63 protein-coding genes and 2 pseudogenes (1 of these 65 running past the window's edge) are annotated in these 53375 nt (G+C 61.9%); 35 read left to right on the plus strand and 30 right to left on the minus strand.

The annotated features are described in order from the left end of the window. The 4 genes and pseudogenes from CKW40_RS44415 to CKW40_RS18920 all read left to right on the plus strand — a co-directional run. Window positions 1-875, plus strand: a pseudogene (locus tag CKW40_RS44415) (hypothetical protein); the annotation flags it as partial. Between the two features lie 7 nt (window positions 876-882). Beyond that, window positions 883-2904, plus strand: coding sequence for a site-specific integrase (locus tag CKW40_RS18910; protein ID WP_095201417.1), 2022 nt, complete (start codon window positions 883-885; stop codon window positions 2902-2904). Between the two features lie 835 nt (window positions 2905-3739). Continuing rightward, window positions 3740-4045 carry a helix-turn-helix domain-containing protein gene (locus tag CKW40_RS43005; RefSeq protein WP_143748330.1) on the plus strand — a complete coding sequence of 102 codons (306 nt, stop codon included), beginning with the start codon at window positions 3740-3742 and terminating at the stop codon, window positions 4043-4045. Continuing rightward, window positions 4042-4755: an ImmA/IrrE family metallo-endopeptidase gene (locus tag CKW40_RS18920; RefSeq protein ID WP_095201419.1), complete on the plus strand. Its 714-nt coding sequence runs from the start codon at window positions 4042-4044 to the stop codon at window positions 4753-4755. Before CKW40_RS43005 ends, CKW40_RS18920 begins: the two co-directional genes overlap by 4 nt. 76 nt (window positions 4756-4831) lie before the next feature. Here CKW40_RS18920 and CKW40_RS18925 read toward each other — a convergent pair whose 3' ends face one another. The 3 genes from CKW40_RS18925 to CKW40_RS18935 are packed head-to-tail and all read right to left on the minus strand — an operon-like array spanning window position 4832 to window position 6987. Beyond that, window positions 4832-5446, minus strand: a complete 615-nt coding sequence (locus tag CKW40_RS18925) for a hypothetical protein (RefSeq protein ID WP_244571216.1) — start codon at window positions 5444-5446, stop codon at window positions 4832-4834. Between the two features lie 4 nt (window positions 5447-5450). Further along, window positions 5451-5972 carry a hypothetical protein gene (locus tag CKW40_RS18930; RefSeq protein ID WP_095201421.1) on the minus strand — a complete coding sequence of 174 codons (522 nt, stop codon included), beginning with the start codon at window positions 5970-5972 and terminating at the stop codon, window positions 5451-5453. A gap of 43 nt (window positions 5973-6015) precedes the next feature. After that, complete coding sequence (locus tag CKW40_RS18935) at window positions 6016-6987, minus strand: DUF3592 domain-containing protein (protein WP_179298014.1); 972 nt, start codon at window positions 6985-6987, stop codon at window positions 6016-6018. A 219-nt stretch (window positions 6988-7206) separates the two neighbouring features. Between CKW40_RS18935 and CKW40_RS18940 the strand changes: the two genes are divergently transcribed. Beyond that, window positions 7207-7578, plus strand: a complete 372-nt coding sequence (locus tag CKW40_RS18940) for a VOC family protein (protein WP_095201422.1) — start codon at window positions 7207-7209, stop codon at window positions 7576-7578. A 25-nt stretch (window positions 7579-7603) separates the two neighbouring features. Here CKW40_RS18940 and CKW40_RS18945 read toward each other — a convergent pair whose 3' ends face one another. Further along, a complete protein-coding gene (locus tag CKW40_RS18945) occupies window positions 7604-8212 on the minus strand; it encodes a class I SAM-dependent DNA methyltransferase (protein ID WP_095201423.1) in 609 nt (202 codons plus the stop codon). Between the two features lie 39 nt (window positions 8213-8251). Further along, window positions 8252-8413, minus strand: a complete 162-nt coding sequence (locus CKW40_RS43805) for a hypothetical protein (protein ID WP_179298015.1) — start codon at window positions 8411-8413, stop codon at window positions 8252-8254. Between the two features lie 105 nt (window positions 8414-8518). On the opposite strand from CKW40_RS43805, the gene CKW40_RS18950 reads away from it, so the two are divergent. Then, window positions 8519-9454, plus strand: coding sequence for a LysR family transcriptional regulator (locus CKW40_RS18950; RefSeq protein ID WP_095201424.1), 936 nt, complete (start codon window positions 8519-8521; stop codon window positions 9452-9454). Between the two features lie 108 nt (window positions 9455-9562). Beyond that, window positions 9563-9757, plus strand: a complete 195-nt coding sequence (locus tag CKW40_RS18955) for a hypothetical protein (RefSeq protein ID WP_095201681.1) — start codon at window positions 9563-9565, stop codon at window positions 9755-9757. Between the two features lie 33 nt (window positions 9758-9790). Here CKW40_RS18955 and CKW40_RS18960 read toward each other — a convergent pair whose 3' ends face one another. Continuing rightward, on the minus strand, window positions 9791-10864 hold the full coding sequence (locus tag CKW40_RS18960; protein WP_095201425.1) for a glycoside hydrolase family 25 protein: 1074 nt from the start codon (window positions 10862-10864) through the stop codon (window positions 9791-9793). Window positions 10865-11103: 239 nt separating this feature from the next. Here CKW40_RS18960 and CKW40_RS18965 point away from each other — a divergent pair, with 239 nt between their 5' ends. After that, complete coding sequence (locus CKW40_RS18965) at window positions 11104-12087, plus strand: DUF1402 family protein (RefSeq protein ID WP_179298016.1); 984 nt, start codon at window positions 11104-11106, stop codon at window positions 12085-12087. A 25-nt stretch (window positions 12088-12112) separates the two neighbouring features. Next, complete coding sequence (locus CKW40_RS18970) at window positions 12113-12742, plus strand: DedA family protein (RefSeq protein ID WP_095201426.1); 630 nt, start codon at window positions 12113-12115, stop codon at window positions 12740-12742. A 99-nt stretch (window positions 12743-12841) separates the two neighbouring features. Here CKW40_RS18970 and CKW40_RS18975 read toward each other — a convergent pair whose 3' ends face one another. From CKW40_RS18975 to CKW40_RS18985, 3 genes are all read right to left on the minus strand, one after another. Further along, complete coding sequence (locus tag CKW40_RS18975; protein ID WP_095201427.1) at window positions 12842-13633, minus strand: phosphodiester glycosidase family protein; 792 nt, start codon at window positions 13631-13633, stop codon at window positions 12842-12844. 183 nt (window positions 13634-13816) lie between these two features. Further along, window positions 13817-14437 carry a transglutaminase-like cysteine peptidase gene (locus CKW40_RS18980; RefSeq protein WP_095201428.1) on the minus strand — a complete coding sequence of 207 codons (621 nt, stop codon included), beginning with the start codon at window positions 14435-14437 and terminating at the stop codon, window positions 13817-13819. A gap of 135 nt (window positions 14438-14572) precedes the next feature. Then, complete coding sequence (locus tag CKW40_RS18985) at window positions 14573-15445, minus strand: undecaprenyl-diphosphate phosphatase (RefSeq protein ID WP_095201429.1); 873 nt, start codon at window positions 15443-15445, stop codon at window positions 14573-14575. 167 nt (window positions 15446-15612) lie between these two features. On the opposite strand from CKW40_RS18985, the gene CKW40_RS18990 reads away from it, so the two are divergent. Continuing rightward, a complete protein-coding gene (locus tag CKW40_RS18990) occupies window positions 15613-16518 on the plus strand; it encodes a hypothetical protein (RefSeq protein WP_095201430.1) in 906 nt (301 codons plus the stop codon). 6 nt (window positions 16519-16524) lie between these two features. Here CKW40_RS18990 and CKW40_RS18995 read toward each other — a convergent pair whose 3' ends face one another. Together CKW40_RS18995 and CKW40_RS19000 are read right to left on the minus strand one after the other, a co-directional pair. Beyond that, window positions 16525-16737, minus strand: coding sequence for a hypothetical protein (locus tag CKW40_RS18995; RefSeq protein WP_095201431.1), 213 nt, complete (start codon window positions 16735-16737; stop codon window positions 16525-16527). A 151-nt stretch (window positions 16738-16888) separates the two neighbouring features. Further along, the gene (locus CKW40_RS19000) at window positions 16889-17287 is read right to left on the minus strand and encodes a GFA family protein (protein WP_095201432.1); all 399 of its coding nucleotides are present in this window, start codon (window positions 17285-17287) and stop codon (window positions 16889-16891) included. Between the two features lie 114 nt (window positions 17288-17401). Between CKW40_RS19000 and CKW40_RS19005 the strand changes: the two genes are divergently transcribed. Continuing rightward, complete coding sequence (locus CKW40_RS19005; protein ID WP_095201682.1) at window positions 17402-18427, plus strand: isopenicillin N synthase family dioxygenase; 1026 nt, start codon at window positions 17402-17404, stop codon at window positions 18425-18427. A 50-nt stretch (window positions 18428-18477) separates the two neighbouring features. Here the strand turns inward: CKW40_RS19005 and CKW40_RS19010 are convergent, their stop codons facing one another. The 3 genes from CKW40_RS19010 to CKW40_RS19020 all read right to left on the minus strand — a co-directional run bounded on the left by CKW40_RS19010 (window position 18478) and on the right by CKW40_RS19020 (window position 20318). Next, window positions 18478-19434, minus strand: coding sequence for an alpha/beta fold hydrolase (locus CKW40_RS19010; RefSeq protein ID WP_095201433.1), 957 nt, complete (start codon window positions 19432-19434; stop codon window positions 18478-18480). 25 nt (window positions 19435-19459) lie between these two features. Beyond that, complete coding sequence (locus CKW40_RS19015) at window positions 19460-19945, minus strand: SRPBCC family protein (RefSeq protein WP_095201434.1); 486 nt, start codon at window positions 19943-19945, stop codon at window positions 19460-19462. Between the two features lie 124 nt (window positions 19946-20069). Further along, window positions 20070-20318, minus strand: coding sequence for a ParB N-terminal domain-containing protein (locus tag CKW40_RS19020; protein WP_008875526.1), 249 nt, complete (start codon window positions 20316-20318; stop codon window positions 20070-20072). 159 nt (window positions 20319-20477) lie between these two features. Between CKW40_RS19020 and CKW40_RS19025 the strand changes: the two genes are divergently transcribed. After that, window positions 20478-20894, plus strand: coding sequence for an acyl-CoA thioesterase (locus CKW40_RS19025; protein WP_095201435.1), 417 nt, complete (start codon window positions 20478-20480; stop codon window positions 20892-20894). A gap of 15 nt (window positions 20895-20909) precedes the next feature. Here CKW40_RS19025 and CKW40_RS19030 read toward each other — a convergent pair whose 3' ends face one another. Further along, entirely contained in the window at window positions 20910-21869 is a 960-nt protein-coding gene (locus CKW40_RS19030) for a LysR family transcriptional regulator (RefSeq protein ID WP_095201436.1), read from the minus strand. Window positions 21870-22006: 137 nt separating this feature from the next. Here CKW40_RS19030 and CKW40_RS19035 point away from each other — a divergent pair. The 10 genes and pseudogenes from CKW40_RS19035 to CKW40_RS19080 all read left to right on the plus strand — a co-directional run bounded on the left by CKW40_RS19035 (window position 22007) and on the right by CKW40_RS19080 (window position 30979). Then, window positions 22007-22788: pseudogene (locus CKW40_RS19035) on the plus strand (ABC transporter substrate-binding protein). Between the two features lie 65 nt (window positions 22789-22853). Next, window positions 22854-23501: an amino acid ABC transporter permease gene (locus CKW40_RS19040; protein ID WP_095201437.1), complete on the plus strand. Its 648-nt coding sequence runs from the start codon at window positions 22854-22856 to the stop codon at window positions 23499-23501. A 12-nt stretch (window positions 23502-23513) separates the two neighbouring features. Further along, window positions 23514-24173, plus strand: a complete 660-nt coding sequence (locus CKW40_RS19045) for an amino acid ABC transporter permease (RefSeq protein ID WP_095201438.1) — start codon at window positions 23514-23516, stop codon at window positions 24171-24173. Beyond that, a complete protein-coding gene (locus tag CKW40_RS19050) occupies window positions 24170-24934 on the plus strand; it encodes an amino acid ABC transporter ATP-binding protein (RefSeq protein WP_095201439.1) in 765 nt (254 codons plus the stop codon). The genes CKW40_RS19045 and CKW40_RS19050 overlap by 4 nt, the downstream gene beginning before the upstream one ends. Before the next feature lie 8 nt (window positions 24935-24942). Then, window positions 24943-26586, plus strand: a complete 1644-nt coding sequence (locus CKW40_RS19055; RefSeq protein WP_095201683.1) for a N,N-dimethylformamidase beta subunit family domain-containing protein — start codon at window positions 24943-24945, stop codon at window positions 26584-26586. A 1-nt stretch (window position 26587) separates the two neighbouring features. Next, window positions 26588-27973 (plus strand): aminotransferase family protein, encoded by a 1386-nt coding sequence (locus CKW40_RS19060; protein ID WP_095201440.1) that lies wholly within the window; start codon window positions 26588-26590, stop codon window positions 27971-27973. Between the two features lie 3 nt (window positions 27974-27976). Further along, window positions 27977-28906 (plus strand): 3,5-dioxohexanoate:acetyl-CoA acetone transferase, encoded by a 930-nt coding sequence (kce, locus tag CKW40_RS19065; RefSeq protein WP_095201441.1) that lies wholly within the window; start codon window positions 27977-27979, stop codon window positions 28904-28906. A gap of 19 nt (window positions 28907-28925) precedes the next feature. Then, on the plus strand, window positions 28926-29417 hold the full coding sequence (locus CKW40_RS19070) for a 2-thiouracil desulfurase family protein (RefSeq protein WP_095201442.1): 492 nt from the start codon (window positions 28926-28928) through the stop codon (window positions 29415-29417). 15 nt (window positions 29418-29432) lie between these two features. After that, window positions 29433-29954: a GNAT family N-acetyltransferase gene (locus CKW40_RS19075; RefSeq protein WP_095201443.1), complete on the plus strand. Its 522-nt coding sequence runs from the start codon at window positions 29433-29435 to the stop codon at window positions 29952-29954. Next, entirely contained in the window at window positions 29951-30979 is a 1029-nt protein-coding gene (locus tag CKW40_RS19080) for a histone deacetylase family protein (protein ID WP_095201444.1), read from the plus strand. Before CKW40_RS19075 ends, CKW40_RS19080 begins: the two co-directional genes overlap by 4 nt. Before the next feature lie 15 nt (window positions 30980-30994). Here CKW40_RS19080 and CKW40_RS19085 read toward each other — a convergent pair whose 3' ends face one another. The 3 genes from CKW40_RS19085 to CKW40_RS19095 all read right to left on the minus strand — a co-directional run bounded on the left by CKW40_RS19085 (window position 30995) and on the right by CKW40_RS19095 (window position 33953). Further along, complete coding sequence (locus CKW40_RS19085) at window positions 30995-32263, minus strand: cysteine desulfurase-like protein (protein WP_179298017.1); 1269 nt, start codon at window positions 32261-32263, stop codon at window positions 30995-30997. Window positions 32264-32308: 45 nt separating this feature from the next. After that, window positions 32309-33376, minus strand: a complete 1068-nt coding sequence (locus CKW40_RS19090) for an aldo/keto reductase (protein ID WP_095201445.1) — start codon at window positions 33374-33376, stop codon at window positions 32309-32311. Window positions 33377-33491: 115 nt separating this feature from the next. Continuing rightward, a complete protein-coding gene (locus tag CKW40_RS19095; protein ID WP_095201446.1) occupies window positions 33492-33953 on the minus strand; it encodes a hypothetical protein in 462 nt (153 codons plus the stop codon). A 385-nt stretch (window positions 33954-34338) separates the two neighbouring features. On the opposite strand from CKW40_RS19095, the gene CKW40_RS19100 reads away from it, so the two are divergent. Next, entirely contained in the window at window positions 34339-34503 is a 165-nt protein-coding gene (locus tag CKW40_RS19100) for a hypothetical protein (protein ID WP_080511763.1), read from the plus strand. Between the two features lie 54 nt (window positions 34504-34557). Here CKW40_RS19100 and CKW40_RS19105 read toward each other — a convergent pair whose 3' ends face one another. After that, window positions 34558-35064, minus strand: a complete 507-nt coding sequence (locus CKW40_RS19105) for a DUF1993 domain-containing protein (protein ID WP_095201447.1) — start codon at window positions 35062-35064, stop codon at window positions 34558-34560. A 140-nt stretch (window positions 35065-35204) separates the two neighbouring features. Between CKW40_RS19105 and CKW40_RS19110 the strand changes: the two genes are divergently transcribed. Then, window positions 35205-36257 (plus strand): DUF1176 domain-containing protein, encoded by a 1053-nt coding sequence (locus CKW40_RS19110; RefSeq protein ID WP_095201448.1) that lies wholly within the window; start codon window positions 35205-35207, stop codon window positions 36255-36257. 25 nt (window positions 36258-36282) lie between these two features. Here CKW40_RS19110 and CKW40_RS19115 read toward each other — a convergent pair whose 3' ends face one another. The 7 genes from CKW40_RS19115 to CKW40_RS19145 are packed head-to-tail and all read right to left on the minus strand — an operon-like array spanning window position 36283 to window position 42640. Next, the gene (locus CKW40_RS19115) at window positions 36283-37182 is read right to left on the minus strand and encodes an alpha/beta hydrolase family protein (RefSeq protein ID WP_095201449.1); all 900 of its coding nucleotides are present in this window, start codon (window positions 37180-37182) and stop codon (window positions 36283-36285) included. 32 nt (window positions 37183-37214) lie between these two features. Then, window positions 37215-38825, minus strand: a complete 1611-nt coding sequence (locus CKW40_RS19120) for an NTP transferase domain-containing protein (protein ID WP_095201450.1) — start codon at window positions 38823-38825, stop codon at window positions 37215-37217. Beyond that, on the minus strand, window positions 38822-39526 hold the full coding sequence (locus CKW40_RS19125; protein WP_095201451.1) for an XdhC family protein: 705 nt from the start codon (window positions 39524-39526) through the stop codon (window positions 38822-38824). The genes CKW40_RS19120 and CKW40_RS19125 overlap by 4 nt, the downstream gene beginning before the upstream one ends. 6 nt (window positions 39527-39532) lie before the next feature. Next, a complete protein-coding gene (locus tag CKW40_RS19130; protein WP_095201452.1) occupies window positions 39533-39871 on the minus strand; it encodes an XdhC family protein in 339 nt (112 codons plus the stop codon). Between the two features lie 45 nt (window positions 39872-39916). Further along, complete coding sequence (locus CKW40_RS19135) at window positions 39917-41182, minus strand: vWA domain-containing protein (RefSeq protein ID WP_095201453.1); 1266 nt, start codon at window positions 41180-41182, stop codon at window positions 39917-39919. 4 nt (window positions 41183-41186) lie between these two features. After that, window positions 41187-42116, minus strand: coding sequence for an AAA family ATPase (locus tag CKW40_RS19140; RefSeq protein WP_095201454.1), 930 nt, complete (start codon window positions 42114-42116; stop codon window positions 41187-41189). After that, a complete protein-coding gene (locus tag CKW40_RS19145; protein ID WP_095201455.1) occupies window positions 42113-42640 on the minus strand; it encodes a flavin reductase in 528 nt (175 codons plus the stop codon). The genes CKW40_RS19140 and CKW40_RS19145 overlap by 4 nt, the downstream gene beginning before the upstream one ends. 182 nt (window positions 42641-42822) lie before the next feature. On the opposite strand from CKW40_RS19145, the gene CKW40_RS19150 reads away from it, so the two are divergent. Both CKW40_RS19150 and CKW40_RS19155 read left to right on the plus strand, forming a co-directional pair. Further along, entirely contained in the window at window positions 42823-43896 is a 1074-nt protein-coding gene (locus CKW40_RS19150) for a branched-chain amino acid ABC transporter substrate-binding protein (protein WP_095201685.1), read from the plus strand. Beyond that, a complete protein-coding gene (locus tag CKW40_RS19155; RefSeq protein ID WP_095201456.1) occupies window positions 43896-44921 on the plus strand; it encodes a P1 family peptidase in 1026 nt (341 codons plus the stop codon). The genes CKW40_RS19150 and CKW40_RS19155 overlap by 1 nt, the downstream gene beginning before the upstream one ends. A 9-nt stretch (window positions 44922-44930) precedes the next feature. On the opposite strand, the gene CKW40_RS19160 is transcribed toward CKW40_RS19155, so the two are convergent. Beyond that, window positions 44931-45185 carry a DUF2171 domain-containing protein gene (locus tag CKW40_RS19160; protein WP_095201457.1) on the minus strand — a complete coding sequence of 85 codons (255 nt, stop codon included), beginning with the start codon at window positions 45183-45185 and terminating at the stop codon, window positions 44931-44933. A gap of 134 nt (window positions 45186-45319) precedes the next feature. On the opposite strand from CKW40_RS19160, the gene CKW40_RS19165 reads away from it, so the two are divergent. The 3 genes from CKW40_RS19165 to purB all read left to right on the plus strand — a co-directional run bounded on the left by CKW40_RS19165 (window position 45320) and on the right by purB (window position 48022). After that, window positions 45320-46042, plus strand: coding sequence for a DUF2259 domain-containing protein (locus tag CKW40_RS19165; RefSeq protein WP_095201458.1), 723 nt, complete (start codon window positions 45320-45322; stop codon window positions 46040-46042). After that, window positions 46039-46557, plus strand: a complete 519-nt coding sequence (locus CKW40_RS19170) for a hypothetical protein (RefSeq protein WP_179298018.1) — start codon at window positions 46039-46041, stop codon at window positions 46555-46557. Before CKW40_RS19165 ends, CKW40_RS19170 begins: the two co-directional genes overlap by 4 nt. Window positions 46558-46714: 157 nt before the next feature. Continuing rightward, entirely contained in the window at window positions 46715-48022 is a 1308-nt protein-coding gene (gene purB / locus CKW40_RS19175; RefSeq protein WP_095201459.1) for an adenylosuccinate lyase, read from the plus strand. Between the two features lie 241 nt (window positions 48023-48263). Here purB and CKW40_RS19180 read toward each other — a convergent pair whose 3' ends face one another. Beyond that, window positions 48264-49076: a VOC family protein gene (locus CKW40_RS19180; protein WP_095201687.1), complete on the minus strand. Its 813-nt coding sequence runs from the start codon at window positions 49074-49076 to the stop codon at window positions 48264-48266. A 244-nt stretch (window positions 49077-49320) separates the two neighbouring features. Here CKW40_RS19180 and CKW40_RS19185 point away from each other — a divergent pair, with 244 nt between their 5' ends. After that, a complete protein-coding gene (locus tag CKW40_RS19185) occupies window positions 49321-49875 on the plus strand; it encodes an RBBP9/YdeN family alpha/beta hydrolase (protein WP_095201460.1) in 555 nt (184 codons plus the stop codon). Between the two features lie 7 nt (window positions 49876-49882). On the opposite strand, the gene CKW40_RS19190 is transcribed toward CKW40_RS19185, so the two are convergent. Both CKW40_RS19190 and CKW40_RS19195 read right to left on the minus strand, forming a co-directional pair. Next, complete coding sequence (locus CKW40_RS19190; RefSeq protein ID WP_095201461.1) at window positions 49883-50656, minus strand: HpcH/HpaI aldolase family protein; 774 nt, start codon at window positions 50654-50656, stop codon at window positions 49883-49885. Between the two features lie 163 nt (window positions 50657-50819). Beyond that, window positions 50820-51140, minus strand: a complete 321-nt coding sequence (locus tag CKW40_RS19195; protein ID WP_010909104.1) for a DUF1476 domain-containing protein — start codon at window positions 51138-51140, stop codon at window positions 50820-50822. 274 nt (window positions 51141-51414) lie between these two features. Here CKW40_RS19195 and purC point away from each other — a divergent pair, with 274 nt between their 5' ends. The 5 genes in view from purC to purQ are tightly spaced (at most 44 nt apart) and all read left to right on the plus strand, a layout consistent with a single transcriptional unit that may run on beyond the window. Beyond that, on the plus strand, window positions 51415-52209 hold the full coding sequence (gene purC, locus CKW40_RS19200; RefSeq protein ID WP_027028673.1) for a phosphoribosylaminoimidazolesuccinocarboxamide synthase: 795 nt from the start codon (window positions 51415-51417) through the stop codon (window positions 52207-52209). A gap of 44 nt (window positions 52210-52253) precedes the next feature. Next, window positions 52254-52496 (plus strand): phosphoribosylformylglycinamidine synthase subunit PurS, encoded by a 243-nt coding sequence (purS, locus tag CKW40_RS19205; RefSeq protein ID WP_095201688.1) that lies wholly within the window; start codon window positions 52254-52256, stop codon window positions 52494-52496. 18 nt (window positions 52497-52514) lie between these two features. Continuing rightward, window positions 52515-52793, plus strand: coding sequence for a hypothetical protein (locus CKW40_RS19210; RefSeq protein ID WP_143748331.1), 279 nt, complete (start codon window positions 52515-52517; stop codon window positions 52791-52793). 15 nt (window positions 52794-52808) lie between these two features. Continuing rightward, window positions 52809-53360, plus strand: coding sequence for an RNA 2'-phosphotransferase (locus CKW40_RS19215; protein WP_095201462.1), 552 nt, complete (start codon window positions 52809-52811; stop codon window positions 53358-53360). Further along, window positions 53357-53375, plus strand: partial view of a phosphoribosylformylglycinamidine synthase subunit PurQ gene (purQ, locus tag CKW40_RS19220; RefSeq protein WP_095201463.1) — the start only. The gene runs 650 nt beyond the window's last position; 19 of the gene's 669 nt are visible here — the first part of the coding sequence; the start codon lies at window positions 53357-53359; its stop codon lies beyond the right edge, outside the window. Before CKW40_RS19215 ends, purQ begins: the two co-directional genes overlap by 4 nt.

Consider the following 53375-nt stretch of genomic DNA (forward strand, 5'->3'; position numbering starts at 1 on the left):
ACCGACTTCATCCCCACACCATCAGCTCGCCACGACGAGCTGATGGTCGCAAATCAAAGCATCAGGGGGGTCAAAATTGGACGCCGATTCCCCAGCTTATGGGGTCAATTTTGCACGCCGATTCACATGTCAGCTACGTAACATCCAATTCGGCCCCCCTGTTGAATACTTTCATTCGCACCGTTGTGAAGGCGCGTTCGCTTGATCAGGAGCACCCCTATCTAGCGACCCTTTCCACGTCGCAGATACGGGACTCGTGGATCAACTATGCCTACCTCAGCACAGGACAGACTCTGGTGGCGCAATATGGGGGAGGACATCGCAACCAGCGAACCCTTAGACACTACCTATCGGTGCGACGGTACAGGCGCGATAGCGAAAAAAAGTACCGAATACTTCAGGACCACATATTTTCCGAGATAGTCGGCGCTCGACGGCTCGATCCAACGCGCCTGCGGATCCTCGTTCAAAAAGGGCAGATCACCCCCGAAGAGGAAGCCAGGCTTATGGATCTGCGCAGTCGCACCCGCCACGGCATGCGCTGCCTTGATCCCCAGCACCCGCCTAAGGAACTCGTTCCAGACCATGTGTCCGGGGAATTATGCCGGCTGCAGCGATGCACAGGATGCCCTCACGGAGTGGCGTTCGACGATGCAGTAAAGCCCCTCGCCTACGCGCTCGCAGACCTTCATGCCGAAAGAAGGTTGCGGCCGCTGGACGCCTGGCGAGGCACGTCGCTCGAAGACGAAGAGAAGTCCATTGCGGCAACCCTTCGCCAATTCGATCAAGATACCGTACGCGCAGCTTACCAAGCGCGTGTCGAGGAACTGCGGTCCGGAACAGCGCGAGTTTTCGATGCCTACCCACTCTACTAGTCCTGCGATGGACAGCTGGCGCCAAGACAGACTGGTCGAGGCCGGCCATTTTCCCTCACTCGCCATGCTCGACTGGAATGCGCTGAGGCGCATTGAGATCTTTCCAGGCTGCAGACTCGGCGATCCCATCCTTCAAGTCCCCGAGACATACCTTCCCCCGGGGGCAATGCGGCGTCCAGGATCGCGGCGTCGCGACCCTTCGCTCGGCGGAAAGCTATTCGCTGGGGTGGAAGAAGCCGTCGCACGACACCGTGACGAGAACGTCCGCCGCGCACTTTTGGTCCTCTGGCTACCCCACGACGGAAAGAGAGGCGGAAACGGCCTGGGGCCATCGAGCTGGCTCACCCACAGCGGGCTATTTCTGCGGGCTGTGTCATACCTCATCGAGGACGCCCCGCCAGATCTTTGCGAGATCTGGGGTCTCTTTCACGACGACCGGCGGCCAAAGTTCAACAAGATCACGAGTAGCAAGCGTAGTCGAGACGATCTGGAAACGATCTATCAACGCCTCAGAAAAGGGGCTGCAAGAGGATTCATTCCAGATTTGCTAGGCTCGTCTCCACCTCAAGCCAAGCCAAGAGCATCGGCAGAGCAAAGCCACAAAAACCCCATAGACAGCGACGACGAAGGTACCCAAGAAGACGAGCAAATTGAGATCACCAACGCTGCCGAAAAAGAACATTTCGACGACCAGTTCGTGGTGGAAATTATCGGAAGATCGATATGGATCATCGAGAATATCGCGGAAAAATGCATTCAGTGCTGGTCGAATGCCGAAGAAATCGCCCAACAAAATCCCGGGCTTTCGTATGAGCAAGTAAAACTCCGAAAGAATGCTATCGTATCCGGGTTCGATTGGTATGGCGATGATATAAAACACCAATCAACGCTCCCATTCAAGGTTCGCCAGAGAGTCGACCATCAGCGTTATGCCTTGTCCGATGCTTGGCCGCCAAAAAATTATGGCTCACTCGCACTTTTGATTGGCCTTATTCAGGCGCTCGACTTCACGCTTCTTGCGTTTTGCACAGCTGCACGGCACCACGAAATCTCGGGCACACGCGCGGAAGTGAAAGCCGGCGAGCAATCAGATGGGCGGATGCACTCGCGCACGCACAAGATGAAACCGATGATAGGCGGCGAGGAACGGGACTGGCCGCTGCATCCAATGGCCACGCGGGCCTTGGCGCTGCAAGAGAAGTTGGCATCGGTAATCCGCCCCGAAGGCAAGCGGCATCTTTGGGTGCAGTTCAAGTCCTTGGAGGAGTCTCGAAGGGGGGGACATCTCGCCAATATGACGGAACCCATGGTGTACGCGGTTGATCACCTTGGGCTTACCGAAGGATGCAACGGCAGGCCCCACGGCCATCGTTGGAGACACACGGTAACACGATTGGTTGCTCTTGCAGTGGTCGAATCCATGCAGCTGTTGTTGGACCTGTTGGGGCATGCCGACTTTGAGCACTTACTAGCCTATTTGTTGTCAAATCCGGACCTTTCGTCAGAAGTGATGGAGACGGCAGCCGAAGCGTCGATCGTCCTGGCTAGCACCGCCATCGAGGAGGTACTGGACGGCAGAGCCGGCGGACCAGCGGCCGCCACGCTGAAGAGCGGTCTCGAGGGTATGGCGATGCGGCGAGGGATCGAGGCCTTCGGAACGGATGACCGTCGCGAAGCGGCCGAGATCTTGACGGCGAACGGAACTTATTGGGGCCTAGTCCGTCCCGGCATTATCTGCACCAAGGCACCAGGCCAGTTCGGAGCATGCACCAAGGGCCGGGGAGCCCCGGACAAGGGAGGCTGTCGCGCAGATTGCGCAGCTCGCCTCGAACTGGAGCTTGCCAAGGCGCAGTGCCGCCAGGAATTGCTGACTCAGATTGACGAGTATTCTCGCTCAACAGATTACCCCATGGCCGTGGCCCGCCTCAAAGGTCAAATACTGGCGAATCTTCATCGATGGGAGGAGGTCCGGGAGGAGATGGTCGCTCGGTTTGAAATAGCTGGCCAGATCTGGCGTGGTGTGTCGTGACCGAGGTGTCCCACAAACGGCGACCACGGAGGCACACGGCAAAGAAAGGTGCCGCCGCTCCACGGATACTCGTGCCCTGCGCCCCGCACGACCTTGAAAGCTTCGAGCGCATCGACTGGACACTAAGGACAATCCTAAAGGAGGTGAAGCAGAACCGTGGAAAGTATCCTCACTCTGCGCGGGCCCCGACCATACGAGAGGTCCTCGTCAGGGGAGGCCTGAGCAAGACCTATCTGGAATTTCAAGGCGGGAATCTCTACCGCGAGAACCTGAAAGAGCGATACAAGAAAAAGATCAAGCGCGTCCTCGGGCGAATTGCGACTGCGCGATATCGATCTCAATCGCCTGCTCAATCCGCAGCCGAAACGGCTCGAGCGGACACCAGCGCCTGGTCCAAGCTGCGAGATCAGCTGCAAGCTCTGAAGCAGCGCTGGGTCGAGGCAGAACTTGAATACATCGACGCCGAGAGCCGTGTCCGGAAGCTTGAAGAATCGGTTCAAGAACTAACCGGGGAAAACGAGAGGCTTCGGAGCCTTCTCACCGAGTCAAACATCCGCGTCCTACATCGAACCTAAGTTCGCTCCACCTGCAACGCTTTCTGCGACTTTCGACAGCCTGGTCGATCGAAGGCGCGTCGGCATTTCCCTCCATTATCGATGTGCCGTCGCTCGCTAAGCAGCGGGTTGGCTTGCCTGATACTCACAGCGGATTTTGCGAGTAGCAACGCGAGTAATTCAGCCGTAACATATTGACAACTCTCGCCTTTCTCGGGACGGCATCAATAGAAGATAGGCGCGACGAGCGGATGCAGCTGAGAACTAGAAGGAACACCAAGATGGCTGCGGCTGAAGTTGCGGCATCAAACGATCAGTACAAGCTAACGCCCTTCGGACGCTTATGCACCGAAGGGCGTACAGCAATGACAATGACTCGCCCCGAGATGGCCAAACTGGTGAATACCAGTCCTCGCGATATCTCACTCATAGAAACTGGTCAAAAAACGCCCCCGGCGCACTATGTCGTACTGGTGATGGGTATCCTCGGCTTAGATCTCGAAGAAGTTGAGGCTGCGCTTGCAGCGCAAGATCCTACTTACAAACTCACACGAGTTCCGCAGCCACGTTACGGTGACGTGCGATGAAAAATGTCTATATCGCCAAGGGCGCTTCTCTTCATCAGATCAATCGCTTGGCAGAGACAATTCGTGCCTCAGCGTTTGACTCCAGTGAAGGAGAGATAGACATAATTCGATACTTGGAAATCGACCTGCCTAAGATTTTTCCTGGGCTATATCTCTTCATAGAAGACGATGTGACAATGGGTGCTCGTCGTGCCTTTATATCTGAAGACCCCTTAGGAATAGTCGTTTCCGAGAGCATCTACGAAGCTGCCGCCCAAAAATCAGCGTTCGCTACAGAAGTTCTTCTTCATGAGGTAGGGCATCTTTTCCTGCACCACAGATATGCAGCGCTCGGCCTAAATAACGCTGACGCCGTGTATCGAGATAGAATCAAAGATACGCCGTTGCCCAACAGTGCAGAGTGGCAAGCAACGGCATTCGCCCTTTGCTTTCTTTATCCATATTCGTTTTGCAAAAGATATAAAACTGCCATAGAAATCAAAAAAGCTTATAAATTGACTGAAAGGCAGGCCATTAGAATCCACAAGCATCTAGGCCGCTTAAAGATGCGTCAAGATCAAACCAGTCTGTCCAAAGAGGGGAATTGGATCAAAACTGTGATTTCTGATCTCCCTCCCAAAAAAGCCATTGAACGGACTGCCGATCCGGTCGGCCAGTTTTCACTATTTTTTAGCGGCAGGCGACCAGAGAATAATTTGTTGGATGCATAGCAGGACGTCCTGAATGGAATTCAGGACGACACGCCGCTTCGAGCCACCTCCTGGGTCATCAACCAGAGCCCAACACCTACCCAGCCGGCAACACTCGCAGCGTCTGCTCGTCAAACAACGGCTCATCCTGCCCCGCCCGAACGAACAGCACTTTCCGCGCCTCACCTGCCGGCACCTCGAAATACTGGACGCCGTCAGGCATTTCGCCCCAATCCCCGCAGGGTGGTTCGGGAACTTCATCGGGATTAGCAAGCGCGGCGAGTTCTTTCGCGTAGGCGGCGTCGGGGCTGAATGTGTAGCGCCTGACGCCGGCGGGCACGGTGCCCTCGGTGTAAGGCGCCAGCACGCAGCGGGCGCTGACGGCCTTGTCGGTCTTTTCCAGGAACAGGCGCTGTACGGCAGCCTCGGCGGTTTCGCCGGATTTGAGGTCGAACACCTCGACCAGCGGATCGGCGTCACCACCATCGCTGTATTTGATGGCGAGTGCGTTGCCGGCGAATTCGAAGTGGATCTGGCGGAAGCCGAAGTCGCAGCGCTGCGCCCAGGCGGCAAGGCCGATCGTCTTGTCTGCCAGCTTTTCCCAAACGCATTTGTCGATCGGCGGGCGCGATGGCGCGGGTTCATCCGCGCGTGCCAGGCCGTATATCGTCACGGACGCAAGCAGGATGCTGATCCAAACGATCGATCTCATGGCGCTAGTCATCGCTGCATCCTGTCAGAGTGAAGGCATCCCAGGCCGAGCCGTCCGGATTGGCGTTGGCGAAATCGGCCCATTCGGTGAAAGCCACGCCGAAATCGGGCAGCAGCAACCCTTTCGGCGCCGGTGTCGCTTCGCGCGAATTCAGCTGCTCCGCGCCGCCGCCGGTCAAGGCGTAGACCTGACCGTCCCATATCCTGCACAGGCCGCTGCCATCTTGCAGGCCTGCTTCGCGGTCGTCGTCGGTGCAGGTGTGGCGGATGGTGCCGAGCGGAAAAGAATTCTTGCCGTTGGTCCAGGTGATGTCGGCCGGCAGGTTTTTGTCCGTGTTGGGCACGCGCAGCGAAAACACCTGCGCCGTCAGCGCCGTCGGCTCATTGTCGAGCGGCCGGAATTGCAGAACCGCGCCCGAACGTGGCTCACGGTAGGTGGCGTGGCTCAGCAAACATTCCCTTGCGCTCGCCGCTTGCATCGGGCCGAGCAGCCCCAGGAGAACAAAGGCCAGTTTGCGAAGGATCACCAGATGTCTCCGGGAAAGCGTTGTGGAAGCCAAAAGCCTGTCCTCACACCAGCCCGACCAGCCAGGCAGCGCCGCCGAGAAAGCCCGCCGAACAAATCCACAGCAGCCAGAGCCCACGCACCCGGCATTCGAGCACGGCTGAGCCAGGATTGGCGGGGTCGTAATGCACGTCGACCTTGCTGCCCTCGGCATAGCTTCGTGCCTGACCGCTGACGAGGCCAGGCAGCGAAGCCGTGACCGTGGCGCCGAAGGTGACGCGGTTGGCGCTGTAGCGCTGGCCGGCGACGCCATAGCTGTAGACGATGCGGGATTTGAAGACGGTGCGCCAGCGTCGATAGCCACTATAGTTTCGCAGCGCCTGCAGACCTGAGGACTCAATGCGGCCAGCTGCGACCGGCCATTTTGCCGCGTGCTCGGCAAGCGACTTCTGGGCGAAACCCATGCGCAGGGCGAACAGGCCCATGAACAGCAGCAGTGCCGCGGCGCCGAGATTCTGTGGCTTGGGCAAATGCGGCCGGATCGCCTCCAGCAAACCGCCGACTGAAAACACCAGAACCAGCGCGCCGATCACCAGCCCCGCCGAGAGCTGGAACATGAACTTGAAGGCGCCGTCCGGCATGGTGCGCTCGATCACGGCCTTGCTGGGATCAGCTGGATTGTAGAAGACGGTCACCTCCGCGCCGCGGGGAAACTGCGCAAGGGTTTCGGGGACTTCGAAATTCCCCAAATTCTCCTTCACGCTGTAGCGCGCGCTTTGAAATTTCTTGCCGCCCACTTTGTATTCGAAGGTGATCGCCGGAAAATTGCGCATCTCGGTGGTATCGCTGCTGTCCGAGCCAGCGCCCGAGCTTCTGACCTCACGCGCCTCGACGCGCGAGGAGATGATCTTTCCCGGCGTCGGCAACCAGTGGCTCAGCGCCCGCACCTCGCGCCATTTCACGAAGGTGATGAGCGACAACATGCCGGCAACCGCGCAGGCAAATCCGACCAGCAGAAATTTGAGCTCCAGTTCCACCCTGATCCCCCCGGAGTGCAGGAACCTCATATAGACAGCACGTTGACGGCAATGTCTTGTTTATTCGCAGAGGCGCAGGGGTGACGGAGCCGGCAAAGCCAGACATGAACCAGGCTTCCAGCCGCATCGCCGCACCACCGTTGCTCTTGAGCATCCGTCCTCGACATCGGCTATTGCGACCGTCATCCTGCCCGCATCGCATCCCAGGCGGAACACGACATGATCGATCACATCACCATCGAAGTGGGCGACCTCGAGAAGAGCAAGCTCTTCTATGAACGCGCTTTCGCGCCGTTGGGGTATCGCCTGTCCTTCGGCAAGGAGGGCGTGTTCTGGGCCTTCGATGTCGGCAATGGTTGCCTGTTCGAGATCCAGCGCACGGGCGAGACGCCGCCGCTCACCCATCTGCATGTTGCGTTCCGGGTGAAGAGCAAGGCGGAGGTCGATGCATTTCATCAGGCAGCACTTGAGGCGGGCGCCGGGGACAATGGTGCGCCCGGCCCGCGTCCGGACTATGCGGAGAAGTATTACGCCTGCTTCGTGCTCGATCCCGATGGCTACAATATCGAGGCGATGATCAACGAGGCGTAAGGCGTGCCTTTCCTTCTCCTCAGCGTCACGACGGCCTTACGGCCAGGAAGGTGTTCCATTCTTCGCTGTTGCGGCCGATGTTGAAATCGTCTCTGAGAAGCACCAGCCCGGCGGCTTCGAGACGGGCCGCGAAGTCGTCCCTGCGCCACAAGACCGTGTGATAGTTGCTGTCCGTCTCGCCATCGCCGTCGCGCATCGATACGAGGAAGGCGCCGCCTGGCCGCAGCGACCGGGCTATCTTGGCAAGCACCTGGTCGATCTGGTCTCTCGGCACATGGATCAGGACCGCGAGCGCCAGGACGGCATCATAGGGGCCGCCGAGATCGTCGGTGAGGAGATCGAGAAGCTCACCCCGTTTGCCGCGCGCGGCCTGCAGCTCGAGAAACCGTTTTGTCGCATCGGTGCGGCGAACCTTGACGCCTAAACCCTCCAGAAAGTCCGCATCGTAGCCCGCTCCGGACCCGACTTCCAGGATCCGGCCTTCTGTGCCGGCGATCGCCACAAGGCGCTTCAGCGATGCCTGCTCTCTGTCGTTGGGGACATGCCGCACGATGGCATCGTAACGTTCCGCATAGTCCTCATAGGCACTGATCGTTTGACGGCTCTTAGCCAGAGCTTGCGACAACTCATCCATCCTTCCCTCCCTCGCATTCATGTGGATCAAAAGGCGTGTTCAGCGAACGGTGCCGGGAGGCACGTGTCCGTCGAGAACGCCGATGTCGCGCAGGAAATGATCCGACAGCGAACGCTGGTCGAGCAGCCCGCGCCCGCGGGGTCTGAACGGCGCGGTGAAGAGGTCGAGCACCGGGCGGCGAAGCGTGTTGTAGAGGGTCATTGCCGTGGTCCTTTCGGGTTCGTGTTGATGACCAGAGCATGCCTGTTTGCGGCCTTGGTTTCCAATCGAACGTCGCGTACCATGCATCAGGAGGATTGATGCGTCATGAGTTGGGAGCTACCGCCCTTGGGGGCTATCAGGGTCTTTGAAGCCGCGGCGCGACTGGGCAGTTTTACCAAGGCGGCCGAAGAACTCGGCATGACACAGTCAGCGGCCAGCTATCAGATCAAGGTGCTGGAAGAACGCGCCGGAACGCCGCTTTTCATAAGGAAAACAAGGCAGATCGCCTTGACCGAGGCCGGGCAGCAGCTGGCGCCGCACGCAACAGGCGCGTTCTCGGCCCTGGCCGATGCCTGGGTCGCCACAAAGGGCGGAGCGAGCGGCGTGCTGTCGCTTACGACCATGGCGACATTTGCGTCGAACTGGCTGGCCGTGTGGCTTGGAACATTCCAGCTGATGCATCCCGACCTCGCCGTGAAGGTGGATACATCGTCGAGGTTGGTCGATTTCGGCCGCGAGGGCATGGATATCGGCATTCGGACCGGCACCGGCAAATGGCCTGACCTGACAGCCCACTATCTGTTCAAGGCGGACTACACGCCGATGCTCAGTCCAAAACTGGCCGAGAGCGTGGGCGGCATCCGCCGCCCCGAGGATCTCTACAAGGTGCCGCTATGCGGCCCTGACGATCCCTGGTGGAAAATCTGGTTCGAAGCGGCCGGCGTGCCCTTCGATCCCGCTCGCATCATCCCAGGCCCGGCACTCGGCGGGCAGTCTTATGACGCCATGGCGGCACTGACCGATCAGGCTGCTGCCATCCTCACCCAAAACCTCTACAGCGCGCTTTTGGCGAAGGGGCAGCTGATAAAACCTTTCGACATCGTCGGATCCGACGGCGACGGCTATTGGCTGGTGCATCTGGAAAGCCGCCGCAACACGCCTAAGATCAAGGTGTTCCGGGACTGGGTGCTGGCCCAGACCGCGGATATTCGAGCGCAAGAAGCGCGCCAGGCAAGACCAGTGGGATTGGCGGCCCGTTAGCAAAAGCCGTAGTGTTGCCTATGCCCATCGACACGATGACGTGACCGAAGGGTAATTTGACGAGCGATGCGATCCGATGGAGAAATCCTCAGGGAGGATAGCCGGATGATGGCCAAGAGCGACGAAACCGACGACGACACCGACATCGTCAATCAGCTCGCCTATGTCAGAGCCGATCCAACCCAGCACGACACGTTGACACTTCTCACCATGATCGATGCGGCGATTGCCGAGATCATGGCATTGAGGAGAAAGCTGCGGCTGAGCGAGGAGAGGAACGGCGGGAGCAACCAGCTCCAATAGGCGGCAGAACCAGAGCGAAGGGCGATGCGAACCCTAGTCCGCGTCGGCCATCATCTGACGGCCGCCGCCGCCGGCCCAGGCGCGCCATTGCCGCTCGTCGCCGTGGAAGACGTTGAGATCGATGCGGCCGGTCACACCATGCGACAGGCCGGAGCCGGAATACTGCCAGAACAGCCATTTGCGGTCGGGATAGACCTTCGACGGATGGCGGGCCACGGCGCGCAGCCAGAACGGATAGTCTGGGAAAGCGCCGCGCAGATTGTCGCGGTAAAAGTCGGGGCTGGTGTAGATGATCGGCCGCTGGCCATAGTGGCGCTCCAGCTTGTCCATGAACACCTGCATCTTCTCCAGCACCTTTTCGCGTGACGGGCGCCGCTTGCATGAGGAGTCGCCGTTCCATTCGACATCGATCACCGGCGGCAAGGCGCCATCGACCTTCGGCACGTTGCGGATGAACCAGTCGGCCTGTTCGCCGGCGGTGCGGCACCAGTAGAAGAAATGATAGGCACCGCGCTTCAGCCCGGCGGCATCGGCATTGCGCCAGTTCCTCATGAACATCGGATCGAGATGGTCGCCGCCATCGGTCGCCTTGATGTAGGCAAAGTTGGCGCCCTGGGCACGCAGCTTCCCCCAGTTCACGTCACCTTGCCAGCGCGATACGTCGACGCCGTGCACGGCAAGGTGGCGGGGCGAGGAGCGGCCGAAATTGATCGGCTTGGCATCGCGAAAGCCATAGCGCGTGACCGGCCCGGCAAGCATCGGAGGGGCTGCCCGCGACAGGAGTTTTGGCGGCGAGACCAGGGCTGCCGGCTCGACCGGCGGATCGACGCTGTCGGGCAATTCAGGCGCGGGAAACGCCACCGTCTCTTCCTCCGCCAGGCCGAAGGGCGGAGCATTGTCGTCAGCGGGCGCGGCCTCGGCCAACTTGCGCACCTTGTTGGCCTTGGTCTCGGGAACGGATGCGATCGGCGCGCTTGGCCGCACCACCGAGCTGGTGGTTTCATTCGACGGCTTCTGCATGTCGAGCGCGTCCATGCCCGATGTCGACGAGCAGCCGGCAAGGCACAGCGCTGCGATCACGAAACTGATGGCGCCTGGTAACCGCATCTGGACCTGTACTCAAAACACAACAGACCGAAGGCGACGGCCCACGGACAACCAGCCCAGTTATGAACGAGAAATTACCAATAAAGTTTGAATCAAGTTTTTTACCATGACTGTGACCCGTTTCAGACATTCGCCGTCGCCGGCCGGGCCAAGCCTTGACAGTGCCATTATGTGGCTGTTGAGACGGGATGCGGCGGCGTTGGCCGCCGGCATTTCCCACGATTCCCAAAAGGCGCCCGATGATTGCGTTGCAGCGGCTTCTCCTGGTCCCCCTGCTCGTGGCCCTCTCCTGCGGCGGCGCGCTCATGGGCGAGACCGCGCACGCCAGCGCACTGACCGTCGTTCCCCCCGGCAATCGCTCGCAGACGCAACCGCCTATCCCCGACGCATCGGCGACGCGGACCCGCGCCTTCAAGACCACCTACGCGGAAAAATACCAGAAGATCGTCGCGCTGCTGAAGCGCGAGAAGAAACTGGTGGCGCATATCAAGCAGGTGGCGGCGGCTTACGATATCGACCCCATCCATATTGTCGGCGCGCTGGTCGGCGAACATACCTACAATGTCACCGCCGTCGGTTCGGTCCAGACCTACTATGTGAAGGCGCTGTCCTATTCCGGTCTCGACTTTGCCTTCCGCTACAAGGGCGTGCCGGTGCAGACCTTTGTCCAGCGGCCGGAATTCGCGGCCTGCGCCGAGGCGAAAGACAGTGCCTCCTTGTGGAGCTGCCGCGACAGGGTGTGGGTCGACCGTTTCCGCGGCAAGACGGTCGACGGCGTCACCTATGACGCCCAGACATTCCAGCAGGCTTTCTTCCAGCCCTTCTTCGCCGGCCAGACATTCGGCCTCGGCCAGATCAGCCCGCTGACCGCGCTCGAGGTCACCGATCTGGTGAACAAGGTAAGCGGCTACGACAGGCTGACGCCCGATCATCCGCAGGCGATCTATCGCGATGTCATGGATCCCGACCGCAGCATCGTCTACATCGCCGCGATCGTGCGCGACGCCATCGACGCCTACAAGGAACAGGGTTTCGACATATCAGGCAATCCGGGGATCACGGCCACGCTCTACAATGTCGGCCAGCCCCGGCAGCGCGCGGCCGAGCTGCGCGCGGCGGTTGCCGGCGGCAAGGGCCGCAAGCTACCGGTCGAGAATTATTACGGCTGGCTCGTCAACGACAAGCTCGACGAACTCAGAAGCCTGCTCGACAGCGGCAGCTGAGAAACGCTTTAAACAGGGAGCCTGCGTGCAGTCGTTCATCGACCAGAGCGTTTGTTTCATCGAGAACCATCAGGCCTGGGCCGGCCTCGTGGTCGGGCTGCTGGCTTTTGGCGAGTCGCTGGTGCTGGTCGGTATCCTCCTGCCCGGCACCACGGTGCTCATCATCGTCGGCGGCCTGGTGGGGGCCGGCATCGTCCAGCCTCTGCCCGTTCTTCTGGCCGCGATGATCGGGGCGGCGCTCGGCGATACCATCTCCTACTTTCTCGGCAGATGGCTGGGGCGCGGTGTCGTCCACAAATGGCCGCTCAACCGCTACCGCCGCGAGGTCGCCAGGGCGCGGCTGTTCTTCCACCGTTATGGTTTTGCAGCGGTTTTCGTCGGCCGCTTCTTCGGCCCGGTCCGTGCCACCGTTCCACTGGTCGCGGGCATGATGGGCATGCACCGCCGCCGCTTCCAGATCGCCAACATCCTGTCGGCGATCATCTGGGCTCCGGTCGTGCTGTCGCCGGGATGGCTGGTGGCCAAGGGCGCCGGCAGCATCCCCGAACTCGATGTGACCAGCCGGTTCGGGTTGGCGGGGATCGCCGCGATCGCCTTGATCATCATCGCGGTGATCGCCCTCAAGCTCCGGCGCAGGCGAACCGCCCGCGCCTAAAGCGCGTCGCATCGAAGCGGGTACACGCGACGCGCTTTAGGTCTTTGTTTTGATGAATGTCGTTCTCCCAAAACCGAGATCATTTTTGGGCAACATGCATTAGCCCCTTTTCCTGAACACCCCGATCATCGGCCCCAGATTCCAGTAGTCATCGTTGCGGCCAATCGCGGGCGCGTACAGGCTCGATATCGTGCCGTCGAGAAACAGCGCATTGTCGCAGCCGAGCGCATCTCGAAACAGCCGGGCGAAGGCATGGAAATTCACGGTGTCGTTCGAAATGGCAAAGACCGCGACACCGTCTTTGCGCACCCCGACGCCATCTCGGGTCTTGCGTGAGGTGCCGTCGGACTGGAATTTCGGATGAAGCTGGCCGTCGATCACCAGCATCGGTCCGGATTGCGTCGCATAGTCGGTGGACGGCCGCTCCCTAACGAAATCCCTGGTCGCCCGGACCACGGCCTTGGCGCCGCTGATGTAGAAGATGCCATTCGGCTGCAGCGAAAAATTACCGCTTCCCGATCCCGTCTTCACACCGGCCATTTCCTGACCACGCTCGACATAGAGGCCGACCGGCCTGAGGTCGGGATGATACATGCCGCCATTGATGGCAAACAGCATGGTGCGGCCGGCCGCACGCTGGGCGGTGTCGAGATTGTGCAGCGACTGGAAAGGCTTGCCGGCCGGGTCCTTCCAGAACAGTTCGATCGAATAAAGTTTCGGATCAACCTCGCAGATGAGGTAGCTCGTCGCCTCGAAGGCGAAGTCGCGGCACGGCGGCACCGACACGAACCATTGGCTGAACGCCATCGTCGTGGCGACCGCCTGCGGCAGCGCGGCCTTAACCAGGCCCAGCAGCAGGGGCGCCGAGTTGAGAAGTGTCAGAAAGTCCATGCGCCTGCGGATGCCAGCTTCAATCAGCTGTCGTGGTTATCACCACTTGCTGGCACCATGGAAGACCGGCACGGAAGGATCGGATCGGGTTTCAAGCTCGGACGCGGCGGGGCCAACTGAGCAATTCCAGGAAAAGTGTGAAGCGGTTTTCCGTCCGGAATTGCATCAATACAAAGATCTCGACTATTTGACGGCGCTGACCAGCTGTTCGTCGCCACCCAGGATGGAAACCCAGTGCCCGGTGTTGTCGCTCGCCTGCCGTTTCAGGTAGCGATAGCTGGTCTGGTTCCAGAGGCGGACCTTGTCGGTCAGGTTGTCGAGGATGAAGTCGCCCTTGTCGGTGCGCACCGTCAGCACCGCGTGACCTTCGCCATCCGGTTTGCGAACGACCGTCATCAAAAGATTGGCTATGGCAATGCCCAGGCTGTTGAGCTCACGCCGCTTTTCCAGCGCGTAATCCTCACAGTCGCCAAAGCCGTTGTCCGGATAGGCCCACCATTCGTCCTTGCCGTAATTGTCCATGTCGCTCATCGGCTTGACGCGCGTGTTGACCGAGAGATTCACGGCTGAGATTTCGTGCAGCAGCTTGCTGGTCAGCTGTTCCGGCACGCTGTTGGGCGAGCGGATCGAGCATTCGGCGACATGTATCTTGCAAAAATCGTAGTGGCCGATCGGCTGGGAGGTCGAGCCGCCGACAACCATGGAAGCAGGCGCTGCATAGGCCCCCACCGAACAGAAAGCGGTCAGCGCAACCGCCAGCCCCAGCCCCTTCGCCTTGCGGCGCCAACCCATCGAGGATGCCATCCGGCCCCACCCATCCGTTTTGTTAACAGAATGTTAAGGGCGGTTATATTCCGAAGTCAATCAACCCTAGCGATCACATCTCCGATGGATCGACTCAGGCGCCCAACTGGTTGCCTGCACGCAACACTAAGCCCGCTAAGCCAGCCATCCCATCGCCACACCGAGCAACAGGACGACGCCGAGCAGGCCGCGGTAGATGACGAAGGGCCAGGCGGAGAAGCGTTCCAGCACGCGCATCAGGCCCCAGATGGCGAAGAAGGCGGAGATCGAGGCGACGACCAGCCCGGTGGCAAGGACCGACCAGCCATGGGCGTCGAGATGAACCTTGTGCAGTTCCCACAACTCCTTGAGGCCGGCCAGCGCGATCGCCGGCAGCCCGAGCAGGAACGAGAAGCGCGCCGCCTCGGCCCGCTTGAAGCCGAGCCCAAGTGCCGCCGTCAAGGTCGAGCCCGAGCGCGAGACGCCGGGTATCAGCGCGCCGATCTGGGCCACGCCGACAAGCAGCGCGTCGGTGAGCGAGGCCTCGCCGATCGTGCGTTTGTGGCGGGCGAAAATCTCTGCGAGAGCCAGCAGGATCGCCATGACGATGCAGGACCAGCCGATCACGCTCAGGCTGCGCAGCGGCGAATTGCAGGCGTTGAGAACGCCCGACAGCGCGACGCCGGCAATGACGATCGGGATCGTCGCCAGCACGATCCAGCAAGCCAACTGGAAATGCCGGTCGGCGAAGTCGCGGCGCGTCAGAGCGTCGAGCGAGCCGAACAGGAGATCTCGGACATCGCCCCAGAAATAGCTGATCACGGCGGCAAGGGCTGCAAGCTGCATGGCGGCGGAGAAGGCTGAGCCCGGATCCTGCCAGCCGAGCACCGCCGGCACGATGCGCATATGGGCGGTCGAGGAAATCGGCAGCAATTCGGTGATGCCCTGCACCAGGCCGAGAAAGGCGACCTTGGCAAATCCCAGGCCGACGAAGCCTGTGTCTACGCCTTGAGTGCAGATGTCTGCCATATCGAGCCTTTCTGTCGAACAACCATGAGGGGCGATCCCCCGCCGAGCAATAGTCTGGCGATCCCCGGAATCCTATTTACGGATTTGTAAGGCGCCGCTTGACAAGCCGCCCGTTCATATTATTCTCCGCTAATCTTACACTGTAAGTTAAATGACGGAGGAGAGCCATGCCGACCGCCCTGTCAGAGTTACAGCCCCTGCCCGAATCGCACCCGCCCGGCATCGCGATCGAGGATGTCTCGCGCGACCTCAGCCGTATTATCGAGCGTGCCGAGGTGAACGCCTGGCTCGACCTCTATGCGGCCGCGCCGGCCGATTTCGCGGCAAGGCAAGGGCTTTCGATAGCAGGAGAAGGCGACCTCACCTGGACCACCTGCACGACGATCCCGTTCGTCCATTTCAACTGCGTGAAGAATTTCGGCGTCGACAGCCCGGCCTCCGAAAGCCAGCTCGACGCTCTGCTGGCGCACTACCGCGCCGCCGGCATTTCGCGGCCCTGGTTCTATGTCAATCCACACACAGAACCATCACGCCTCAGATGCTGGCTCGAGGCGCGCGGCCTGCAGCGCCAGGGCGGCTGGGAGCGGATTTATCGCGAGGCGGAACCGCTGTCATCCGAGCCGCTCTTCATGGCTGACGGGGTTTCAGTCGAACGCGTAACGAAGGCATCGGCAAGCGAATGGGCCGGCTTCATCGACAGAAGCTACCGGCTGCCCACCTCACCCTGGCTGCTGGCTCTGGTCGGCCGACAAGGCTGGCATCACTACATGGCCAGGCGCGATGGCGCGGTGGTGGCGGTGCGCTCGCTGTTCATCGGCGCCGACGGCGCGGCCTGGAGCGGCATCGAAGCGCCGGTGCCGGGCATTATGGCGCCGAGCTTCGATCTCGACGCGGTGCTTGGAGAAGCGCTGGTGCGCGACGGAATTGCGGCCGGCGCGAAACTGTTCGTCGCCGACATCGAGGCGCCGCACGAGGAACGCAACGGCCCGGCCTATCGCAACTATGCACGGCTGGGCTTCAGAATCGCCTATTTCCGCAGCCATTACAGCTATTTGCCGGCTAGCTCCAACTGACCGTGCCTAACTGCGCAGCCATTGCTGGAAACAACTTTTGGCCACGATATGGGCCGGCGGAACGACCGGCTGATCGGCGCGTGCGTTATCGGGCACCCTGCTGCGGACCCGTTCGAGCAGCATGCGTACCTGTTCCGGGCGCACACGATCGCGCTCCATGACAAGCAGGACCATCGGATCGCTCAAAAGCTCGTCCAGGGTGCTGATGCTGTCGTTCATCCGTCGTCTCCTCGAATGCCGGCCCGCGCAGCATAGATAGGAAGACAATGATGGCCCGCCAATGACGTTTTGCCGGCTATCGCGTGTTGTTTTGGATTAAATTTTGGTCATGGTTTCATCTTCCCTTCTCCCACAAGGGAGAACGAAAGACCTAGCCTGGCGGCGGAGCGCCTTCATGTTGCGGCAGGCCGTCATCGAGCACCACCCAGGGCTGTTTCGAGGCGGTAAAAATGTGCATCTGCGGCCTGAAGAAAGTGGGATCGTCGAGCGAACCGGTGGTGATGCCGATGATGCCGGCGGAGTCGCGACGCGAAAACATCGTCGTGCCGCAGCTCGGGCAAAACCCGCGCTTGAGATCGGGCGAGGTGTTCACCGTCGCCAGCGGCCCCTCGATGGTCACATCATCGATGCGAAACAACACGCATGCGTTGAAGGCGGCGCCGATCGCCTTCTGGCAAAGCCGGCAGTGGCAGACGCGTTCGTTGATGGGAATAGCGTCGGTACGATAGCGCACCGCTCCGCACAGGCACCCGCCCTGATGTCTAGCCATCGCCTTGATCCACGAGTGGAGAGAATAAGCGGCAAGCTAGTCGCATGATCGACAGGGTCAATTGAAAAGCTTTGATACAACGCCATCGATAATCGGAATGCGATGGAGTTCACCATGGCGCAAGACATCGACACCATCGGCATCGCGGATCTGTTCGGGCCGCCCTCGGCCGCCCGCGACCGCGCCGACGCCAGCATCATGGCCGCTGCCTCGGGAATAGGTTTCATGGCGGTCCAGGATTTTCCCGGCGACGCCTGGCTGACGCCGGACAGCCGAGCGCAATTGCTGCGCATCTTCGCCCTTCCCCAACCTGAGAAGCAGAAATTGCTGCGCTGGAATTTCGACCAGACAAAAAAGAACGTCTATCGCGGCTGGTTCCCGTTGCAGCCGACAGCCGTCTCCTACAAGGAAGGCATCGACATGGGCCCGGATATCGCTGGTGCAGCCGGCCGTTCGGCATCCGACGATCCGCTGTGCGAGCCGACGCCCTTACCGGCCGAAGGCGCCCTGCCCGGCTGGCGCGCGGCTGCGGCCGATTACTATCGCGCGATGGAGACGGTCGGCAGCGCGCTGATGCGGTCGATCGCGCGCGGTCTTGGCCTGCCGGAAGCGATCTTCGATCCTTATTTCGAACACGGCATCTCGACGCTGCGCCTGATCCGCTACCCCCTGCGCGACGCCAATGCAGGCATCGACATCAGCGGGCCAGACTTCTCGGTGGTCCACAAGGGCGAGAGACGCACCATCATCGGCCGCGAGCATGCCGATTCCGGTTTCGTCACCTTGCTGGCACAGGACGGCGTCGAAGGCTTGCAGGCAAAAAACCTCGCCGGCGAATGGATCGACGTGCCGCCGGCCAACGGCACGCTGGCGGTCAATTTCGGCCAGTTGCTGGAACGCTGGACCGGCGGGCGTGTGCGGGCGACGCGGCACCGGGTGATTGCGCCGAAGACGGCGCGGTTTTCGATCCCGTTTTTCTATGAGCCGCGTGTCGATGCCGAGATCGCGCCCTTGCCACTGAGCGGCGCCGATCCCTTCAAGCCGTTTCTCTACGGCGACTATCTCTGGGAAGCGGCTACGAATTTCGTCGAGATGAGCGGCATCAAGCATCTCAGGCAGCCGCGCCGGGCAGCTTCCTGAACAACACGCCGGCCATCTCGCAGAAGACGGCCGGCGGAAACGATATGCCGTCATTCCGTTTCGCTGACCACCTCGTCCCAGCTCTTCACCTTGGTCTCGCCGTTGAGGAACGGCAATGCGGCGGCCGTCAGTTCCGGAGCGAAGAAGACGTCGTAATGGGTGCGGTTGGGCAGGATCGCCAGGCGGTTCTGCGACAGGTTCTCGCGCATCCAGCCGGCGTCCTTCAGCCCGCCGCCGAGCATCTGGTAGAACTTGATCTCATGCTCGGGCTTGTACATGTCGCTGTCGCCATAGGCGAGCATGACCGGCATCTTCAGCTTGGAAACATCGGCCGAGAAGTCATAGTCCTGGCGCATGAAGTTGCCGAGCGCATCGAGCAGTTTCGGAAAATCTTCCGGGTGCGGCGCGACCGCGACGTAGGATTTGTACATCGGCGTGTCCTTCATGAATTCGGCCGCCGCCGCGCTCACCTGCGCCTGCTGCGGGCGCATCTCGTCATAGAAGCCGTCGGCGGCATAGCCGGTCGAGACCAGCACGAGCCGGCGCACGGTCTCGGGATGCTGGACCGCCATGCGGAAGGCGACGCCGCCGCCCAGCGAATAGCCCATGACGTCGACCTGGCGATAGCCGAGCGCCTTGACGATAGCGGCCATGTCATCGCCGATCGCCTCCAGGCTGAACGGCCGGTCGCCGAGCGCGGTGCGGCCATGGCCTTGCAGGTCGATGCCGATGATTGTGCGGTTTTCGGCAAGCTTGGGCAGGATCGGCGCGAACATGTCGATGGAGCCGAGACCGCCATGCAAAAGCAGCAGCGGCTCGCCCTTGCCGTAGACGGCATAGTAGTAGTTCAGGCCGTTGATCGGCAGCAGGCCGGACTTTTCCGGCTTCGGCAACGTTTTGGTCTCTGTCGTCATGGCAGGTTTTGCCTCCTCGGCATTTGTGGTGCTCGGGCAAGCGACAAGTGCTGCGACCGAAGCAAGAATGGCGAAAAACAGGGTCTTGGACATTTCGATCTCATCTCGAGCGCTGATGTCAAAGCGTCTTGGCGAGGTCTTCGAGCTGGTCGGTGCACTGGCCCCAACCCACGTGAAAACCCATCTGCTCATGCTGCTCGCGGTCGGCGACACTCCAATGCTGAACGCGCGCTACGTAGCGGGTCTTGCCGCCTCCTTCGTCCTCGAAGGTCAGCACGCCGGTCATGAACGGCTTTTCGGATGGCTCCCAAGCCTGGGTATAGGCATCGGTGAAGACGATCTTCTTGCCGGGAACCACTTCCAGGAAAACGCCGGGGTTGGGGAATTCATTGCCGTCGGGGCCGGCCATGATGACAAGGCTCGAGCCGCCGGTGCGCACATCCATTTCGGCGCGCGGCGTCGTCCACGGCTTTGGCGCGAACCACTGCGTCACCAGTTTCGGGTCGGTCCAGCAGCGATAGACGTTCTCGCGCGGCGCATCGATGATGCGGGCGACAACCAGTTCGCGGTCGTTGGCGGGGGCGATGTCGAGCTTGGTGGTCACGGTGGTCTCCTCGGGGTTTGATCTGGCTTCCGCCCCAAGGACGAGCCGACAGAGCGCAACCCGACATGGCCAGCGAAAAAACTCTGGAGACTATGTGCTGGGAGAACCGCGAACCGCGCTCGCGTCAGTGGCGCTTGGCTTGCACCAGATAGGCGTCAATCTCGGTCTCGCCGAGCCACTTGGCCGCTTCCAGCCGATGCAGGCCTTCGACGAGGATATGGCGCTTGCCGTCGTGGCGGACCTGGATCGGCGTCTTCATGCCGTTCTCCAATATGTCCTCGGCGAGATGGCGGACGGTCTCGGGGTGCAGCGTCTTCTTGCGCGCCGTCGGCACATAGATGTCGTCGACCTTGACCTTTTGCACTCTGAGCATACTGGCTCCCACGGCGGAAAATACCGCCTCGCCTGAGATAGTCGGTTTGCTGAAGGCGGCCAAGGGCGCGGCTAACGAATACCAGGCCTAAGGAGCCGGTTTTCCTGTCGCCGCGCATTTCGTTATTCCCTATCCGCGATCGCGGACGGAGCAATCCCCATGAGCAAATCCCTCGTCACCTTTGTCGGCGTCGCGCATCCCTGGATGTGCGACGTGATGGGTCACATGAATGTGCGCCATTACGCGGCGATGTTCGACGACGCCAGTTTCCAGCTTCTTGGCCATATCGCCGGGGAGGACGGCAGCCAGGCCTCGGCACCCGGATGGGCCGATGTGCGCACCGAAATCGACTATCGCCATGAAACGAGAGCCGGATCGCTGCTGACCATCCACTCGCATGTGGTGAAGATTGGCCGCACCTCCATCACTTTCCAACAGGTGATGTCGGGGTCTCTCGACGGCATCGTCCATGCATCGAGCCGGACCACAAGCGTGCGCTTCGATCTTGCCGCGCGAGCCTCGGTGGTGCTGGACGAGCCGATGCGCGGCCGTGCGGCGGCCTACCTCGTCGAATAGATCGGCTTCCGCTGTTCAGCCATTGTAGATGCGCTCCTCGAACGGCGTCTCGGCGATCAGCGCCTGCAGCCCAGACAGCAGTGCCTTCTCGGCGCGATTCATCGCCTTGTCGGGATTGGTGAGCAGGAAGATGTCGATGGCCGGCGGCGCGTCGTAGGGCGGCAGCCGCCACAGCGCGCCGTCAGCCACGTCGCGTTGCGCCACATGCAGCGGCAGCGGGCCGATGCCGAGCCCGGCAACGATCATGCGCCGCACCTCCTCCAGGCTGGAGGACACGCCGACGACATCGGCATTCAGCCGGGCCTCGCTGCGCAGCAACGCCACTGGGCGCAACGCGTCCGAAATATGGTCGGTCTGGAAGGAGACCGAGGGTTCGCCCTTCAGATCTGCCAGCGTCAGTCCGGTCTTTCCGTAAAGCCTGTGCTGCGGACCGCAGAAGAAGCCGAAGAATTCGCGATAGACCATCGCATAGTCCAGCGCCGGGTCGCGCTGGCTGACGAGGCAGATGCCGAAGGAGGCACGACGTTCCCGCACCTGCTTGGCGACTTCGGTGCTTGCCGAAACCGAAATGGTGATGCTGGCGCGCGGGTAGTTGCGATGAAACTCCGCCAACGCCCGATCGAACAGCGGCGAGACGACATGGCTCGCGGTGGCGATCATGACGTGGCCTGTAACGTCGTCGCTGATTCCCCGCATCAACAGTGGCAGCTGCGATATCGAGCCGAAGACCTCGACGCTCTGCTCATAAATCAGCCGCCCGACTTCGGTGAGTTCGAAGCGTGTCGCGTCTCGCTCGACCAGCCGCCGGCCAACCCGGTCCTCCAGGCGCCGCAAGGCGTTGCTGACGCTGGGTTGCTTGAGGTTGAGGCGCTCGGCGGCACGGGTGATGCTCTTCACTTCCGCGATGACGATGAACGTCCGCAGAAGGTTCCAGTCGAGGTCCCAGACCAGGCGTTCGGGGCGCGGCAAAGCCATTCCTGAAATCTATGCTCCCTATTCCCATTATCTATTTGCGCAATGCTGGCGCAAAGGCAATCCTTGACCTCAGGAGAGCGCCCCAACGCCTCCCAAGAACAAGCCTTCGCGCTCCATCCAGAGGACCAGGAATTCAGATGAACAAAGTATTTTCCAGCATTGCGGTCGCGACGCTGCTGCTCGCGTCGGCCTTCACCAGCGTTTCAGCGCAGGCCGACGATCTCGAAAAGATCAAGGCGGCGGGCGAACTGAAGATTTCCATGAGCGGGCAGTATCCGCCGTTCAACTTCGTCAACGACCAGAACGAGGTCGTCGGCTTCGACGCCGATATCGGCAAGGCCATTGCCGAGCGCATCGGCGTCAAGGGCACCATCATCACCACGGCCTGGGACGGCATCATCGCCGGGCTGCTGGCCAACAAATACAACACCGTGGTCGGCTCGATGACGATCACCCCGAGCGCGAGAAAGTGGTCGATTTCGTCGGCCCCTACTACCACGCCGGCCGCGCGGTTTTCGTGAACCAGGATTCCAAGGTGCAGAGCCTGGACGAGCTCAAGGGCAAGACCCTCGGCGTGACGCTCGGCGAGACGCATGAAAAGTGGGCGCGCGAACAGGGCGGCTGGGATGTCCGTACCTACAAGGGCCTGCCGGAATTGCTGCTGGAGCTGAAGGCCGGCCGCGTCGACGCCATTGTCGTCGACAACATCCCGGTCATGGTCGCCGTCAAGGAAACCGGAGAGAAGGTCCGCAAGCTCGACACGCCTGATATCGAGGGCGGCAGCGTCGCCATCGGCATCGCCATCCGCAAGGACAATCCGGAGCTCAAGGCCGCCATGCAGAAGGCGCTGGACGGCATGATGGCCGATGGCACCTACGAAAAGATCTCCAAGCAATGGGTCGGCAGCGACATCCGCTAATTTCCTGAGGCCTCGGGCGAGGCAAATTCGCCTGAGGCCACACGCCATTTCTGCCGGGCTGATCCATGGACTTCTCCTTGATGCTGCGCGTCTTCCCCTTCTTCGTGGAGGCCGCGCTGGTGACGCTGGAACTGACGGCGCTGGCCCTGCTTCTGGGGCTGGCCGCAGCAGCACTGGCCGCGGCCGGCAGGATGTCGAGGTCCGCGATCCTGCGCGCTGTCGGCACGGCCTATGTCAGCCTGTTTCGCGGCACGCCCTGCCTGATCCAGCTCTTCGTGCTCTATTTCGGCGGCCCGCAGATCGGCATCAATCTGGATCCGTTCGCCGCGGGCGTGATTGGGCTCGGTCTCAACATCGGCGCCTATATGGCAGAATCGATCCGTGGCGCTGTGGTTGCGGTCGACCGGGGCCAGACAGAGGCTGCCCGCACCATCGGCTTCAGCCGTTTCCAGACCCTTCGAAAGGTCGTGCTGCCGCAGGCCGCCAGGCTGATGATTCGTCCACTCGGCGTCAACACGGTTGCCTTGCTGAAGGGTTCGGCACTGGTGTCCACCATCTCGGTGGTGGAGCTGACCTATACCGCCCAGCGTTTCATCGGCTCCACCTACAAGCCGTTCGAGATCTTCGGCGTTGCGGCCCTGCTCTACATGGTCATGGTCTACGCCGTCGCCCGCCTCGTCGACATGCTCGACCGGCGCTTCGCCATCGTCTGACGGGAGAGCACGATGCAAGGTTTGGATTTCGCCGTCATTGCGCCCTATTGGGATCTGCTGTTGATAGGCGCCTGGTGGACCGCCGTGCTGACCGTCTCAGCGGGCGTGCTGAGTTTTGTCTTCGGCATTCTGTTTGCCGTCACCGTGCTCTATGCGCCGGCGATCCTTGCCTATCCCGTTCGCGCCTTCATGTGGCTGTTCATGGGCACGCCGCTGCTGCTGCAGCTGTTCCTGATCTATTTCGGCCTGGTGCAGATCGGCATCGACATCCCAGCCCTTGCCGCCGGCATCGTCGGGCTTGGGATGCACTTTGCCGTCTACAATGCCGATGTCATCCGAGCGGGCATCGTCGCGGTCGATGTCGGTCAGACGGAAGGCGCACGCAGCATCGGCTTCGGCAAGTGGCAGACGCTGCGCTACGTCGTCATCCCGCAGGCCATCCGCAACACCGCGCCGCCGATCGGCAGCAATGTGATCGCGCTGTTGAAGGAATCTTCCATCGTCTCGGTCATCGGCATCGCCGAACTGGTCCATTCGGCGCAGTTGGCGATCAGCGAAACTTTCCGCCCCTTCGAATTCTACATCACGGCCGCCGCGCTCTACTACATCCTGAACCTTGTGCTCGAAGCGGCCTTGCATCGGTTTGAACGACATGTGGAGGTTTCCCGATGAGCACGCAGCGGCCAATGGTCGAGGTCCGCGGCGCACGCAAATCCTTCGGCGCCGTCGAGGTGCTGAAGGGCATAGATTTGTCGGTCGAACGTGGGCAGATCGTGGCGATCATCGGGCCGAGCGGCTCGGGCAAGAGCACGCTGCTGCGCTCGATCAACCATCTCGAGACGTTGAACGGCGGCGAAGTCTGGCTGGACGGCGTGCAGGTCAACCAACCGCTGAACGGCCAAGCTTTCGAACGGCACATCAACAAGGTGCGCCAGCAGATGGGCATGGTGTTCCAGCACTTCAATCTGTTCCCGCACCTGACCGTGATCGAGAACATCACGATGGGGCCGGTGATCCTCAAGGGCATGGCGAAAGCCGAGGCCCGGGCGTTGGCTCATGGCCTCTTGTCCAAGGTCGGGCTCGCCGACAAGATCGACGCCTATCCCTCGCGGCTTTCGGGCGGCCAGAAGCAACGCGTGGCGATTGCTCGTGCGCTGGCCATGCAGCCCAAGGTGATGCTGTTCGACGAAGCCACCTCGGCGCTCGATCCGGAACTGGTCGACGAGGTCAACGCGGTAATGAAACAGCTTGCCGCCGAACACATGACCATGCTCATCGTAACGCATGAGATGCGCTTTGCCGGCGAGGTGGCAGACAGGGTGCTGTTCATGGATGGCGGCGTGGTCGTCGAGGAAGGCCCGCCGGCCGACATTTTCCGCGCGCCGCAGAAGGAGCGCACCCGCAGCTTCCTCAAGAAATATCTTTCCGCCTGAGTACAATGATGACCAGATTGCCCACGGAATTCCCCGATTTCGGACTGACGGACGACCAGCGCCGCCACGCGGTGCGCGGCCACTATTACGAATGGCCAGGCATGGATGGCGAGCGCGGCGAGATCTGGTGTTACTCCGACCGCTTTTCCTATCGCGCCGGCGAGACAGTGACGCTGCATGTCAGTTCGACGACTCCGTCCTTCAGTATGACGATTATCCGCGACGGCGGCACCGAGACCAAAGTGTTCGAGAAATCGGGCATCGCGGCGTGTTGGCAGGACACTTCAGACCAATGTTCCGCCGAGGGTTGCGGCTGGGAAGCCGCCTTCGAATTCCGTGTCGAGAGCGACTGGCCGTCCGGTGCCTATCGGATAACGCTGACTGCCGTTGGCCATGACGGCAAGCCGATCCACAGCCACCACCTTTTCATCGTCTCTCCTCAACCGGGCAAGAAGCCTGGCCGTGTGCTGCAGGTGGCGGCGACGGGGACCTGGCTTGCCTACAACACCTGGGGCGGCTCCAACCACTATCAGGGCATCACCGGGCCGGACCGCAACCAGTACTCGCCGATCGTCTCGACGCAGCGCCCCTGGTGCCGTGGCTTCGTCGTGCTGCCAAAAGATGCGCCGCGCGTGCCGTTGGAGGTCGCCGTCCCACCGAAGACGGTGCCGCGCTATCCGCATATGGAATGGGCGCTGGCTACCGGCCATTCGAAGAAATACGCCTCGTCCGGTTGGGCGAGCTATGACAGCCACTTCTTCCGGTTCGCCGAACGGGCCGGCTATGCCGTCGATCTCGCCAGCCAACACGACCTGCATTTTTCGCCCGACATTCTCGACGGCTATGACTGCGCCGTCTTCGTCGGCCACGACGAATACTGGACCTGGGAAATGCGCGACGCGGTCGACAGCTACGTCGAACGCGGTGGCCATGCAGCGCGCTTTGCCGGCAATTTCATGTGGCAGACACGGCTGGAAGACGAGGGCCGCCGGCAGGTCTGCTACAAATACCGCGCGCGCAAGGAGGATCCCGCCTATCTCCAAGGCGGCGACGTCACCCGCGCCACCAATTCGTGGGAGGCGCCGGAGATCGGCCGGCCCGGTTCAGCAACCTTCGGCCTCAACGCGACACGCGGCGTCTATGCCGGCTGGGGCGGCTGCGCGCCACGCGGCGTGCGTGGTTTTCCGGTCTACCGGCCGGAGCACTGGGCCTTTGCCGGCACCGGCATCTACTATGGCGACCTGCTGGGTGCCGACAGCCATGTCTATGGGTATGAAGTCGACGGGCTCGACTTCGAGATCCGCGGCGGCCTGCCCTACCCCACCGCAACCAGCGGCGCGCCGGAAGGCTTGCAGGTTCTCGCCGTCGGCATGGCATCCCAAGTCGAGGAAAGTGCCGACATTCCGATCGAGGACCAGTTCCTCACCGACGAGGATGGCCGCTTCACCGCCGAGACTTTGTTCGGCGAGGCGAGCGACGCCAATCTCGAAAAAGTCAAACGCGGCAACGGCATGATCGTCAACTTCCCGCGCGGCAAGGGCGAAGTCTTCCATGCCGGAAGCTGCGAATGGGTGGCCGGCCTGCTAAGACAAGACCCGATGGTCGAACGCGTCACCCAGAATGTCCTTGATCGCTACCTTGGAAAGTCCTGACATGTCGAAGACCCAGACCGCCGCTCAAGTGACCGAGGCGCGCCGAGAATCGCATCTGTTCTATTTGTCCAGCCTGCGCCGGCCGCTGATCGACCGCGCCGAGGGCATCTATATGTGGACGCAGGACGGCCGTCGCTTCATCGACGGCTCGAGCGGGCCGATGGTCGCCAATATCGGCCATTCCAACCGCAATGTGCTGGACGCCATGAAACGGCAGATGGACCGTGCCACCTTTGCCTACCGGCTGCATTTCGAGAACGAGCCGGCGGAAGAGCTAGCGCGGGAACTGGCCGGCAAATTGCCTGAAGGCATGGACCGCATCTTCTTCGTCTCGGGTGGCTCGGAAGCGACGGAATCCTGCATCAAGCTGGCGCGGCAATGGGCTGTCGCCACCGGCCAGGCCAGCCGCTGGAAGGTGATCACCCGTTTCCCCTCCTATCATGGCGGCACGCTGGGTTCGCTGTCGATCACCGGCGACGACGCTCTGGCCGAGACTTTCGAGCCGATGATGCGGGTGATGCCGACCGTGCCGGCGCCGACCGCCTGGCGCGACCGCGACAATCTTTCGATGGAGCAGCGCGGCGTGCGCTATGCCGACATGCTGGAGGAAAAAATCCTCGCGGAAGGGCCTGAAAGTGTCGTCGCCTTCATCATGGAACCGATTGGGGGTGCCGCGACCGCAGCCCTTGTTGCGCCCGACAGCTACTATGCGCGCATCCGCGAGATCTGCGATCGCTACGGCATCCTGCTCATCCACGACGAAGTGATGAGCGGCGCCGGCCGCACCGGCAAATTCCTCGGCGGCGATCACTGGAACTGCAAGCCCGACATCGTCGCGCTGTCCAAGGGGCTGGGCTCCGGCTATGCGCCGCTCGGCGCGCTCGCCGCACCGATGCGGCTGGTCCAGCCGCTGCTCGCTTCCGGCGGTTTCCAGCATGGCCACACCTATGCCGGCAATCCCCTGGCCTGCGCCGCCGGTCTTGCCGTGCTCGGCGAAATGGACCGGCTCGACCTGATCGCCAATGCGGCTGCCATGGGCGACGTGCTGATGGAGGGGCTGAAGGGGCTGGCCAAGCGTTTTCCTTTCATCGCCGATGTGCGCGGCAAGGGCCTGCTGACCGGTGCCGAGATGGTGGCCGACCCCGAAACACTGCGGCCGATCGACCAGGGCAAGAAAGCCACGCAGCGCCTGCTCGACCTCGCCTACGAGCGCGGGCTGATCATCTATGGCCGCCGGGTCAAGGGTGGTGTCGACGGCGACAATTTCATGGTCGCGCCACCGATGATCGTCACCAGCGAACAGGTCGGCGAGATCGTCTCCATCATCGGCGATTCGCTGGAAGTACTCGCCGCCGAGCTCGACCTGCCGGTCGAAGGCCGGGGCTGAAAAATGGCGCCGCGAAAAATCATCATCACCTGCGCCGTCACCGGCTCGGTGCACACGCCATCGATGTCGCCCTATCTGCCGGTGACGCCCGACCAGATCGCTTCGGATGCGATCGCCGCGGCCGAAGCCGGCGCCTCGATCCTGCATTTGCATGCACGGGACCCCAAAGATGGCCGCCCAACGGCCGATCCGGATGTCTTCATGCAGTTCCTGCCGCGCATCAAGCAAGCGACCGATGCGGTGATCAACATCACCACTGGTGGCTCCTCCCTGATGACGCTGGACCAGCGGTTGGCAGCGCCACTGCGGGCCGAGCCCGAAATGTGCTCACTCAACATGGGCTCGATGAATTTCGCGCTGTTCCCGATGCTCGACAAGCCACGCGAATGGCAGCACGAATGGGAGCCAAAGCTGCTGGAAGCCACGCGCGACACCATCTTCAAGAACACTTTCGCCGATATGGAAGGCGTGCTCGAAAGACTGGGCAAGGGTTGCGGCACGCGCTTCGAATTCGAATGCTACGATGTCGGTCACCTCTATTCACTGGCGCATTTCCGCGACCGCGGACTGGTGTCGGGGCCACTGTTCATCCAGTTCGTGCTGGGCATTCTGGGCGGCATCGGCGCCGATCCGGACAATCTCATCCACATGAAGCGCATCGCCGACAAATTGTTCGGCGACAGCTATCAGTTCTCGGTGCTGGCCGCCGGCCGCCAGCAGATGCCGCTGATCTCGATCGCCGCGGCAATGGGCGGCAATGTTCGCGTCGGCCTGGAAGACAGCCTCTATGATGGCCGCCAGCTGGCGAAATCCAACGCCGACCAGGTGCGCCGCATCCGTGGCATTCTCGATGGCCTGTCGCTGGAGGTTGCCACGCCGGCCGAGGCGCGTGAAATGCTGGCGCTGAAAGGTGGCGACCGGGTGGCTTTCTAAAAGCAAGGGAGGAGCTGATATGGAAAAGGTTCTCGTCTCCGCCTGCCTGCTTGGCAGCCATGTCCGCTATAACGGCTCCTACCGGCTCAACAACCATCCGGTACTGATGCGTTGGCAGGAGGAAGGACGTGTCGTGCAAATCTGTCCAGAGGTTGCCGCAGGCTTCTCCACGCCGCGTCCTGCCGCAGAAATTCACGGCAGAGCCGACGCTGTGCTCCACGGCCAGGGTCGAGTGGTCGAGCAAACGGGAAACGACGTGACCGCACTTTATCTCGAAGCCGGGCAGCTTGCGCTCGAACTAGCCCGAGAAACGGGATGCCGCTACGCGGTTCTTACCGACGGCAGTCCGTCCTGCGGCAGCAGCTTCGTCTACGACGGCAGTTTTGCAGGCAAACGGGTGACCGGTCGCGGCACGACCACCGCTCTGCTGGAAGCGAACGGCATTCGCGTCTTTTCGGAAGACAATATCGGCGACCTTGACGATCTCCTGAACAAGCCCGGTTCAGCCTAGACCACGGCCTGATCCATGGCAGACAAGATCCAGACAGCGACCAGCGATGCCGTGATCCGCCACGGCACCATCGACGATGTCGACACCATCCACGCCGCGCTTCTCAAACTCGGCACCCATATCGGCGCGCATCAGGAGATCACGTCCACGTCAGATGACCTGCGCCGCTACGGCTTTGGCGAAAAGCCCGCCTTCTCCACCCTGATCGCCGAAGTCGGCGGTGAATTCGCCGGCCTGTGCCTGCATTTCCGGATCTTCTCGACCTGGATGGGACGGCCCGGGGTCTATGTGCAGGACCTCTATGTCGAGGATAGGTTTCGCGGCCGCAAGATCGGCGAGCGGCTGTTGCGGCGTGTCGCGGCAGAGTGTCGGAAGGAAGGTGGCGTCTATCTGAGGCTGTCGGTCGACACCGACAATGAAGGCGCCAAAGCTTTTTACGAGAGGCTGGGCATTGCCTGGTCGAGTTACGAACAGACGCAGAAGATCATCGGCGAGGCCTTTTTCGCCTTCGCCGACGCGCCGGAGGAGCAGGAATGAAAGCCTTTTACGCCGAGGAGCAGAAGCGGCACGACCCCAAGGCCTTTCTTTCCAGTGGTGCACCGCAGCCAAATCCGGAAAAACCCGAGCGCGTCGAGAGATTGTTAGCCGGCGCAACATCTGCCGGCTGCACGATCGAGCGGCCGCGCAATCACGGTCTCGGTCCGGTCTCGGCGGTACACACGCCCGAATATCTCGACTTCCTCGAACATATTTTCGAGCGCTGGCAGCGCATCGAGGGCGCCTCGGCCGAAGTGATCCCCAACATCCATCCGATCGCACGCAGCGGCTCCTACCCCGCCTCCGCCGTCGGCCAGGCCGGCTACCATATGGCCGATACGGCTTGCCCGATCTCGGGCGAGACATGGCAAAGCGCGCTGTGGAGCGCGTGGAGCGCGGTCGAAGCCGCGGAAACGGTGATGGCTGGCGCGACGGCCGCCTATGCGCTGTGCCGCCCGCCTGGCCACCACGCTTTTGCCGATGTCGCCGGCGGCTTCTGCTTCATCAACAATTCGGCCGTCGCGGCGCAGGTGCTGCGCAAGCAGGCCGCGCGGGTGGCGATCCTCGATGTCGACCTGCACCACGGCAACGGCACGCAAGGCATTTTCTATGCACGGCCGGATGTGCTCACGGTGTCGCTGCATGCTGATCCGGTGCGCTTTTACCCATTTTTCTGGGGTCACGCCGACGAGCGTGGCGAAGGCCCGGGCCTTGGTTACAATTTCAACCTGCCGCTGCCGCGCAAATCCGCTGACGCGGCATTTCTGGAAGCGCTTGGCGTTGCGTTCCAGCGAATCCGGTCTTTCTCGCCCGACGCGCTGGTCGTGGCGCTCGGTCTCGATGCGTTCGAGGGCGATCCATTCGGCGGGCTTTCGGTGACGACGCCAGGTTTTTCGCGCATCGGCGAGGCGATTGCCGGGCTCGACCTGCCGACGGTCATCGTCCAGGAAGGCGGCTATCTCTGCGACGCACTCGGCGACAATCTCACCGCTTTCCTCACCGGCTTCGGCGGCAAGGCACGGTAAGGATTCAAGCTGCCGTCAGGATCGCTGCTGCCTGAGCATGGCGATGACCCGATGCACGCTCTCGAGCGTCTCGTCGATCTCGGGCGCTGTGTTGTAATGCGCGATGCCGATGCGCACGACGCCTTGCTCGGCCGGAATGCCGAGCTGGTGGACGATCTCCCAAGCGTAGTTGTGGCCGGACCACAGGAAGATGTTTTCGGCGTTCATCTGCCGCACGATCGTTTCCGGCACAATGCCGTCGACGGTGAAAGAGACCGTCGGTACGCGATCGGCGAGCCGCTTGCGATCGGTGATGCCATGGATGGTCAGGCCTGAAATGTCGGACAGGCCGTCGATCAGCCTTTGCGCCAGCGGATTCTCATAGGCGATGCAGGCTTCGAACGCCCTGGCGATCTTCTGCCTGCGCGAACCACCCTCGCCCGCCGCCGCCCCCAGTTCGGCAAAATAATCGACCGCCGCCGTCAGGCCGGCCATCAACTCGATCTGCGGCGTACCAAGCTCGAACCGCTCCGGCAGGCCATTGGACGAACAGCGGCATTTGTAGGGTTTCAGGCCGTCGATCACTTCGCGCCGTCCCCACAAGATGCCCATATGCGGGCCGAAGAATTTGTAGGCCGAGCAGATCAGGAAATCGCAGCCAAGCTCTTGCACGTCGATCAGGCCATGCGGCGCGAACTGGACGGCATCGACATAGACCAGGGCGCCGGCCTGTTTTGCGATGGCGGTCAGGGCCTTGACCCGGTTGATCGAGCCGGTGAGGTTCGAGGCATAATTCAACGCGACCAGTTTTGTCTTATCGGACAGCAAACCGGTCAGCGTCGCCTCCTCGACCTGCCAGCTCTTTTCTTCGAACGGCAGCCAGCGCACGACGAGGCCAAAATCCTCGGCCAGTTGCAGCCAGGGCGAGACATTGCCCTCGTGATCCATGCGGGTGAGGATGATCTCGTCGCCGGGCTTCAGTGTGCGGCCGAGCGTGCGCGACATGTGATAGGTCAGCGTCGTCATGTTGGCGCCGATGATGATTTCCTCGAAGCTTGCCGCACCAAGGAAATCGGCCATCGCCTGATGCGCCTCGTCCACGACAGATTGAGCGGCGATCGTCGTTTCGAAATAGCCGCCGAGATTGGCATTGGTGGTGAGCAAGCAGCGCGACACCTCATCGGCTACCGCCTGCGGCACCTGCGTGCCGGCAGGGTTGTCGAGATAGATGCGTCGGCGGCCCTTGTCGGTCAGGGAAAGCGCTGGAAATTGGCCACGCACGACCTCGATCGGAAAATCCACCATCGTCTCCACCCCTCTGTCAATCCTTGGTAATTCTATCCCCGCAGATCAGGGACAGGGATTGCCGACCCGCTGGTGGATCGCATCCACCGCCTTCTGCATCTCTTCGGTCCAGACGACATCCACCGAAGACAACGCCATTTCGAGCTGCGGAATGGTCGTCGCACCGATGATGTTGGAGGTGACGAAGGGCCGGCTCGACACATAGGCGTTGGCAAACAGCGCCGGCTCCATGCCGAAGGAGCGCGCCAGTTCATTGTATTCGAGCAGCACTTCGGCGGCATTCGGCGTCTCGTAACGCTGGCCGCGATTGAACAACTGCGAGCGCGAGCCCTGCGGTCGGGCGCCGTGATCGTATTTGCCGGTCAAATAACCCTGAGCCAGCGGCGAATAAGGCAGCAACGACACCTGCTCGCGCTCGCAGACCTCGGCAAGGTTTACCTCGAAGGTGCGGTTGACGAGATTGTAGGCGTTCTGGATCGACGCGACCCGCGGGCCGATCCCTTTCTCGGCCTCTGAGAGGTAACGCATGAGGCCCCAGGAACTCTCATTCGACAGGCCGAAATAACGGATCTTTCCCGCTTTCACCAGTTCGTCGAAGACGCCAAGCGTCTCGGCGATCGGCGTTTCGTTGGCCGGTGCGCCGTCGGCATCGGCGCGCCGCGCCACCGCGCCGACCCGCGTCGGGTTGGCGCCCCAGGGGATGTCCCGCTCCGGCCAGTGGATTTGATAAAGGTCGATATAGTCCGTGCCGAGCTTGGCCAGCGATTTCTCGACCGCGTCAAAAATATCGGCACGCACCAATTGCGATGGCCTGCCGCCGCGAAACCAGTCGCTCGCCGTGCGGCCGACGACCTTGGAGGCCAGGATCACCTTGTCGCGATTGCCCTTGGCCTTCATCCAGCTGCCGATGATCTTTTCCGTCCGCCCTTGCGTCTCCGCCTTGGGCGGGATCGGGTAGAGCTCGGCGGTGTCGATGAAATTGACGCCGCGCGAAAAAGCCAGATCCATCTGTGCGTGACCTTCGGCCTCGGTGTTCTGCTGGCCCCAGGTCATCGAACCAAGGCAGATCTGGGTAACAAGAAGATCGGTCCGACCAAGACGGCGCTTGTGCATGGAATTCTGCTCCGGAGGGAAAGTCTGCGCGGGAGGGAGGCTGCATGTATAGGGAAAGCTACGGCGCTCTCCAAGCCTGGCCAGGCCGACTTTTGCGTGAACCAGCGATGTTCAGCTAGCGTCGGGCGCCGGCCACGGCGCGGCGCTTGGCCTCGTCGATCAGCATGTTGGCCACCTGCATGCGGATCATGGCGCGCTGGCGCAGATGCGGGGCGACGCGATCGGGATGGTTGGAGAAAGCAAAGCTGCGGCGCATGCGGCCGAAATCGGCCGCACTCTTGGGCAGGTTCAACCCCAATTCGGCTGCGATCGATTCAGGATCGATCGGCGGCAGCTTTTCCTCGGGCTTCGGGTCCTCGGCAGCAAGAGCCAGTTTGGCGTGTTCGAGCAAGGCGGCGAATTCGCTCGCCAGATCGGCACCGGCCTCACGGTATTCGGCGGCGGATACCTTGATGCGGCCGGAATGGAGTTCATCGGCGACCGAGAGATAGTCGAACGGAATGGACGGACGCGCGCCGGCCTCGTCGCCCTCTATGCCGTCGCCCTTGTCGGAGGCGACGAAGAGGTCGTCGAGCAGCGAAGCGAAATCACGCTTGGCGCTGGTAGCGATGTCAGCCTCCCCCTTGCCTGACTGTCAGGTTTCCAGACCATAGAACCGGCTCGTTAAAAATACATAGCACCGATCTTAATGAATTTAGTTTTCTAAGGATCGCGACCGGTTCTCAACAAAAAGCCGGACTGCACTTTCATGCAGCCCGGAAATTCGCCAGGAGTGGCGAGGAAAAACTGGCCATGAGCCAGCGTCGAAGCCTACGGTTCGTGCGGCGCGGAAGTTTCACCGGGGAGCCAAAAAAATTTTATGAAAATCATCCGGACATAGCAGGCATGCAAATGCTGCACTGCACAATTGTCACGATTCACCTATATTGGCAGGCGTGGAGGACCAACCAGGAGCCTGAATCATGGGTTTCTTCACGGAAATGTTCGCCCGGCCGCGCCCGCAGGAACATCTGAGATACCGCGCGGCGCTCGCGCTGCTTCACTCGATGAGCAATGCCGACCGCGCCGATATCGGCATCAAGCCCGCCGATTTTCCGCGCGTCGCCCGCGAAATGTCCATTCGCTGAATGCATCTCGCGAGATGTCCCGGACCGATCCGGGACATCTCGAAGTCTGATTTCTCAACGCGATCCCAAAAATGTCGCCTTGCCCAGCGGCACGCCATTGTGACGAAGGATGTCGTAAGCGGTGGTGACGTGAAAATAGAAGTTGGGCATGGCCACATGCAGCAGGTACTGCATGCCGCTCAACGTTGTTTCGCGTCCGCCGAGTTTCAGTTCGATCGCTTTGTCGTCGGAACCGTCAATATCGGCGGCCGAGAAAGTCGCCAGAAGCGCGAGCGTCTTGGCGATTCTCGCCTCGAGGTCGGCGAAGCTTGCCTCATTGTCCTCGTATTTCGGCACGTCGCGGCCGGCCAGCCGCGAGGGCGCCCCCTTGGCATGGTCGGTGGCAATCTGCACCTGCCGGGTCAAGGCGAACATGTCGGGCGCAAGCCGCGCTGTCAAAAACACCTGCGGGTCGATCTTGCGGTCAAGCGCATTTTGTTCGGCGGCCGCCAGTACACTGGAAAGTGCTTTCAGCCTGGCTGAAAACACGGGCACGGATGCCTCATACATCGATATCGTCACGTCAGATCTCCTGTCCGGTCGGAACGCCGGCGGAGCGACGTAGCGCCTCCCCACACGATTCTTCAAGCACCGAGGGCTCCGCGTCACCACGGCGCCGCAATCGCTATGGTAGAATTTCCGTTATCGAGCGGAGATTCCCGATGAGACGCGTCCTTCTCGCAGCGACTGCCCTTTTCTCCCTTGCCATATCCGGCCAAACGGCGCTGGCCGCCGACGACACCCCCGAAGCGCCCTATGTCGATGACCGTTCGAGCGCCGAGGCGGTCATCCGCTCGCTCTACAGCGCCATCAACCGGCACGAATTCGCCCGGGCCTGGGGTTATTATGGCGATGCAAAGCCGGCTAAAGACTTCGACAGTTTCGTCAAGGGCTATGACGGTACAGACAAGGTCGAGGTCGCGACGGGCGCCATTTCAGACGAGGGTGCCGCCGGCAGCATCTTCTACAACGTTCCGGTCGCCATCCGCGCCACGGACAAGAGCGGCGGCGAAAAAGTTTTCGCCGGCTGCTACACGCTGCGTCAGGTGAATGCCCAGATCCAGGCGGCGCCGCCCTTCGATCCGATCCACATCGAAAAAGGGGCGCTGAAACCCTCAACCGCCGATTTCGAGGAGGCGCTGCCGCCAAGCTGCGGCGACGGCCCGCCGCCGCCGAAGAAGGATGTGGCGTTGGAGCAGGCCAAGAAGGCTTTCCTGGCGACATATGGCGACCAATGCGACAAGGACCTACTGGCTACTGAGCCGGACGTCTTTTCGATCAAATACAAGGACAAGGACGCACAGCCCGGCGACCCCGACAAGGAAACAAGGCTGTTCCATTTCTCCTGTTCGGTCGCGGCCTACAATGAAAGTTCGATCTACTACATGACCGACGAATTGTCTGAAGTGCGGCAATTGCAGTTCGCCGAACCCAAGATGGACATCCGCTACGAGAACAATGACAGCGACGGCAAATTGCTGGGCATGAGCATCGTCGGCTTCGAGACGACCGGCTGGGCGGTCAATTCCGACTATGATGCTGACACCCATACGATCACCACCTTCAACAAGTGGCGTGGCGTTGGCGACGCCTCCGATTCGGGAACCTATCTGTTCCGAAATGGCGATTTCTCGCTGGTCCAGTATGACGTCGATGCGTCCTATGATGGCGAGGAGAACCCACAGACGGTCGTCGACTACAACACCGCGCCTTGAGCGCTGAGGGGACAAGCAGCGTCGATCAAGGCGCCTTCGACAGCATCCAGTTCAGCGTGCCGCGCCAGTCGACCATGCGGATCGGCGTGCCATGCGTGCCGGTCTCGAAGCGGACGAAGCGGGTCGGATAGGGATAGGCTTTCGACCTGGCGATGATGGAACGAAAGAAGGCTTCCTGGTTCGCAATGGGAAAGACCACGTCATGGCTGCCCTGGCCGAAGAAGACCGGGACATGACGCCTGAAGGCGGGACTGGCGAGGAAACTGTCGTCCCACAGCGATCCGAGCAGCAACATGCCGTTGATGCGCCGGCCGGTATCGTTGCGCGCGGCAAGCTTCCAGCACAGGGAACCGCCCATCGAGCCACAGGCGACGAAGATCTTCGCGCCCGGCGACTGTTCGGCATAGTGATCGATCAAGGCCGCGACCTGTGCGGCGCCCTTGTCGCCGAAATCGGGGAAATCCGGCGAGAGATAAAGCCCGCCATTGCCGGCCATCAAATTCTTGAGGCGGTTGAAATTGCCGCCGAAGGTGAAGTCGTCGACGCCCTGCTTGCGGCTGCCGCCCTGCCCGTGCAGGTAAAGCACGATGATGGCGGCACCCTCGGTCTTGCCGACCGCGACGTGCCTGACATCGCCGGCGTCGGTCTTCAGCATCAGATCCTGCTGCACTTTGCGCACGCTGGTGTCGGTGTATTGCGGGTGCACGCGCTTTTCCGGCACCTCGTCGCGCTGGTTGATGTCGCGAATCTCGCGATAGTCGATGACCGTGTAGGCGCCGTTGCTGTCGGATGAGAGCGTAGCCGGATAGGCGAAGAGATCGTCCTTGAAGGGTTTTAGTTCGAGCGCATCGGCTTGGCCGGCAAGGCAAAGAACAAATACCGCAGCCAGAAAGGCGTGAAATGGGGAAAGAAAACGAGAAGCCATATCGCAGGCTTGCGTAATTCGGCCTGGGTTTGTCAATCCTGCAGCACGCCGCCGGCGCCTTCGAGCGCCTCACGGGTGTCGACATCGACGGACGCGCCCTCGCCGATTTCGACGTCGATGACGTCGAGCCCCTCGGCCTCGACCAGATGGCGTGCGCCGGTATCGCCTTCGAGATGAGCGATGGCCGGGAACAGCGAGCGTGGCAAAAGCACCGGGTTGCCACGCTTGCCCTGATGCGAGGCGCGGACCACGGAATTGCCGCCGGCCTTGCGGAAGGCATCGATCAGCCGGTCGAGATCGTCTGACACAACGCCAGGCATGTCGCCGAGAACGATCATCGCGCCGGCGATGTCTTCGGGCAGATAGGCAATACCGGCCTTCAGTGAGGTCGACAGGCCATCGGCGAAATCGGGATTGTCGGCGAAGGTCACATCCAGCCCTGCCAACGCAGCGCGCACGCGCTCGCGCTGATGGCCGGTGACGACGATCGTGCCGGACGCCTTCGATCCGAGCGCGCGTTCGGCGGTGCGGCGCACCAGCGGCTTGCCGTCGAACAGCGCCATGAGCTTGTTCGGTCCGCCCATGCGGCTTGACCGGCCAGCCGCCAGAAGCACGATGGCGACCTTGAGCCGGCTCTTGGCCGGCAGCGGTTCGCGCGGCTGCGGCCGCGTCGGGATTTCCATCAGCAGCCCTCCGACCCCCATGCCGGCGATGTCCTTCGCGGTGACGTCGAGACCGGCAACCAAACGGTCGAGCACCCAGTCGAAGCCGTTTTCCTTGGGGCTGCGGGCGCAGCCGGGCGCACCGATGACCCGCTTGCCGTCGAGTGTGCCTAGCACCAGCAGATTGCCGGGATCGACCGGCATGCCGGCGCGGATAACAGTTCCGCCCGCCATTTCGATCGCCGCCGGAACGACATCGGCGAAATCGCTCATCGCCGAGGCGCCGAAGATCACCACCATGTCATTGTCGCGCGCCAGCGAGGCGGCAGCCTCCGCCACGGGCCTGATCTCGTGCGGCGTGCGGCGCTCCGCCGTCAACCTGCCACCGGAGCGCGCCAGGCGCGCTTCGGTGACGCGCAATGTCTTGTCCAGCACGCTGGGCTTGATGCCTGGCAGGACCGTCTGGATCACACCGACGCGCACCGGCTGATAGGCGTTGACGGCAAAGATCTCGCCGCCGGCGCAGATTTTCATCACAGTGTCGACCAAGGTGGAGGCGACAGCGAAGGGGATGATCTTCACCGTCGCCACCATCTGACCCTTTTCGACCGGAGCATGCTGCGCCAGCGTGGCAAGGGTGATGGCGGGATCGACGGCGTTGATGGCGTCGATCATCGCAGCATCGACCGTGAAGATGCCTGATGCCTTGGCGTGGAGATTGACCCGGCCGGTGGCGGCGGGCCTGGCCTCGATGCCGCCGAAAATCATGCTCTCGGCAATTCTTTGCGCTGCGGCGTCCTCGCCGAGATCGTCCGAGGAAAGCACGGCGGCAACGACCTGCGAGATCCCTGCCCGCTTGAGTATGGAGACGTCTTCGGCACTCAGCCTGTGCGCCTTGCGAAAGCGCTTTTCGCCGGCAGTGGTGGCATGCGCCAGCACCGCGCCTTCGGCCTCTTCAATCGCAACCGGACCGAATTTCACGCCACTGCGCCTTTGGTGTCGAGGCCGCGCGAGCGGAAGGCGTAGATGGTCTGCGCCAGCACCGCCACAGCGATCTCGGCGGGGCTAGCGGCACCAATATCGAGCCCGATCGGCGCATGGATACGTGCGATCTGCTCAGCACTCGCGCCCAGTGCCAGCAGGCGCTCAACGCGCTTGGCGTGCGTCTTGCGGCTGCCAAGCGCCCCGACATAGAAGCAGTTGGCGTCGAGCGCCGCCTTCAGCGCGAAATCGTCGATCTTCGGGTCATGGGTGACGGCGGCAAGCGCGGTGTAGCTGTCGAGCGGCTGGCGCTTCAGCACATCTTCCGGCCACTCGGCATGCAGAGCGACATCGGGAAAACGATCCGGCGTGGCAAAGGCGGTGCGCGGATCGATGATCTCCAGCGGATAGCCGGCAATCCTGGCCATCGGCGCCAGCGCCTGGCTGATATGGACGGCGCCGATCACCACGAGGCGCGGCTGCGGCAGATGCGCGTTGAGAAAGAAGGTTCGCCCTTCCGCTTCGACGGAACCGGAATTGCCCGATCGAAATGCCCTAGCGGTCGCGGCTCCGAGATCGCCGGCGACCTGGTCGCCTTCGCGCACAATGCGATCGCGACCATCACCGAGATCGGTAACGAGGATCGCCGCGCGGCGGGCGCGGCGCTCAGCATTCAAAGTTTTTAGGGCGTATGGATCCATCTGAGATCAGCCCAACCGCTCGACATACACCTTGATGCGACCGCCGCAGGACAGGCCGACCTGCCAGGCGGTTTCGTCGGCGACGCCGAATTCGAGCATTTTGGCTTTTCCTGAACCGATGACGTCGACCGCCTCGCTCACCACCGCACCCTCGACGCAACCGCCCGAGACCGAGCCATGGAAATTGCCTTCGGCATCGATGACCAGATGGCTGCCGACCGGCCTCGGCGCCGAACCCCAGGTCTCGACCACAGTGGCAATGGCGACATCCTTGCCGTCCTTCATCCAGCCTTCCGCGATAATCAGCGGGTCGCGGGCCTCATCGAGATAGATGCTGTCGTCCATGATCGCTTCTCTCAGAGTCTGTTTTTCCGATGGATAAACATATGGCTATGCGGCGTGCTTCGCGCCAGCATCCATCCATCGCCGCGGATCGACGGATTGTGTCGACTTCTTGTCCAGCGAAGCGCAGAGATCGGCGAGCGCATTGAGATTGTGAACCGAGCGGAATTCGTCGACATGCGGCAGCATCGCCTTGACGCCGCGCGCACGCGCCTGAAAGCCGTCGAAGCGCAGCAACGGGTTCAGCCAGATCAGCCGCCGGCAGGATTTGTGCAGCCGCTCCATCTCCTCCGAAAGGCCGGCGACGTCGTCACGCTCCAGCCCGTCGGTGATCAGAAGCACGACCGCGCCCTGCCCCAGCACGCGCCGCGACCAGATCAGGTTGAATTCGGCCAGCGTGTCGCCGATGCGTGTGCCGCCCGACCAGTCCTTCACCGTCGCCGAACAGTCGGCAAGGGCGGCATCGGGATCGCGGTGGCGCATCTGCCGGGTCAGATTGGTCAGCCGCGTGCCGAAGACGAAGGTATGGACGCGGCGGCGTTTTTCCGTCAGCGCATGCAGGAAATGCAGGAAGATGCGCGTGTACTGGCTCATCGAGCCCGAAATGTCGGCCAGCACCACCAGCGGCGGGTGGACCTCGCGGGCCGAGCGGAATTTCGGCAGGATCAGTTCGCCGCCGGTGCGCGCGGCGGAGCGCATCATGGCGCGCGGGTCGATGCGGCGGCCATGCGCATCAGCCTTGAAGCGCCTGGTCCGCACCATGTCGAAAGGCAATCGCAGCTCGGCGATGGCTTTCTTGGCATCGGCCATTTCCGCAGCGTTCATCTGGGCAAAGTCCTTGCCGCGCAACACCTCGTTGCCGGAAAAGGTGAAGCGGGCATCGACCTCGATCTCAGGGACTTCCTGCGGTGGCTGGTTCTTCTGATGGCCTTCGAACATCGCCTGGCTGACGCGGTTTTCGGCCGCGCGCGGCTTCTGCTTCTCCTTGGCGTCAGGCGCCACCGGCGAAAACATCGCCAGCAGTTTCTCGATCAGTTCGCGCGATTTCCAGAACAGTCTAAAGGCTTCGTCGAAGACCGGGTGATCCTCGTGCCTGGACACCAGCACCGCGTGCAGCGTCCAGTAGAAATCGTCACGCGAGCCGATGCCGGCGGCCAACACCGCCTCGATGGCATCCTTGACCGAGGCCGGCCCGACTCGCATGCCGGCCTTGCGCAAGGTGCGGGCGAAATAGACGATGTTGTCGGCGATGCGTCCGTCCGCCGTCGCCTCTCTGGGGTCGGCCTCTTTGGGGTAAGCACCCGGCGCCGTCATCGTGCTACTCCGCCGCCGCGAGCTCGGCCTTGACCTCGTCGAGGATGCGCCGGCCCTCGCCCGCGCCGATGCGGGCGATGTCGTCCTGGTATTTCAACAGCACGCCGATCGTGTCGGACACGGTTTCGGGATCGAGCGCCACCTTGTCGAGTTCGGTCAGCGCGCCGGCCCAGTCGATGGTTTCGGCAACGCCCGGCACCTTGAACAGCTCGATCTGGCGCAGCTTCTGGATGAAGGAGACCACCTCCGCCGAAAGCCGCTGGTTGGCTTGCGGCACCTTGCGGCGCACGATCTCCAACTCGCGCTCGGCATTGGGATAGTCGACCCAGTGGTAAAGGCAGCGCCGCTTCAGCGCGTCGTGGATCTCGCGGGTACGGTTGGTGGTGATGATGACGATCGGCGGCTCTTCGGCCTTGATGGTGCCAAGTTCGGGCACCGTCACCTGGTAGTCGGACAGGATTTCGAGCAGGAAGGCTTCGAAGGCTTCGTCGGTGCGGTCGAGCTCGTCAATCAGGAAGACCGGGGCCGCCCCCATCTTGCCGGTCAGCGCATCGAGCACCGGGCGGCGGATCAGGTATTTTTCCGAGAAGACGTTGCGCTCCATGGCGGAGCGGTCGACCTTGCCCGCCGCCTCCTCCATGCGGATCTCGATCATCTGCGCGGCGTAATTCCACTCATAAACAGCAGACGAAACGTCTAGCCCTTCATAACACTGCAGGCGGATAAGCCGGCGGCCAAGCGCCCCAGCCAACACCTTGGCGATCTCGGTCTTGCCGACGCCGGCCTCGCCCTCGAGGAACAAGGGCCGGTTCATGCGCAACGACAGGAAAAGCACGGTCGCCAGCGACCGGTCGGCCACATAATCCGCGCCGGTCAGAAGATCGAGCGTCTCGTCGATCGTCCGCGGTATGGGGCGCGGTTTCAGTTCGGTCATTCTTTCTCCGTGAACGCCGCCGCTCCGCTGTCCAGGACATGGTAGCCGCGGGCGTGGTAGATCAGCGGCCGCAAATTATCGCCCATGCGCAAGCCTGTCACCTTGCCAAAAAGCACACGATGGGTGGCCAGGTCCTTGGTGTCGATCAGCTCGCAGTCGAACACCGCAAGCGCGCCCTTCAGCGTCGGCGCACCGGTAGCGATCACGTCCCATTCGCCGAGCGCGAAACGCTCCTCGATCGGCAGGCCGGTGATGCCGGAAAAGCCGATCGACAACGGCTCCTGGTGCGAGGCCAGCGTGTTCAGGGCGAACCGGCCGTTTTTCACGAACAGCTCATTCTTGGCATTCTCGCGGTTGAGACAGACCAGAATGGTCGGCGGCGTGTCCGACACCGAACAGGCAGCGATCACCGTCGTGCCACGCTTGCCGGCGGGTCCATCGGTGGTGACCACATGGACGTGACCGGCAAAATGGCTCATCGCGTCGCGATAGGCCTGCGGCCCAATGTCGTTCTTCTTCAGCACCGGAATTTTCCACAACCAGAAACCCTAGCGCTATATATGGCCAGACATGACATGCCACAAGCGAAGTGCTTGGCCCATATCCGCAAATTCGCGTGTTGCACCAAGGCCGGGCAGCCTTTAGGTCTTGGCGGGAATTGGCGCCCGCGCTGTTGTCGCGGGCTTGGGAGGAACTCTTCGGCAGGATGCGACCCGGGGCAACGATATCCGCCGCGCTGGCCTGGCTGTTCCTGGCCGGCGCCGCCAGCGCCCAGACGCTCACGATCGGCGTCGCCGCGCCCCTGTCGGGACCATCGGCCATCCTCGGCAAGCAGATCGAGGCCGGCACCGGGCTGGCGGCGCAAGCAGACGGCATCGAACTCAAAACCGTGGACGATGCCTGCACCGCCGATGGCGGTGCTGCCGCGGCCAGGGATTTTGCCGCAGCCAAGGTCAGTGTCGTGGTCGGCTTCCTCTGCACCGATGCGATCGAGGCAGCGATGCCGATCCTCGAGGACGCCAACATCCCGGTCATCACCGTCGGCGTGCGCACCGAAAGCCTGACCGATCGCCGCGCCAAGACCGGCTGGCCGGTCTATCGCCTCGGGCCGCGCGGCGATGATGAGCGCAACGCTGTTGCCTCCACCCTCACCCGGCTGTGGCAGAACGAGCTGTTCGCCATTATCGATGACGGCACCATCTATGGCCGCGAGATGGCCGAGACCTTTCGCGCGGCGGCGGAGCAAGCGGCGCTGAAACCGGTGTTCGTCGACACATTCCGGCCGCAGCTCGACAACCAGATCGGCCTGGTCGGGCGGCTGAAGAAAGCCGGCGCCACGCATGTCTTTGCCGGCGGCGACGGCGACGACATCGCCATTATGGGGCGCGATGCAGCACAGCTCCAGGCCGGCATCGTTTTTGCCGGCGGCGAAAACCTGCGCACGCCGCCCGGCGACGTGCCTTATGCGACGGGCACGCTGATGATCGCGCCGCCCGAATGGGCCAATGTCGCCGACGCAAAGGTGCTGGAAAGCTTCTCTGCGCAAAAGATCGTGCCGGACGGCTACACGCTGCCGGCCTATGCGGCTGTCGAGATCGCCAAGGCGGCGTCGGCCTTGTCCGGAAGCTCAGGCAAGCCACTGACCGAGGCGCTGACCGGGCATGATTTCACCACGGCGATCGGACCGATCCGCTTCGACGCCAAGGGCGACCTCAGCCAGAGCCCTTACCGTGTCTTCCGCTTCGACGACACGCGCTTCGTGCCCTTGGAAAGCAACTGATGTTCCGCACCGGCCCGCGCAATCTGATCACCGACGTTGCCGGCCTGCGCGTCGGCAATTCTTCCGACGCCAGGCTGAAGTCCGGCGTGACTACCGTGTTGTGCGACGAGCCGGCGGTGGCCGGTGTGCAGATCCTGGGCGGCGCGCCGGGCACGCGCGAGACGGACCTGCTCGAACCGCACAATTCGGTCGAGGCGGTGCATGCGGTGGTGCTGTCGGGCGGTTCGGCTTTCGGCCTCGACGCCGCGTCCGGCGTGCAGGCGGCGCTGCGCGAACGCGGCATCGGCTTCGAGGTGGGCGGCTTTCGCGTGCCGATCGTGCCGGCGGCGATCCTGTTCGACCTGCGCAATGGCGGCGACAAGGACTGGGGGCGTTATCCACCCTACCGCGACCTCGGCTATGAAGCAGCGCAATCCGCTGCCGGCGATTTCCAGCTCGGCACGGCGGGTGCCGGCACCGGTGCGCTGACCGCGGGGCTGAAGGGCGGCCTGGGTTCCGCCTCGACGCTGCTGGACAGTGGCGTCACCATCGGTGCACTGGCCGCCGTCAACCCGACCGGATCGGTGACCGTCAGCCGCACTCGGCATTTCTGGGCGGCACCCTTCGAAATCGGCGATGAATTCGGCGGGCATGGCTATCCCTCGCCGATGCCGGACGATGCCAGGCGTATCTTGCTGAAATATCGCGACAAGCAGGCAGGCAAGCAGATGGAAACCGGCGGTAACACCACCATCGCCGTCATCGCCACTGACGCGGTCCTCACCAAGGCAGCCGCGAAACGCCTGGCAATGTCGGCGCATGACGGCTTCGTGCGCGCCATCTGGCCGACGCATACGCCGGCCGACGGCGACCTGGTGTTCGCGCTGGCAACGGGAACCAGTGGCATCCGGCTCGAAGCCGATGCGGCAATCGACCTTTATGCCGCGGCCGGCGCCACCATGGCACGCGCCATCAGCCGCGGCGTGTTTGCCGCGACGCCGGCCGACAAGGATCTGTTTCCCGTCTGGTCGTCGCGTTTGGGCTGAATCGATCGATCAGACCGGATCGGATTTTTCTTCCTCGAACATCACCGCGACGTCGGAATTTGCCGCCAGCCACACCTTCTTGCCATCGACCTCGGCAACCAGCGCCAGAGGAATGTAGTGGTGATGACCCTTGTGAGCGCCCTCGCCGCTGTCGGCCTTGGTCAACTTGATGCGCTGGCCGTCGACTTTGTCGACAGTGCCGACATGCACGCCATCGGCGCCGACGACTTCCATATGCTCACGAATTTTACTGGTGTCGGTCATGGTGGTTCTCCATTGGGACTGCCGACAATAACAAATGACAAGCCGATTGGATGCATCGGCTTGTCAGCCGCACGACGTTTTGATTCGGCCGTGCTAGGGGATTGCAAAGATCGCGGCTGCTGGGGGAAGAACCGATGCGAATGCTTATTTTGTTTGCCGTTTCCCTGGCCGTCCAGTTTGCGGCGTCAATTGCCCACGCTGGCGATGTCGCCGAGCTTGAGATCCTTGGCTTCACCAAGGACGGTGGCGTGTTCGCCTTCGAGGAATACGGTGTCCAGGACGGGTCGGGCTTTCCCTATGCCAACCGCTATTACATCGACACGAGCACCGACAGCTTTCTCAAGGGCACGCCGATCCGGGTCCGGCTCGACGACGAGAACGCCAAACTGGACGCGGCGCGCCTTCAGGCCCGGCAAAAGGGTGAGGCCATTGTCGGCCAGGCAGAACTCAGCGCCAACCGCGGCATCACCGCCGGTTTCAACCCGGTGACCGAGCTTTCGGCCGATCCGCACCGCATAGTGGTCAATCCGCGGCCGATCTTTTCTCCGGTCGACCAACCGCTCGAGTTCCGGCTGGACGAGATCGGCATGATCAACACCGAAGGCTGCGACAGCCAGGGCGAGATCAATGGCTTCCGGCTGCTGCACGTCGAGGCGCAGGATGGCGGTGCCACCAAATTGTTGCACGAGGATAAGTCGATCCCCAAGAGTCGCGGCTGCCCGAACGGCTATCGCATCGGTGCGGTCCAGACATTTTCGATGGATAGTCTCAGTGCCTATGCCGTGCTGATCGCGGTCCGCCAATATGGCTTCGAGGGGCCGGACTTCCGCTGGATCGCCGTGACCGGCCGCCTGTGAGCACGCACGGCGCCATACTCAGCCGCAATGTGAACCACGTCTGCCGCGCCTTGCCGGGGTGGCGCGCGACGCTTTTCGGCTCGCTGGTGTGGGGCGTGACGATGGGCGCCAGCGCGCTGATCAACCTGTTGCTGGATCATTGGGTGACGCCGGATAGAATCCGCATTGTGTCGCTGCTGTTTGCGGGTGGCGGCGCCCTCGCCTTTCCGCTTGGCCTGTTCGCGGCACGGCTGGTTTCGCTCGGAAGAGGCCGGGAAGCCGCCTTCGCGGCGGCAATGGTGTGCCTTGCCGCCGCGACGATCGGGGTGACCGCCGGGCTCTATGCCTTGCAGTACCGGTCCTACTACGCCGAATGGCATGCGCCCGTCTTCACCCTCACCTGGGGGTTTCAGCTTGCCTTCACGATGGCGGTGGCGTCCTACCAGTTCGTGGTACTGGGCATCCGGCTCTATTTTCCGCTCGGTTTTATCGCCTTGTTTGCCGCCAGCCTCTGGTTTGCACTGCAGCGGCGTTGAGCATTTTGTCCGCCTCTGTTAGGACGCGGGCTAACCCAGAGCGGTTCAGCGTTTGGTAGAACCGCCGACCCGCTCTAACTCCTTCTTTTTCGCAATTCCGGACGGAAAACCGCTGCGCACTTTTCCTGGATTGCTCTAGATACATCAGGACTGACCGATGATCCCTCGCTATTCCCGGCCGGAAATGGTCGCCATCTGGTCGCCCGAAACCCGGTTTCGCATCTGGTTCGAAATCGAGGCCCATGCCTGTGATGCGCTGGCCGAACTCGGCGTCATCCCCAAGGAAGCGGCCAAAACCATCTGGGAAAAGGGCGGTGCCGCGAAATTCGACGTCGAGAAGATCGACGAGATCGAGCGCGTCACCAAGCATGACGTGATCGCCTTCCTGACCCATCTCGCCGAATTCGTCGGACCGGACGCGCGCTTCATCCACCAGGGCATGACTTCTTCGGATGTTTTGGACACCTGCTTTGCCGTCCAGCTTACCCGCGCCAGCGATATCCTGCTCGCCGACATTGACGGCCTGCTTGCCGCGCTCAAGCGTCGCGCCTTCGAGCACAAGGACACCGTCACCATCGGCCGCAGCCACGGCATCCACGCCGAACCGACAACCTTCGGCATCAAGCTGGCGCAGGCCTATGCCGAATTCTCGCGCTGCCGCGAGCGGCTGGTGCATGCGCGGGAGGATATCGCAACCTGCGCCATTTCCGGGGCGGTCGGCACCTTCGCCAACATCGAACCCTATGTCGAGGAGCATGTGGCGGCGAAACTCGGGCTGAAGCCGGAGCCGGTCTCGACGCAGGTCATCCCGCGCGACCGCCACGCCATGTTCTTTGCCACGCTTGGGGTCATCGCCTCGTCGATGGAGCGGCTGGCGACCGAGATCCGGCATCTGCAGCGCACCGAGGTGCTGGAAGCCGAAGAGTATTTTTCGCCGGGGCAAAAAGGTTCGTCGGCGATGCCGCACAAGCGCAATCCGGTGCTGACGGAAAACCTCACCGGCCTTGCCCGCATGGTCCGCTCCATGGCGCTGCCGGCGATGGAGGATGTGGCGCTCTGGCACGAGCGCGACATCTCGCACTCCTCGGTCGAGCGCATGATCGGCCCGGACGCCACGGTGACGCTCGATTTCGCGCTGTCACGGCTGACCGGGGTCGTCGACAAGCTGGTCGTCTATCCCGAGAATATGCTGAAGAACATGAACAAGTTCCGCGGCCTAGTGCATTCGCAGCGCGTGATGCTGGCGCTGACGCAGGCCGGCCTGTCACGCGAAGACTCCTACCGGCTGGTGCAGCGCAACGCCATGAGAGTTTGGGAACAAGGCGCTGATTTCCTTGAGGAACTTTTGGCCGACAAGGAAGTGACCGCGGCACTGCCGGAGGCCGAGATCCGCGAGAAATTCGACCTAGGCTACCACACCAAGCATGTCGATACGATTTTTAGGCGGGTGTTCGGGGAAGCCTGAGCTTTCCTTCTCCCCGTTTATGGGGAGGTGAGGAGTGGTCCGCACAGCGGACGAAAAGCCAATTGCTTGGCTTTTCGAACGACGAACGCCCGAAGGGCGGATGAGGGGCAGCGCCGACGTCGGCGACGATCGCACCCATCCACGCTTTGACAATTTCACAACTTGGCGCCGCCCCTCATTGCCCTGCCGGGCATTTCTCCCCGTATAGTGACGGGGAGAAAGAAGCTGTGCCGACGTCCAATCACGCCCTTCCAGGAACAGTCCTGATCAGCGTGCCCCACGGATCCTCACGGATCGTTTCCTTGCTCACATTGTCCGAACGCATCTCGACCCAGGCAAGCCCCGAGCGGCTTGGATCGCGCCGGCCGGCACCGGCACTGTGCCAGGAATTCCCGCCAATGTGGTGATGATAACCGCCGGACGACAGGAACACCGCCTGGCCGCCATATTTGGCCACCGTGTCGAAGCCGAATTCCTGGTTCCACCAGGCCTCAGCCTCTTCCGGCCTGCCGACACGCAGATGGACATGGCCAACGATGCTGTTCTGCGGCGCGCCTTGCCAGCCGGCATCGCCTGCCGGGACTTCGGCGACAATGGACGGAATATTCAGCCGCTCGGTCGCCATCGCGATTTTGTCGCCGTTCCATTTCCAGTCCTGCGGACGGCGGTCGGCATAGATCTCGATGCCGTTGCCTTCGGGATCGGTCAGGTACAGCGCTTCGCTGACCAGATGGTCCGAAGCCCCCTCGATGGCGATCTTGTCTGATATGGCGTGGTTGATCCAGCGACCGAGATCGGCGCGGCTGGGCAGCAGGAAAGCGGTGTGGAACAGACCGGCGCTGCGCGGATCGTCCGGCTTGGCCGAAGGATCAGCCTCGATCACCAGCAACGGACGGCTGCCAGCCCCCAACGTGATCGCGCCATCGGCACGGCTCAACTCCTGCAGGCCGACGACCCGGCGGTAATAGGCAGCGAGGCTTTCGGCATCACGCGCCTTCAGCCCGACGCGGGCAACGCTCACCGGCGTGGTGGCGGCAAATGGCAGTTCGCTCATCATTGTCTCCGTTGCGGCCACGCTCGACGAAGCTCCCAAAGCCAGGAACCCGGCGCCGCCGATCATTGTACGTCGTGTCAGCGCCAAAATCCGGTCCTCCACGGCTGTTTCTCTCCTGACGACAGATCGTCTATCGCGATCGTTCACACAAGACAGCGAAATGCGAACATGGTGTTCACCATTATGACCAGGAGCTTGCCCATCAACGGTTGCATGAGGCAATCGGGCTCGCTATCTCAACGCCATGAAAGTCAAAGACGCAGATATCCTGATCGTTCCGGGCTACACCAATTCCGGGCCTGAGCATTGGCAGACCCGCTGGCAATCCAAACTGTCGACGGCGCGGCGCGTCGAACAGGCGGAATGGTCGAAGCCGGTGCGCGAAGACTGGACGGCAAGCGTGGCCAAAGCGGTCAACGAGGCCGAGCGACCCGTCGTCATCGTCGCGCATTCGCTTGGTGTCGCCGCGGCCGTGCAGGCCATGCCGCAATTCGTCAAGCCGGTCGCCGGCGCCTTCTTCGTGGCGCCGCCCGATGTCGCCAACCCCAAGATCAAGCCGAAGCACCTGATGACCTTCGGTCCCTATCCGCGCGAGCCCTTGCCTTTTCCATCGATCGTGATCGCCAGCCGCAACGACCCGTTCTGCGCTTTCGACGTCGCAGAGGACATTGCCGGCGCCTGGGGTTCGCTGTTCATCGATGCCGGCGAGACCGGCCATCTCAACCAGGATTCAGGCTTCGGCCCCTGGCCCGAGGGATCGATGACCTTCGCCAAATTCCTGACGGACCTGAAGGCGTAGAGCAGTCTCAGGCGCCGATGGAATCCTTGATGCTCTTGAGCAGAGTCTTTGCCCCCAGCGAAATCAGCGCATGTTCGGACCCGGTGGCGAGCAGTCGGTAGCCCATCGACACGACACGGCCGGCAATTGCCGGTTCGACGACATAGATCGCCGCATGTTTTCCGGCCTTGCGGGTGCGCTCGGCGACCGATGCTATCGTCTCCATCATGCTTTCCAGCGTCGAATTGACGACCGTGCCGTTGCTCCAGGCGATCGAGAAATCCGATGGGCCGAGGAAAATGCCGTCGATGCCCGGCGTGTCGAGAATGCCGTCGAGCGCGTCGAGCGCGGCGCGCGTCTCGACCATGGCAAAAGCCATCGTGCGCTGGTTGGTGTCGCGCAGCCATTCGGCATAGTCGCCCTTGCCGTGGCGTGGAAAGGCATAGGTCGGGCCCCACGAACGCTCGCCGAGTGGCGGATACTTCATCGCCGCGGCGAACAGCCTTGCGTCGGCCACCGAGTTCACCATCGGCGCGATGACCGCCTCGGCGCCGAAATCGAGCGCCCGGCTTGCCATGTCGAAGCGGCCAACGGGAATGCGCACCAGCGCCGGCTTGTTCGCGGCAAGTACCGGCACGAGACCGCGCAATACGCTGTCCTCATGGTGGCCGCCATGCTGCATGTCGAGCGTGATGGCATCGAAGCCCTGTTTGGCGAGGATCTCGACGGTAAGGGCGTCCGGCACGCCGGACCAGGCGGTGATCAGCGTTTCATCGGCGGCAAGGCGGGACTTCAGGGACATCTAATCTCTTTCCTGGTTAGCGTCCGCAGTTTCAGCCGGAAACCAGTGCAAAGGCAAAGAAAAACCGCCCGGCTTGGCCGGGCGGTCGATTGGTCCAGTGGTCCTTTTCGCCGCAGGTTCTGTCGCAAAACCGTGGGACACTTTTGCGGAACCTGCTCCGGAATCAGGTGTTCTTGATCTGCTCGATCGCCTGCGCCATCAGTTCGTCCATGGTGCGGCGGATCTGATGGTCCGACTGCTCGACGCCCGCGGCATCGAAATCCTTGCGGATCTTGCGGAACACGTCGTGATCGCCGGCTTCCTCGATGTCGGAAACAACGACTTCCTTGGCGTAGGCATCAGCGTCGGCGCCCGATTTTCCGAGCTTTTCGGCGGCCCACAGGCCGAGCGCCTTGTTGCGGCGCGCCGATGCCTTGAACCGAAGCTCCTCATCAAATGCGAATTTGCGCTCGAAGCCCTCTTCGCGGTCTTTCATGCTGCTCATGGCGTCCCTCCGGGTCAAATCCGATTCGTTGGCAAGAGATATGTGTGTTGCCAAAGCACAAACCAAAAGGTCGCGAGCCGGTCAATACGCTTCGTCATATGCTGCGCTGCGGCATTTCAGTCCCGAAAGCGGTTGGTTGGAAGGATTTGCCGATTGAGCAAACGATGTGATTGGGATAGACCCGGCATTGAACCCAACCGTCGCCACACTAATTTAGGCAGACGGACAGGAACTGGTCGCTTGCCGCCTGCCCGCAAATCCAGAGAAAAATCAGATGAAAAATCGCCGCCGCATTTATGAAGGCAAGGCCAAGATCCTCTATGAGGGACCGGAACCGGGCACGCTGATCCAGTTCTTCAAGGACGATGCAACCGCGTTCAACAAGAAGAAACACGAGGTCATCGACGGCAAGGGCGTGCTCAACAACCGCATTTCCGAGTACATCTTCAACCACTTGAACCGCATGGGGATTCCGACCCACTTCATCCGCCGGCTCAACATGCGCGAGCAGCTGATCAAGGAAGTCGAGATCATCCCACTTGAAGTGGTGGTGCGCAACGTCGCCGCCGGCTCGCTGTCCAAGCGCCTCGGCATCGAGGAAGGCACTGTTTTGCCGCGCTCGATCATCGAATTCTATTACAAGGCCGATGCGCTCGACGATCCGATGGTGTCGGAAGAACACATCACGGCCTTCGGCTGGGCGAGCCCGCAGGAGATCGACGACGTCATGGCGCTCGCCATCCGCGTCAACGATTTCCTCTCCGGCCTGTTCATGGGCGTCGGCATCCAGCTCGTCGACTTCAAGATCGAGTGCGGCCGCCTGTTCGAAGGCGACATGATGCGCATCGTCGTCGCCGACGAGATTTCGCCCGACTCCTGCCGCCTGTGGGACGTGGCGACGCAGGACAAGCTCGACAAGGACCGGTTCCGCCGTGATATGGGCGGCTTGGTCGAAGCCTACCAGGAAGTCGCCCGCCGCCTCGGCATCATGAACGAGAATGAGCCGCCGCGCCCCACCGGTCCGGTGCTTGTCGCCTCGACCGACGGCGTCAAAGGCAAGCCGCACTGAGCGCGGCTTGCAACCCGATACTTTAGAACAGGAGCATGTCCAGCGTGATCAAGGCCCGCATTACCGTCACCCTCAAGAACGGCGTTCTCGACCCGCAGGGCAAGGCGATCGAACATGCACTGTCCGGCCTGGGTTTTGATGGCGTCGGCGCGGTGCGGCAAGGCAAGGTGTTCGACGTCGAACTGGCCGAGAGCGACAAGGCCAAGGCCGAAGCAGACCTGAAGGCCATGTGCGACAAGCTGCTGGCGAACACGGTGATCGAGAACTATAGCGTATCGCTTACCTGAGGTTGTGTCGGAGGCACTATGTCGGAAGTCACGAATGAGCTGATGTTCGGGCTTCTGAAGCGCGTGCATCACGAAATCGGTGAGGCTCGCCAGGATGTCTCCGAGACGAAACGGGAATTGAATGTGATGCGTGGTCACATGGTGGCGACGCAAAGCGATATTCACAACGTTTATGGCATTCTCGCCCGGCAAGACGAGCGTCTTGAACGCATAGACCGCCGCCTGGATTTGCGTGAACTCGCCGAGCCCAAAGACCTTATGAGCCGAAATGATATTCGTTCGGCAGCCGCGCTTTGAAACCGTACCTTTACGATGCCGAACGACACACAAATCTCGAAATTCATGAGCCTGGTCCTGCGGCACGCACCGCGGGAGGCAGGGCTGTCGCTCGACGAAAACGGCTGGGCCGATTTTGATGCGCTTTGCGCGGTCATCCAGACGAAGTTCGGCGCTTCAACTGTCGATGTCTTACGAGTCGTCGAGGAAAATCCAAAGAAGCGCTTTGCCGTCGAAGGCAATCGCATCCGTGCCGTGCAGGGCCACAGCGTCGATGTCGATCTCGGCCTGCCGCCGTCGGTTCCGCCTGATTTGCTCTATCACGGCACCAAGGAAGCGTTTCTTCCCGCCATTTTGCGCGAAGGCCTGACCAGCCAGTCACGCCAACATGTTCACTTGTCCAAAGATGTCGAAACGGCTCTGATCGTCGCGCGTCGCCGCGCCGGAAAAAGTGTTATCCTGAAGGTCGACTCGGCAGCCATGACCAGGGATGGGGCGTCATTCTTTCTCTCCGATAACGGTGTCTGGTTGACCAACCACGTTCCACCCCGGTATCTCACTCAGATGCTCGAACGGGAATTGCCATGAAATCCGCCGTCGTCC

Origin of the sequence: Mesorhizobium carmichaelinearum, assembly GCF_900199455.1 — a bacterium.
GTDB classification, from domain to species: domain Bacteria; phylum Pseudomonadota; class Alphaproteobacteria; order Rhizobiales; family Rhizobiaceae; genus Mesorhizobium; species Mesorhizobium carmichaelinearum.

What these genes read in the sequence shown, in the direction of transcription:
- CKW40_RS18910 (WP_095201417.1), top strand. Translation starts at nt 883, where the DNA reads ATGGACAGCTGGCGCCAAGACAGACTGGTCGAGGCCGGCCATTTTCCC.
- CKW40_RS43005 (WP_143748330.1), top strand. Translation starts at nt 3,740, where the DNA reads ATGGCTGCGGCTGAAGTTGCGGCATCAAACGATCAGTACAAGCTAACG.
- CKW40_RS18920 (WP_095201419.1), top strand. Translation starts at nt 4,042, where the DNA reads ATGAAAAATGTCTATATCGCCAAGGGCGCTTCTCTTCATCAGATCAAT.
- CKW40_RS18925 (WP_244571216.1), bottom strand. Translation starts at nt 5,446, where the DNA reads ATGAGATCGATCGTTTGGATCAGCATCCTGCTTGCGTCCGTGACGATA.
- CKW40_RS18940 (WP_095201422.1), top strand. Translation starts at nt 7,207, where the DNA reads ATGATCGATCACATCACCATCGAAGTGGGCGACCTCGAGAAGAGCAAG.
- CKW40_RS18945 (WP_095201423.1), bottom strand. Translation starts at nt 8,212, where the DNA reads ATGGATGAGTTGTCGCAAGCTCTGGCTAAGAGCCGTCAAACGATCAGT.
- CKW40_RS43805 (WP_179298015.1), bottom strand. Translation starts at nt 8,413, where the DNA reads ATGACCCTCTACAACACGCTTCGCCGCCCGGTGCTCGACCTCTTCACC.
- CKW40_RS18950 (WP_095201424.1), top strand. Translation starts at nt 8,519, where the DNA reads ATGAGTTGGGAGCTACCGCCCTTGGGGGCTATCAGGGTCTTTGAAGCC.
- CKW40_RS18955 (WP_095201681.1), top strand. Translation starts at nt 9,563, where the DNA reads ATGGCCAAGAGCGACGAAACCGACGACGACACCGACATCGTCAATCAG.
- CKW40_RS18960 (WP_095201425.1), bottom strand. Translation starts at nt 10,864, where the DNA reads ATGCGGTTACCAGGCGCCATCAGTTTCGTGATCGCAGCGCTGTGCCTT.
- CKW40_RS18965 (WP_179298016.1), top strand. Translation starts at nt 11,104, where the DNA reads ATGATTGCGTTGCAGCGGCTTCTCCTGGTCCCCCTGCTCGTGGCCCTC.
- CKW40_RS18975 (WP_095201427.1), bottom strand. Translation starts at nt 13,633, where the DNA reads ATGGACTTTCTGACACTTCTCAACTCGGCGCCCCTGCTGCTGGGCCTG.
- CKW40_RS18980 (WP_095201428.1), bottom strand. Translation starts at nt 14,437, where the DNA reads ATGGCATCCTCGATGGGTTGGCGCCGCAAGGCGAAGGGGCTGGGGCTG.
- CKW40_RS18985 (WP_095201429.1), bottom strand. Translation starts at nt 15,445, where the DNA reads ATGGCAGACATCTGCACTCAAGGCGTAGACACAGGCTTCGTCGGCCTG.
- CKW40_RS18990 (WP_095201430.1), top strand. Translation starts at nt 15,613, where the DNA reads ATGCCGACCGCCCTGTCAGAGTTACAGCCCCTGCCCGAATCGCACCCG.
- CKW40_RS18995 (WP_095201431.1), bottom strand. Translation starts at nt 16,737, where the DNA reads ATGAACGACAGCATCAGCACCCTGGACGAGCTTTTGAGCGATCCGATG.
- CKW40_RS19000 (WP_095201432.1), bottom strand. Translation starts at nt 17,287, where the DNA reads ATGGCTAGACATCAGGGCGGGTGCCTGTGCGGAGCGGTGCGCTATCGT.
- CKW40_RS19005 (WP_095201682.1), top strand. Translation starts at nt 17,402, where the DNA reads ATGGCGCAAGACATCGACACCATCGGCATCGCGGATCTGTTCGGGCCG.
- CKW40_RS19010 (WP_095201433.1), bottom strand. Translation starts at nt 19,434, where the DNA reads ATGTCCAAGACCCTGTTTTTCGCCATTCTTGCTTCGGTCGCAGCACTT.
- CKW40_RS19020 (WP_008875526.1), bottom strand. Translation starts at nt 20,318, where the DNA reads ATGCTCAGAGTGCAAAAGGTCAAGGTCGACGACATCTATGTGCCGACG.
- CKW40_RS19025 (WP_095201435.1), top strand. Translation starts at nt 20,478, where the DNA reads ATGAGCAAATCCCTCGTCACCTTTGTCGGCGTCGCGCATCCCTGGATG.
- CKW40_RS19030 (WP_095201436.1), bottom strand. Translation starts at nt 21,869, where the DNA reads ATGGCTTTGCCGCGCCCCGAACGCCTGGTCTGGGACCTCGACTGGAAC.
- CKW40_RS19040 (WP_095201437.1), top strand. Translation starts at nt 22,854, where the DNA reads ATGGACTTCTCCTTGATGCTGCGCGTCTTCCCCTTCTTCGTGGAGGCC.
- CKW40_RS19045 (WP_095201438.1), top strand. Translation starts at nt 23,514, where the DNA reads ATGCAAGGTTTGGATTTCGCCGTCATTGCGCCCTATTGGGATCTGCTG.
- CKW40_RS19050 (WP_095201439.1), top strand. Translation starts at nt 24,170, where the DNA reads ATGAGCACGCAGCGGCCAATGGTCGAGGTCCGCGGCGCACGCAAATCC.
- CKW40_RS19055 (WP_095201683.1), top strand. Translation starts at nt 24,943, where the DNA reads ATGACCAGATTGCCCACGGAATTCCCCGATTTCGGACTGACGGACGAC.
- CKW40_RS19060 (WP_095201440.1), top strand. Translation starts at nt 26,588, where the DNA reads ATGTCGAAGACCCAGACCGCCGCTCAAGTGACCGAGGCGCGCCGAGAA.
- kce (WP_095201441.1), top strand. Translation starts at nt 27,977, where the DNA reads ATGGCGCCGCGAAAAATCATCATCACCTGCGCCGTCACCGGCTCGGTG.
- CKW40_RS19070 (WP_095201442.1), top strand. Translation starts at nt 28,926, where the DNA reads ATGGAAAAGGTTCTCGTCTCCGCCTGCCTGCTTGGCAGCCATGTCCGC.
- CKW40_RS19075 (WP_095201443.1), top strand. Translation starts at nt 29,433, where the DNA reads ATGGCAGACAAGATCCAGACAGCGACCAGCGATGCCGTGATCCGCCAC.
- CKW40_RS19080 (WP_095201444.1), top strand. Translation starts at nt 29,951, where the DNA reads ATGAAAGCCTTTTACGCCGAGGAGCAGAAGCGGCACGACCCCAAGGCC.
- CKW40_RS19085 (WP_179298017.1), bottom strand. Translation starts at nt 32,263, where the DNA reads ATGGTGGATTTTCCGATCGAGGTCGTGCGTGGCCAATTTCCAGCGCTT.
- CKW40_RS19090 (WP_095201445.1), bottom strand. Translation starts at nt 33,376, where the DNA reads ATGCACAAGCGCCGTCTTGGTCGGACCGATCTTCTTGTTACCCAGATC.
- CKW40_RS19100 (WP_080511763.1), top strand. Translation starts at nt 34,339, where the DNA reads ATGGGTTTCTTCACGGAAATGTTCGCCCGGCCGCGCCCGCAGGAACAT.
- CKW40_RS19110 (WP_095201448.1), top strand. Translation starts at nt 35,205, where the DNA reads ATGAGACGCGTCCTTCTCGCAGCGACTGCCCTTTTCTCCCTTGCCATA.
- CKW40_RS19115 (WP_095201449.1), bottom strand. Translation starts at nt 37,182, where the DNA reads ATGGCTTCTCGTTTTCTTTCCCCATTTCACGCCTTTCTGGCTGCGGTA.
- CKW40_RS19125 (WP_095201451.1), bottom strand. Translation starts at nt 39,526, where the DNA reads ATGGATCCATACGCCCTAAAAACTTTGAATGCTGAGCGCCGCGCCCGC.
- CKW40_RS19130 (WP_095201452.1), bottom strand. Translation starts at nt 39,871, where the DNA reads ATGGACGACAGCATCTATCTCGATGAGGCCCGCGACCCGCTGATTATC.
- CKW40_RS19135 (WP_095201453.1), bottom strand. Translation starts at nt 41,182, where the DNA reads ATGACGGCGCCGGGTGCTTACCCCAAAGAGGCCGACCCCAGAGAGGCG.
- CKW40_RS19140 (WP_095201454.1), bottom strand. Translation starts at nt 42,116, where the DNA reads ATGACCGAACTGAAACCGCGCCCCATACCGCGGACGATCGACGAGACG.
- CKW40_RS19150 (WP_095201685.1), top strand. Translation starts at nt 42,823, where the DNA reads ATGCGACCCGGGGCAACGATATCCGCCGCGCTGGCCTGGCTGTTCCTG.
- CKW40_RS19155 (WP_095201456.1), top strand. Translation starts at nt 43,896, where the DNA reads ATGTTCCGCACCGGCCCGCGCAATCTGATCACCGACGTTGCCGGCCTG.
- CKW40_RS19160 (WP_095201457.1), bottom strand. Translation starts at nt 45,185, where the DNA reads ATGACCGACACCAGTAAAATTCGTGAGCATATGGAAGTCGTCGGCGCC.
- CKW40_RS19165 (WP_095201458.1), top strand. Translation starts at nt 45,320, where the DNA reads ATGCGAATGCTTATTTTGTTTGCCGTTTCCCTGGCCGTCCAGTTTGCG.
- purB (WP_095201459.1), top strand. Translation starts at nt 46,715, where the DNA reads ATGATCCCTCGCTATTCCCGGCCGGAAATGGTCGCCATCTGGTCGCCC.
- CKW40_RS19180 (WP_095201687.1), bottom strand. Translation starts at nt 49,076, where the DNA reads ATGAGCGAACTGCCATTTGCCGCCACCACGCCGGTGAGCGTTGCCCGC.
- CKW40_RS19185 (WP_095201460.1), top strand. Translation starts at nt 49,321, where the DNA reads ATGAAAGTCAAAGACGCAGATATCCTGATCGTTCCGGGCTACACCAAT.
- CKW40_RS19190 (WP_095201461.1), bottom strand. Translation starts at nt 50,656, where the DNA reads ATGTCCCTGAAGTCCCGCCTTGCCGCCGATGAAACGCTGATCACCGCC.
- CKW40_RS19195 (WP_010909104.1), bottom strand. Translation starts at nt 51,140, where the DNA reads ATGAGCAGCATGAAAGACCGCGAAGAGGGCTTCGAGCGCAAATTCGCA.
- purC (WP_027028673.1), top strand. Translation starts at nt 51,415, where the DNA reads ATGAAAAATCGCCGCCGCATTTATGAAGGCAAGGCCAAGATCCTCTAT.
- CKW40_RS19210 (WP_143748331.1), top strand. Translation starts at nt 52,515, where the DNA reads ATGTCGGAAGTCACGAATGAGCTGATGTTCGGGCTTCTGAAGCGCGTG.
- CKW40_RS19215 (WP_095201462.1), top strand. Translation starts at nt 52,809, where the DNA reads ATGCCGAACGACACACAAATCTCGAAATTCATGAGCCTGGTCCTGCGG.